Genomic DNA, 57671 nt, shown 5'->3' with positions numbered 1-57671 from the left:
CCAGTGACCGTTCCTACGAAGCGGAAATTGTAAAGGGAATGCTGATAGACAATGGCTTGAACCCTGTTTTGGTGAACAAACAATCCTCACCATGGGCGCAGGCATTGCCTGGCCAGGCAGAAATATATGTGCATCCGTCCGAGGAAACAATGGCTGTTACCCTGGTAAAGGATCATAACAATTTACCTACCGGAGACCCCAACGAAACAGGGAACGCATAACAGGTACATTTGCTCCTACGGGTAATTTTACACACTTTTGCGTTTGGCAAACCTAACTATAAACTGATCTGCTAAGCATAATGAAGACTTTTTTTACCCGCACCGCCTCGGCACTGGTTTTTGTAGCTATCATGCTGGGCGGTATCCTATGGAGTCCTTTTACCTTCTTTCTATTGTTTTTCCTGGTCAGCTTCTTTGCCCTCCAGGAGTTTTTTAAACTCATGCGCCTGATTGATCCTGATTATGCCGGTATTACTTCCTGGCATAAGTATGGTATCCTGATAGGCAGCTGTGCCTTGTTCATGGCTTTTACCGGCCAGCATTTTGCTTTCGGTGGGTTTTCCCTGGGCTATCTGGGCTGGTGTATTGCAGTCATCTTCATGCTGGTGCTGCCTATAGGTGAAATACTGCTCAGTCCCGGGTTTTCCCTTAAAAACATAGGTTATTCTGCCCTGGGCCTGGTATACGTTACGCTGCCATTGGCCCTGCTGGTGCATATCCGCCTCAATGATGCTGCCATCCATTTTACAGCAATTAATATCGGCACCGGACCTGGATGGCTGATCCCTTTATTACTCATTGCCTTTATCTGGATCAATGATACCATGGCCTACATTGTAGGTTCGCTGATAGGCCGTACCCCCTTTTTTCCGGCTATTTCTCCTAAAAAGACTACAGAAGGCTCTGTTGGCGGCATGATCCTCGCTATTGCTGCTGCTGGTGTATATGGCCATTACTGGGGGCAACACCTCCTGGCCCTCCAGCATTGGCTGGCATTGGCCGGTATTGCTGCCTTCTTTGGTACCGCCGGCGATCTCCTGGAATCCAAGCTTAAACGCATGGCAGGGGTTAAGGATTCCGGACGCATCATGCCAGGGCATGGTGGCTTTCTGGACCGTTTCGACTCCCTGCTGCTGGCTGCGCCTTTTGCCTGGATCTATGTACAGTTTTTTATGCTTTAAGAGGGTACCGGACAGCAGTACACCGGCCTCCTTACCACCTTTCCAAGGCTGTAAATCCGCCATGGGCAAATGATAAATGTCCTATAGCTTAAAAACGTAATTTCTTACTAACTTGCATTCGCTAACAAACTAAATCAATAAACAACACAACATGAAAATCCATCGCGAAGGATTTGCTACAATAGCACTGGTTTTTATCGTACTGGCTTTAATTAATGGGGCAATCAGCTTCCTGGTGGGTTATATTCCGGTAGTTACCCCCGCGCTTCAGCTCATTTCCCTGGCTTTCTTCCTGTTCATCGTATCCTTTTTCCGTGTTCCTGCACGTAACATGAAATATGATGAATCACTGGTAATATCGCCCTGCGATGGTAAAGTTGTGGTAATCGAAGAAACTTTTGAACCGGAATATTTCAAGGATAAACGTTTACAGGTATCTATTTTTATGAGCCCGGCCAATGTGCATGTAAACCGTAATCCGATCAGCGGGGAAGTAAAGGTATCCCAATATCACGCAGGCAAATACCTGGTAGCCTGGCACCCCAAGTCTTCTACAGAAAATGAGCGCTATACCGTAGTAATAGGCAACGGCAAAACAGATATCCTGGTACGGCAGATCGCTGGTGCACTGGCACGCAGAATTGTGAACTATCTGAAGCCAGGCATGCAGGTAAAACAAAATGAGGAAATGGGCTTTATCAAATTCGGCTCCCGGGTAGACTTATACCTCCCGATCGGTACGCCTGTATCTGTGCAACTTAATGAAGTAGTGAAAGGCGGTATGAGTGTGATTGCAAAAATATAACCGCGCGTCAGGTACAATTTATTAACTTTAGCTGTACGGATATTTTATACTTAATAAAACCATTACTGATGATGAAAGGACTAACAACAGCAGCCGTTTTGCTCCTGATCGCAGGAACCACCTTTGCGCAGGAACCTAAAAAGAAAGACACTAAATCTGCTAAAGCACCTGTCAACTGTGTAAAAGGAGATACCCCTAAAGGAAAATCCTGTTGCCAGCAACCTAGTAAAACGGCGGCATTAAGAATGGCTGCTGCCAAACCAGCAGTTAAAAAAGAGCCGGCTAAACCAGCTACCAGATAATCAAACATATTTCCATAAAAAAAGGCGCCTCTCCGAAAGCGCCTTTTTTTATGGAAATATCAGCCGGGCAGCAGGTTGCTGCTACCGCTGTCAGTTACAAGATTGTTTTCAATTCACTTAAACACTTGATGGTATAGGTAGGTGTAATGTCCAATGCGGGTACCTGTGGATTAAAATACACCTGGTCCATCCCTACGGTCTGTGCACCTACAATATCCAGCTCCAGTGCATCACCGATCATTACACTTTCCTGGGCATTGGTACCGGCTTTTACCATCGCATAATCAAAAATCTCCCGGTATGGTTTCAGGCTGCCTGCCGTTTCAGAAGTAATCACATGGGTAAAGTAATGTCCTATCCCCGCATGTTTCATTTTCAGTAGTTGGGTAGCCTCAAATCCATTGGTAATCAGGTGCATAGGATATCCTTTGCCAGACAGGTAATCCAACACCTCAACGGTATACGGGAATAAGGCTGTTTTGGTAGGCAGTAACTCCAGGAATTGTTCACTGAACGCTTTGCTCAGCTTTTCATCTGCCAGCTTAAAGTCCAGGAAAGTAAGCGAAAAACGCTTGTACCGCAGGTCATTACGATTAATAAACCCCTTACGGTAGCGATCCCACAAACGTTCATTATGCACTTCATAAGATTTCAGAAAAGCTTCATATGAAGGAATACCTCTGCTCTCTAAAGCATGACTGTCGTATAGTTCCCGGATGGTATGTTGTGAATTTGTTTCAAAATCCCAAAGTGTGTGGTCCAGGTCAAAGAAAATATGTTTGTATTTCATGACGATGCAAAGGTACAAAAATGTTCCCGGACGTATTGCCAGCATACTGTCAGTAATGGGAGGGCTCCCGGACAACGTAAACATACATCCCGTAGCAACGCGCCAGCTGTTATACTGGATCTTAAACAGTTGCCAGCCGGGAAGTACTGTTATCAAACCAGCAGGAGGTCGTCAACTGTGGAGTATTTTCCCTATTTTACCGCCTCTTTAACAATTGAATGAATGATGAATGCAGTTGTAACAGGCGCCAGTAAAGGCATAGGCAAGGCTATTGCAGAAAAACTGGCCAGAGAGGGATGGAACGTGGCTATTTGTGCCAGAAATGCGGCGGCCCTGGAAACTGCCAGGATAGCTATCCAACAGCAAAATCCTGCTGTAACGGTACTGGCTATACAGGCAGATATGGGGGTAAAGGAACAGGTATTGTCTTTTGCGTCCCAGGTTAAAACCGCTTTCCCCACGATAGAGATGCTCGTTAATAATGCAGGCATTTTCGTTCCCGGCGCTCTGCACCAGGAGGAGGACGGACTGCTGGAAAGTATGATGGCTGTAAATGTGTATAGCGCCTATCACCTTACCCGCCAGTTATTGCCAATGATGATGCAGCAAAAACAAGGTCATATTTTCAATATGTGTTCTACTGCCAGCCATAAGGCCTATCCCAACGGAGGGGCTTACAGCATCACCAAATATGCGCTGTTGGGCTTTTCCAAGAACCTGCGGGAAGAACTGAAACCACACAACATTAAAGTGACAGCCGTGAGTCCCGGACCTACACTCACCGCTTCATGGGAAGGCTTTGAAGCACCTCCCAACAGAATGATGCCTCCAGAAGATGTGGCGAACGTAGTTTGGGCTGCCTATACGCTGGCTTCACAAACCGTTGTGGAAGAAATCCTGTTAAGGCCCATGCTTGGGGATATGGAATAAAGCAAATCCTTTACCAGTAAATGATTCCCTATTCATATCTGATAATTTTTTTAACTAACTTTTAACGGCATATTCAGCTGCTTCGGGACAGCCTTTGGTAAATTTGTGCAGCATTATGATGGTCAGACTAATAAGTATAAGGAAGTGGTTTTTTTCCCTGTGTTTTTGTTTGGGCATAGTGGCTTGCGCTACTGCGCAGGAGTTTCGCTTCTCTACCAACGTCAACAGTACAACTGTTGCCCTGGATGAGCCCTTCCAGATTCAGTTTATGCTGGAAAATGCGCCCAACGTTTCCAGCTTTCAACCTCCTAGTTTTAAAGATTTCGAGGTATTACAGGGTCCTTCGCAAATGCAGGGACAATCCATTTTTAACGGACGCCGTTCAGAATACATTGCCCTGATCTATGTGTTGCAGCCCAAACATGTGGGTAATTTTACCATTGCAGGTGCTTCTGCAAGGGTAAATGGCAATATTGTGCGCTCCAATCCTGTAACCATGGAGGTAACCAAGGGGGCTACTGCCAATCAACCCCAAACGGCACAGCCATCTGCTCCTCCGCAAAGATCACAGCCCGGTGGGGCAGGGGATGACCTGCCGGAAGGTGTACTCAGAAATGGCGAAAACGTAAACGAAAAACTCCGCAAAAACATATTCCTGAAAGTAGAGGTAGATAAAACCAATGTGTATGAAGGGGAACAGATTACGGCTACGTACAAACTGTATACCCGCCTGCCTACTAACTCCAGCGTGACCAAAGTACCTGCTTTCAAAGGCTTTTCTGCTAAAGATATAGAACTGCCCAACCCTCCGCAGGCTACCGAGGAAAGAATCAATGGTGCACTGTTTAAAGTGTTTACCATCCGCAAAACATTACTTTTCCCCCTCCAGTCCGGCACGTTGGAACTGGATCCCGTAGAGGTAGACAACCAGGTGCGCCTGGTAAAAGTGCTCGGTGATGGTAAACGTAAACGCGCCAACGATCCGTTCCAGGACTTCTTTAACGACCCTGGTTTCCGGGATCCTTTCTTTGACGACTTCTTTAACCGGCCCGAAGTATCTTATGAAGATGTGCCTTATAAAATACAGAGTGCTCCTGTTAAAGTAACGGTGAAACCATTGCCGGTAGACACCCGCCCGGCCAGCTTTACCGGGGCGGTGGGTAAGTTTAGCATGACGGCTACGATAGACAAAACCAAACTTACTACGGATGATGCACTGACCCTGAAAGTAACTATCAGCGGACAAGGAAATGTAAACCTCCTGAACGCGCCAAAAATAGAAGTACCCCCTGTTTTTGAAAAATATGATCCTAAAGTATCAGACAATATTGAAAAAAACAGTAACCCCCTTTCCGGCAGCCGACAGTATGAGTTCGTGCTTATGCCACTGGAAGCGGGCGAACAAACAATTCCGGCGGTAGAATTCTCTTACTTCGATCCTGTGGCCAACAGCTATAAAACCCTGCGGTCCGAAGCCTTCCATATCAATGTGACACAGGGCAAACTGCGCAAAAAAGATAAGGAAGATTTCAGCGCCGGCAGAAATGAGCTGGTACCCATTGACAGAAGCGTACTGAACTGGACAAAAGAACATGCCTATTTCCTGGTAAGTCCGCTGTTCCTGGCATTATTACTGCTGCCATTACTGGTATTGCTGGGCGTATTGCTCTATAACCGCAGAAAGAATTATAAAAACAATAATGCGGCATTACTCAAACACCGTTATGCAAACAAGGTGGCATTGAAACGGCTGGAACTGGCTGCCCGGTACCTGAAAGAAGGAAAAGACAAAGCCTTCTATGAAGAAACTTCCAGGGCGGTATGGGGATACCTGAGCCATAAGTTCAAAATCCCTTTTGCAGACCTGAGCAAACAACTGATACAGGAAAAGCTGACGGCAAAACAAGTGCCCGAAGCAGCATCCACCCAGCTGTTTGAATTGATTGATAATTGTGAAATGGCACTGTATGCGCCTGCTCATAACAATAATAAAATGCAGGGTACCTACCAGCAGGCGGTAAATATTATTACCGGGCTGGAAGATGCACTTAAAAAATAGATGAAGATATATGCGGTTATTAAGGTCATTTACGGGCATACTGCTTATTTTCCTGGCTATCCATACAGGCCTGCAGGCACAACAGCCAGGGCCGCAGCAACAATTTGAGCAAGCCAATAACCTCTACGCACAAAATAAATTCAGCGATGCGGCGGCGGCGTACCAACGCCTGATTGATGCAGGATATAAACAGCCCTCTCTCTATTTTAATGCGGGCAATGCCTATTACAAAACCAACCGTACAGGCATGGCCGTATTCAGCTATGAAAAGGCCTTGCAATTTGCCCCCGGCAACGCTTCTATTGAACACAACCTGGCTTTGGCCAATCAAAAAGTAGTAGGATACCTGCAGGAACTTCCTATGGTGTTTTTCCAACGGTGGTGGATACAACTGGAACATTTCCATTCTACCAACGGATGGGCCATTGGTACTATCGTGTTCTTCTGGCTACTGATGGCAGGCATTATTGCATTCCGGGTATGGCCCCAGGGTAAAAACAAATGGTTTCGCTGGGCCACAACTGCTGCCGGAGTATTTTTTGCATTTTATCTCACCATGGCCATCAGCACCTACATTATCGATAATAATCACCACACCGGTATTATTATGAACAGTGGCATTAAAGCCAAGGCTGCGCCGGACGATAACAGTAAAGATGCTTTTGAAGTGCAGGAAGGTATGAAAGTGCAGATAGCCAATACCACCAAAGAATATTGTAAGATCCAGCTGGCAGATGGTAAAACCGGATGGGTACCGTGTAATAATATTAAAGCACTTTAAAAGAGCTGTTAGCTGTTAGCTATTAGCCTTTAGCTCTAATCTCTACATCCTCTCTATCCTCATCAAAAAGTCCTGCTTACGTTGGCGCGATACCGGTACGCTGTGTCCGTCGCTCATAATGATTTCACCCCCATCTCCTTTGATGTATTTATCCATGTAAAACAGGTTTACTAGGTAGCTGTTATGCACCCGGAAAAAACCTTTGTCGCTCAACATTTCCTCCACCTCTTTCATAGAACGGTATATCTGTATGGGCTTTTCTTCCCCCTGTAGGTAAAAACGGGTATAAGCGGCTTCTGATTCACAGTACAGGATATCCTTGATAGGCATCATACGTAATCCGTCGGTGGTAGGCATGGCCAGGCGCTCGCCTTGCTGCAGGTGGGTATGCAGGAAGGCTAAAAGGGTATCTATTTTCTCCTGGGAATGACCATTGATCTGCGATGCCGCCTTTTTTACGGCAGCGATCAGTTCCTGCACATCAATTGGCTTCAGCAGATAGTCTAAAGCACTGTGGCGGATGGCAGGGATGGCATATTGATTATAGGCGGTGGTAAAAATAACTTCAAAAGCGGGTTTAACGCAGGCTTCCAGCATTTGGAACCCGTCCATACCGGGCATTTCCACATCCAGGAATAAAAGCTGCGGCTGGTGCTTTTCAATAGCTTCCAGGGCAGCCTCCCCATTGCTGCATACGGCCAGCAAGGTTACTTCCGGACAGTGTTTTTCCAGTAATAGCTGCAATAGATCGCGGCAATGCTTTTCATCATCCACTATAATGGCCTGCATAATTGTGTGATCAGTTTTTCCAATAAAGGCAAATGCTTTTTAAGATAGTACGTGCTAACAAGTATTGGCCTATAAATTACGCAATTATCCGTTAAATACCTAGACTGCCAGGGATTGCCGGGTGGCAAAGTGCTGCATGCTGATGGTGATCCTGTTACCGCAGCATTGCTGTTGGTCATCAAATACCTGCTGGGTATCAATCGAAGCTTCCATATGGTACTTTTCACTCATCATATACAGCCTTTCTGCAGCAATATCTACACCGGCGGTCTGGGATTGCTCCCCGCTTTCTGCCGCTTCCACAGCATCCACGCCATTGTCTTCCACCTGTATGTACAACCGGTCCTCCTGCTTGCCTATGATGATATAAAGACGGCCCCCGTTTTTTTGAGGCCGCTGTAAAATACGGTGCCAGATGGCATATTGTACAAAGGGCTGGATAATCAGGGGTGGTACCAGCGTAAATTGATGCATGATCTCCGGCATCAGCCTTACATGATAAGCAAATTGCTGGTCAAAACGCAGCTGCTCCAGCTGGATATACAACTCCAATGCTTCCAGGTCGTCCTGCAGATTCACCCACTCCTTGTTGAAATTACCAATCATTAATCGCATCAGCTTTGAAAACCTTGTGAGGTACAAAGAAGCCATATCAGTGCTGGTAGTAAGGATGTAATGGTGAATGGCGTTCAGGCTATTGAAAATAAAATGAGGGTCCATCTGCGCCTGGAAAGCATGTAGCTCCAGGTTTACCAACGTGTGGTGCATGGTCATTTCTTTCGCCGTTGCTGCCTTGATCTTCCGTTCCCGCATAACAAACAGGATACAAATAATAAGAATGCTTAACAAAAAAAACAGCCAATATGGCCAATGCGTTGCTGAAAGGGTATTGTTATATAGTTGTAACACTGATAAGGTTTGCAAATAGGAACGTCTCCGTTGTTTGTTAGACACCCTTATAAATATCGGTCAAAGGAACATTAAAAGAAAGTACCAATTATTACAAGGTAGTATTTGATGAGCAATCGGATTGAAATGGGGGGTAATCGGTAGTTCATCCGCAAAAGTGGTAACAAAGACACGTCATATCTGCTCCGCTACACCGTAAAACGGAAAGCCCGGTATAGCCTGTACAAAAGCAGCAGGGCTGACCAAAGTAATGGTCAGCCCTGCTGTATATTTTGCGCTATTGCTATACTTCTGTAAACTTATAGCCTACCCCTCTTACAGAGTGAAAATAACGGGAGTTGCGGCTGTCTTCCTCAAAGTACTTACGGAAGTTGAGTATGAAATTATCAATAGTACGGGTAGTAGGGTACACATTATACCCCCATACTACCTGCAGGATCTTTTCACGGGTTACCACCTCTCCCTTGTTTTCTATCAGCAGCTTAAGCAGCATGGCTTCTTTCTTGCTCAGCTCATAATGTTTCCCGTCTTTACCCACACATTCCTGCGCGGCAAAATCAATCATATTTTCGCCAAAGCGGTACACATTAGGTACGCTGTCTTTATCCTGGATCTTCTTATTCTTTACGATCAGCTTTTCCACCCGGAGTAACAGTTCTTCCAGGTTAAACGGTTTGGTCATATAATCATCACCCCCCTTTTTAAGCCCCAGTACCCGGTCGGCACTGCTATTCTTGGCACTTAAAAACAGGATAGGCACCTCGTTATTCTGGATCCGGATGTTTTCGCACACGGCGATACCATCCATTTCGGGCAACATAATATCGAGTATGATAAGATCAAAATATTCATTTTTCACCGCTTTTAAAGCAGCGGTGCCATTGTCTACTGCGGTTACCTCATAGCCTTCCAGCTCCAGGTTCAGCTTCAGCGCCTCCTGAAGGTTCTCCTCATCCTCCGCCAGCAATATTGATGCCTTGGTCGCTTCCTTCATGTTATGTTATTTGCTAGTGATGCTTACTTTACACCCATTCCCGGACTATCGGTCTATCGTCCGCGGAATGAAGAATTGTAAGCTAATTTACGCAGTTTGTATTGAATATTCAGGCCAGGTTATTTCAAAGCAGGCACCTGCGGGTATATTTTCCTTAACAACAATCGCGCCGCCGTGCTGCTCTACAATCTTTTGCGTCAGAAACAGGCCTAATCCTGATCCTTTGGCTTTCCGGGTGTTTTCATTGCCGATACGGTAAAACTTCAGGAATATCTTGGCCCGCTCTTCCTGTGGTACCCCCGGGCCTTCATCTGCTACCTGTAATTTCAACTGATGGTCTTTCTCATACAGTTTTACTGTAATAACGGTTTCCTTGGGTGCATATTTAACCGCATTCTCTACCAGATTACTCAGCACCATTTGCAGCATGAACTTATCACAGGTAAACCATACATGGGGCAGGATAATCGCTTTCACCGTATGAGTGGTGATACGGTCCTGCAATTCCTTTACCCATACTTCCAGTAAGGCCGACAAATCCACCTGTTCTTTAAACAAGCGGTAACGGTGTGTTTCCAGTTGCGCTGCCAGTAGGATGTTATTACACATCTGGTCCAGCCGGTTGGTTTCACGAATGGTATTGTCAATGAGCCGCAATTGTTTGGTTTCATCCAGCCGGTGCTTGCGGATGGTTTCCAGGTTCAGCTTTGCCGCTGCAATCGGCGATTTCAGCTCATGCGTTACGGCCATCATAAAGTTCTGCTGCTGCCGGGTCAACTTCATATGCTTCCATACTGCACGGTACACAAACAGGGCCCCCAGCAAAATAACCAGCAGAAATATACTCCCTTCTCCAAAATACATAAAAGAGCGGAACTGCGCTTCTTTTTCAATACGTTGCATTTCCAGTTGATGCTCAATAGGTTGTGCCAGGCTGTCTACCCGGAGGGAAAGGTTCTGCTTTTCAAAGTTGGCAATATGCTCACTTTGCCGGAACAACAAAATACCCCACCATACCAATGCCAGAATAGTATAAGCTAATACTAAAAAGTAAATGAAAGAAACGCTCTTCCCTTCCTGCATCTTATGAAATAGCTTTCTCATTATGGCCGCTGTCCGGCTTTCTCAATCCGCAAACCAACATTCAATACATCAGGAAGTGGATTTTGCCGCATGTTTTGTTGAAAAGAAAACCGGTAGGTACCGGCTTTGTTTAAAATAGCTTTTTGCTGTATCGGTATCCGGTGCTCATAAATATCGTCTATGCCGCTACCCAGCCATTTGCCGGATACATCTGCCAAAGGCAGCTCTACCCGCTGTTGTATGGCGCTGTCACCCGGAAACTGTGTACTTACCAATACCCATATATTGCTGAAAGCATAGGCGTCGGTATGCCTTACGTTTACATATATGTTGTAGAGATAAGCGGTATCTTCCGGTTTCAGGGTTACTTCAAAAGAGGGGGTATGACTGTATGCCCATTCATGCCCCGGTATCTCCAGGTTCTTCTCGTAGGCATCCATTTTAGGGGGCTGGCATGCCATAGCAGCTATCACAAAAAGTGCTGCTATGGTCAGGTATATTTTGTTCATGCGGTAATATCCTTGCTATAAAACGTTTAAAACTTGTTCCTTGGCTTTCTCCAGTTCATCTTTCATCAGTACTACCCATTGCTGGATACCCGCATCATTGGCTTTGGAGCCGGTAGTATTTATTTCTCTGCCTATTTCCTGCAATACAAATCCCAGTTTCTTGCCTTTGGCGGTATCTGCTTCTTTCAGGATCTCTTTAAAATAACGGCAGTGGTTTTCCAAACGGATCAGTTCTTCAGAGATATCCAGTTTCTCCAGATAAAATATCAATTCCTGCTCCAGACGGTTCTCATCTACGTTTTCTTTACCAATATGCTCTGCCAGCAATGCTTCCAGACGCTGACGGATCCTGTCCTTACGCAGAGGGTCCAGTTCACGCACCTTTACACAATAAGACTCGATATTGTCTATGCGCAGCAGTAAATCAGCTTCCAATACACGGCCCTCATCCTGGCGATGAGCATCCAGCGCCATTACGGCAGACTTAATCACCTTTTCCACTTCCTGCCATTCCTCTGCCGACATCTGCTCCGTCGCAGGGGTTACTACCTCAGGCAATTTCATCAGCACATTCAGCATATCTTCCTGTGGTAACCCCAACTCGGTTGCCAGCTGGGTGATGGACTGATGATAATATTTAGCCAGCTCCGTATTGATCACCACCGGACGGGTAGCCCCATTCTGGCGGATATTCACGGTTGCATCCAATGTACCCCGCTGCAATACCTGTTGCAACAAACTCCGGATCTCAAACTCGTAAGGTTTCAGCAGTGGAGAAAACTTAAGGTTCACTTCAAACTGCTTACCATTCAGCGATTTTACCTCCGCCACTATACTTGTTTCCCCTCTTGTGCTTTCAGCCCTTCCGAAGCCGGTCATTGATTTCAGCATAAATGAATTTTGTTAGCAACAAACCTACCTAAATTAGCGCAAAGCACAAAGAAGAAAGCTATTAGCAGTTAGCCATTAGCTGTTAGCTATTAAAAAAGCCGTGAGCTAACGGGCAAACGCTACGAACAGTGAGCTGCAATACTATTTACCACGCAAAGCCTTAAGCGCTTTAAACATGTATACTTATTACTCACTGCTCTTCTCCGCTGCATTTCAGCTAAAAGCTAATAGCCAACAGCTAAAAGCTCCTCATTCAAACACCTTCCCATATATCTCCGCCTGTGTCATCTCTCTCATATCGCCGGGTTGAAGGCCATCTATCGTGATTTTGCCGATGCGGTAGCGTACCAGTCTTAATGTAGGAAATCCAACTGCAGCGGTCATTTTCCGCACCTGACGGTTTTTGCCTTCCCGGAGTATCAGCCGTATCCACGGGGCAGGAATACTTTTTCTGAACCGGATAGGAGGGGTACGTGGTGGCAAAAGGGGGTCTTCGGGGAAGATTGCTGCCACACAGCGCCGGGTTTTGTGCTTTTTACCATCTACGGTTATTTCCACACCTTGCTGCAGCTGCTGGATGGCCTGATCGGTTACCGCGCCATCTACCTGTACCCAATATTCCCTTTCATGCGCAAATTGCGGGGATAACAGACGGTGATTAAAGGATTTGTCATTTGTCAGGATCAACAGCCCTTCACTGTCATAGTCCAGCCGGCCTACAGGATAAACATCTGGTGGCACCTTAAAATAGTCGGCCAGCACCGCTTTATCCCCTTCACGGCTAAACCTTGTCAGTACTTCATATGGTTTATAAATTACATAATATTTTAATGCCACCGCCCCTTTTACTTTGGTTTAAGGCGGTTAAATTAGTACTTTTGCATCATTATCATGAGTACACCACTTCATAACATCGGATGCCAGCAATGTAAAGACAGGTTTTCCTCCATCTTCTGCAAAGCTGAGAACGACAATCTGGAACAGATTGACGCGGCCAAAGTATGCTCTGTTTATAAAAAAGGACAGGTCATCTTCCATGAAGGGGCACATCCTTTTGGGGTGTACTGTATTAATTCAGGTAAAATAAAGCTCTCCCACAGCGGGGATGATGGCCGTGAACAAATCGTTCGCCTGGTAAAAGCCGGTGATATCATGGGGTATAAAGCCCTGCTGAGCGCCGAAAGGTACACCGCCACAGCGGTGGCACTGGAAGATTCTTCTATCTGCTTCATTCCGAAAGACTTGTTTATGAGCATCTTACAAAAAGATGCCGGCCTGTCTTTTGAAATGATGCGTATCCTTTCCAGTGAATTACGTAAAGCCGAACTCAAAATTACCCACCTGGCCCAAAAACCGGTCCGGGAACGCCTGGCAGAAACACTGCTTTTCATTAAAGAAACCTATGGCCTCGAAGCTGATGGCTCTACACTCAACGTACGCCTCTCCCGCGAAGAAATCGCCAACCTGGTAGGGACTGCCACTGAATCCGCTATCCGCCTGCTATCCGAATTTAAAAAGGATAACATGATCGAACTGGATGGCAAGAAAATCCGCCTCCTCGACCTCCCCGAAATCATTAAAACCGCTAATCTGCAAGACTGAAGAAATAGCTGTTAGCTTTTAGCTATTAGCAGTTAGCTGAATGCAGCGGATAACGCTGTTAGTCTAAAGTCATTTTAGTATCTAAAAATTAGCATGTAAAGTTTTTTCAGGAGCAAACAGAAGGAGTCAAAGCGAGGTCAAGCCTACCTTGAAGTATAGTTGAAGCATAGTTGAAGCATGGTTAAAGCATAGATAGAGCATGAAGAGAGTATAAAAGGCTATAAAACAGGGTATGGTAAAAACCGGACTGTGATACTATATTAACCCATATTGCATGATCATTTAGAGCTCTTCCTATCAAATCATCCGCTGCATTCAGCTAACTGCTAAAAGCTAATGGCTAACGGCTCTTTTCATCCGCTGCATTAGCTCGTAGCTCACAGCTCGTGGCTCGAAGCTCTTCTCCCCCCATTTAGCTCGCAACTAGTTATGATAAAAATCATGTTCCTGCGTGATACATATCATTCTCCCCCCTCATACTCCTGGGTATTTTTGTAACCGTGAATACTGCTTGTTCAAAAAAGGTGGTGCAATACATTTTTCCTCATGAAATCCAAAGCGGCATGTATACTTATTCTACGATAAATTTTTATGAACTAACACCCGCACAGCTATGTGATGTCATCTCACAAAAGTTTCATGTCCCGATGGAAATGGCTGCCAGCCAGATCATGAGCTATTTTGAGCTGGAAAGACAGGATGATCCCACCGCGCCGGCTGCGGCGGATCTTCAGCAACTGCTTTTTCATAAAATGCAAGGGGAGCTGCTCCAGGTAATCCGCAAGGAAGCTACCATCCTCTTTCCCATGATCAGAAACACCCAGCCTCATAACGATGGAGGTGGATATATCCAGCAAAGTGCTTTTGACAACATGCAACAATCATTTCAGAAAATATCCCTGCTATTGCAGAAAATAAGACAAGTGGCCAATAACTTTTTACTGCGGGGCCACTGGAGCAACTACTATAAAATTTGTGTGAATGATATGTGTATGATGGAACAACTTATTCAGCAATACATCTACGTGGAACAAAATATACTCTACCCCGCTGTACTAAAATCCGGAAACACCTGTGTTTTACAACCGGGCAACAAGGAAAATATCGATCATAACGCAAGTATTGACTAATGGACATACAAGAAACCACCAGGACAAATACCACCTGCTATCATTGCGGGGAAGATTGCGACAGCCAGGACATCGCCATACAGGATAAAATATTCTGCTGCGAAGGCTGCAAAGTAGTATTTGAGATCTTAAATCAGTACGACCTTTGCGAATACTACCAGCTGAATGATAAACCCGGTATTAACCAGCGTATCAAAGTACGCCAGGATAAATTTGCTTTCCTGGATGATGAAAAAATAACACAACAACTCATCCAGTTCAGAGATGAAGCACATACCCATGTTACCTTCTACCTGCCACATATCCATTGCAGCTCCTGCCTCTGGCTGCTGGAAAATCTCCATCGCCTGGATCCGGGCGTACAACGGGTAAGCGTAAACTTTGCCCGCAAAGAGGCCCGTATTATTTTCCTGCAAAATAAAACGTCCCTCCGCAAAGTGGTGGAAGTGCTTACCGCCATCGGCTACGAACCTTATATTAGCCTGCAGGACCTGCAACATAAAAAACCACCGGTAAAACGTAAACTCATCTACCAGCTTGGGGTAGCAGGATTCTGTTTCGGTAACATTATGTTGCTCAGCTTCCCGGAATATTTCTCCGGCAAAGGACATATTGATGAAACCATGAGCCGCATGTTCCGGTATATGAACCTGGTACTGTCACTGCCGGTATTTTTCTTTAGTGCACAGGTGTTTTTTAAATCAGCCTGGAGCGGGCTTAAACATAAATTCCTCAATATCGACGTGCCTATTGTACTGGCCATTGTAGTCACCTTTGTACGCAGTGTAAGTGATGTGCTGATGGGTACCGGTGCCGGATATTTCGACTCAATGACGGGTATCGTATTCTTTATGCTGATAGGACGCATATTGCAGGACAAAACTTATCAGGGACTGTCGTTCGACCGGGATTATACGTCCTATTTCCCTATAGCTATCAGCGTGATCAGCGAAGGTAAAGAAGTGCCTACCGCACTTCCCGACATCAAAACAAATGATACCTTACTGATCCATAATAGTGAACTGATCCCGGCGGACGGCATCCTTATAAAAGGAAAGGCCCTGATAGACTATAGCTTCGTAACCGGTGAATCCCTCCCCGTCACCAAAGAAATCGGGGAGATCATTTATGCCGGTGGCCGCCAGCTGGAAGGAAATATAGAAATCCTCACCATCAAGGAAGTGGCCCAGAGTTATCTGACCAGCTTATGGAACAGGGATGAGCTGAAACAGGAAGGCGAAAAACATGTATCCTTTGTTCATTTGCTGGGACGCAATTTTACCTGGCTGGTATTGACAATTGCAGCTATTACGGCCACCTGGTGGTACTTCCATGATCCTGCTAAGATATGGCCATCCGTTACGGCTATATTAATCATTGCCTGCCCCTGCGCACTACTGCTGGCAGCGTCCTTTACCAATGGTCATATCCTGCGCATCCTCAGCCGTCACCACCTGTACCTGCGTAATGCACAGGCTATCGAAAATCTTGCCGCGGTGGATCACATTGTATTCGATAAAACCGGTACCCTCACCAGCAAAACCGGATCGGAAGTTACTTACTACGGACTGCCCCTCACACCTTACCTGGAAACACTGGTTTCCAGCCTGGCTACCCATTCTTCCCACCCGCTGAGCAAAGCAGTACAGCAATATTGCGGAAAACCCACACCACATACAGTAGGGGATTTTAAAGAGTTCCCCGGAAAAGGTATCTGCGGATGGGTAGATGGGAAGTTCCTCCGTTTAGGCAGTGCCGTATTTACCGGTGCCGGGGATAACCTCGTCGCAAATGGGAGCAAAGTATTCCTGACCATTGATGAAGAACTGGCCGGACACTTTGCTATCCGCAGTGGTTACCGTACCGGTATCCGCCAGTTATTACACCAGTTGAAAGATCAGTACACCCTGACGGTACTTTCCGGGGATAACGCCAATGAAGCCACCAGCCTGCGTAAAATAATGGGTACCAATGCTGTCCTGCGCTTTGAACAGCAGCCACAGGATAAACTGGAATACATCCTCTCCCTGCAAACTAACGGGGCTAAAGTGCTCATGATAGGAGATGGGCTTAATGATGCGGGTGCCCTCAAACAAAGCGATATCGGGATCTCCCTCACGGAAGACAGCAACAACTTTACACCGGCCAGTGACGGCATTCTGGAAGCAAGGCAGCTGCCACTGCTGCAACATTATATCTCCTTATGCCAGGCTAATAAACGGATCATACTGATCAGCTTTGTGATGTCTTTGCTGTATAATATCACCGGATTGTTCTTTGCCGTACAGGGATTATTATCCCCGCTGCTGGCAGCTATTCTAATGCCTGCAAGCTCTATCAGTATTGTACTGATTACTTATTTGCTCAGTGAAGGAGCGGGTAAAAAACTCTATAGTAAATCCCGCCAGTTATTACCTGATAAAAATCATGTTCCGGGTTGAGCAATGTCATAGTGCCCCCTTACACTTACCGGTACCTTTGTATAGAGATACGAAATAAGCCGCCATCCGGGCATAAGACCAGTGAGCCGGATGGCAATAAAAAAAGCAGCCAATTTTAAGACGCCCGGATTAAAAGTGCATGAACAAATGGCCACAAAAAAGCCATTTGTTCATAACGGGCAAACTATTACCTGTCAATAAAAACAAAATAATAACAGCCTGATTAAAAAAAGGAATCATGAAAGCCTTGAATGTATTACTTACCAATAATGAAGAAAAAATAAAACACTGGCCACTCCAGAAAACACCGGGATTTGAGGCTAGCCTCATTGTAATGCAGCAAGGCCACCAGATCCCTCCGCATACCTCGAAAACAGATGCGATGATACTGGTACTGGACGGTAAGATCGCTTTTATGCTCAATGAAGAAATCACCATCCTCGAAAAAGGAGATGTATTCAATTTCAAAGCGCTGGAAGTCCATGCTTTACAAGCACTCGAAACAGCCCGTTTTGTATTAATCAAATAATCAATTACCCATTATGAACGTCATCATCATTTTACTCGGAGCCAGTCTTGCCGTAGCGCTCTTTTTCCTGCTGGCATTTATGTGGTCTGTAAAGAACGGGCAGTTTGAAGATGATTTTTCTCCCGCCCATCGTATCCTCTTTGAAGATAAAAAGGAACGTAGCAATGAAACCGCTGAAACATCCAACTATTTAACGAAACAATAAACAGCACTATGTCACTTGAGAAATTTTCGTACGACAACCAGCCTGTAAAATGGTTTGCTTATGCTACCATGTTCTGGGGAATGGTAGGCATGCTCGCGGGCCTCTGGGCAGCGCTGGTACTGGTCATACCTGAACTCAACCTCGGCTATGCCGCTACTACCTTTGGCAGGATAAGACCTGTTCATACCAATGCCGTCATCTTCGCCTTCGTAGGTAACGGTATTTTCATGGGGGTGTACTACTCCCTCCAACGGCTCTGTAAAGCCCGCATGTTCAGCGATCTGCTGAGCAAAATACACTTCTGGGGATGGCAGGCCATTATTGCCGGTGGTGCTATTACTTTATTACTGGGGTACACTACCGGTAAAGAATATGCGGAGCTGGAATGGCCTTTTGACATAGCTATTACCTTAATCTGGCTGGTATTTGGTGCCAACATGCTCGGTACTATCTTGCGCCGCCGGGAAGCCCACCTCTATGTAGCCATCTGGTTCTATATCGGTACCTGGGTGGCTATCGCCATGCTGCACATCATCAACTCTTTTGAAATGCCTTTATCGCTCTTCAAAAGCTACTCCTGGTATGCAGGGGTACAGGATGCGCTGGTACAATGGTGGTATGGACATAATGCGGTGGCATTCTTCCTTACTACGCCTTACCTGGGGCTGATGTATTACTTTGTTCCCAAAGCGGCCAACCGCCCGGTATATTCCTACCGCTGGTCTATCATCCACTTCTGGGCACTGATCTTCATTTATATCTGGGCTGGTCCTCACCACTTATTATATACTGCCTTACCGGAGTGGGCACAATCTTTAGGTACAGTATTCTCCATTATGCTGATTGCGCCTTCCTGGGGTGGTATGCTCAATGGGTTACTGACCCTGCGTGGTGCCTGGGATAGAGTGCGGGAGGATGCTATCCTGAAATTCTTTGTGGTAGCGCTTACCTGCTATGGTATGTCTACGTTTGAAGGACCTATGCTCTCATTGAAGAATGTAAATGCAATCAGTCACTATACCGACTGGACCATCGCACACGTACACGTGGGGGCGCTGGGATGGAACGGATTCCTCACTTTCGGTATCCTCTACTGGCTGATCCCACGCTTGTTCAATACACAACTGTATTCCCGCAAATGGGCTAATAACCACTTCTGGATAGGTACCCTGGGTATCATATTTTATGTGATTCCACTGTATTGGGCGGCCTTTACCCAAAGTATGATGTGGAAACAATTTACAGAAGAAGGTACCTTAAAATTCCAGTTCCTGGAAACAGTGACCACCATTGTACCGATGTATGCATTGCGCGCACTGGGTGGATTACTGTACCTCTCCGGTACTATCCTGATGGTGGTAAACATTGTTAAAACCATCAAACGGGGAGCATTTGTTGCCAATGAAGCCGCTGAAGCAGCACCGCTGCCAAAAGAAATTGTTACACATGGTAAAACACACTGGCACAACTGGATCGAACGCCGTCCTATCCAACTGCTGGTATTCAGCTTGATCGCAGTAGGTATTGGTGGCTTGCTGGAAATGGTGCCCACCTTCTTAATACGCAGTAACATCCCAACCATCAGCAGTGTAAAACCATACACTCCATTAGAACTGCATGGCCGTGATATCTATGTAAGAGAAGGTTGTTACACCTGTCACTCTCAGATGATCCGTCCTTTCCGTGATGAGGTGGCCCGTTATGGCGAATACTCCAAAGCTGGTGAATTTGTATACGATCATCCGTTCCAGTGGGGGTCTAAACGTACCGGTCCGGACCTGGCCCGCGTAGGTGGTAAATACCCTGACTCCTGGCACTATAACCACATGCTGGATCCTACTTCTATGTCGCCCGGCTCTATCATGCCCGCTTATCCCTGGCTGATGGACGACCGTATAGACAAAGGAAAAACCCCAGCTATGATCAACGTGATGCGTAAACTGGGTGTGCCTTATGCTAAAGGATATGAAAAAGAAGCCATCGCAGACATGAACAAACAGGCAAAAGAAATCGCAGAGAACCTGAAAAAAGATAAGATAGAAGTGCTGCCCGACCGCGAAATCGTTGCCCTGATTGCTTACCTGCAAAGAATGGGGAAAGATATTAAAGCCGCTCCGAAAGGGGAGGTGGTAAGATAAGCTACGAGCTGTGAGCTACGAGCCCCGAGCAATCGAAGCGTAAAATAGCTACGAGCAATCAAAGCGAATAAATAAAATAATTGCTTTCATAACAAAACACAATAGCTCGAAGCTAGCAGCTCATAGCTCACAGCTCTAAACAACAAAACATCGATCATGAAATTCATCAACTATCTCAAATCCATCAACGACGTTAGCATATATCCGCTGGCATCCTTGCTGATCTTCACCATCTTTTTTGCGGCGGCAGCCTTCTGGGCATTCCGGTCAGACAAAGCCATGGTAGACCACATTAGCCGGATACCATTAGATAATGATGAACCAAAAAGCCTATAAACGAATCTTTATATGAACAGGAAGCTTTTTAATAAATGGTATGTAGCGGCAGGGGCCGTACTGGTAAGCCTGCTGAGCTATGCGCCGGTATTAGCCCAGGGCGGACCTAAGCCCCCATCTGAAGCAAGTAATCCTTTAGCCATTACGCTACTGGTAGTGATAGGAGGATTACTCATTGCCATTGCTTTGTTAGGAAATGCAGTAGTAGGGGCGATGGATATTTTCAGGGAAAGAATGAAAAAAGAAGCTGATAAAACCTTGCTCACCGTGGGTATTATCGTGCTGGGAATGCTGATGAGCTCTTCCGTGATGGCACAGGAAGCAGCAGAACAGGCCGCGCCTGCGGTAAGCACTACCATCGATGGGTTATCCCAGACTTCTTTTTACCTGCTGATATCTGTCATCGCACTGGAATTGGTGGTGATCATTTCCCTGCTGTTCCTGCTGCGTTACCTGGTAGGCATCAAGCGTAAGGTAAAAACCAAACGTGCTGCTGCCGGTGCTGCCGCTGCTGTACCCGGAAAACCGCGTATCAACTGGTGGGAAAAACTCAACCAAACCAGAACTGTGGATGCTGCTTCTGAGGCAGAAGAGGATATGGGCCATGATTATGATGGTATCCGGGAACTAAACAATCCTACCCCGCCATGGTGGAGATGGGCGTTTTATTTCAGTATTGCCTTTGGCGTGGTATATATCTGGCGGCATCACGTATCCCATACCGCCCCCATGCAGCTGGAAGAGCTGGCCATCGCAGAAGCACAGGCTGCGGAAGCGAAGGAAGCCTACCTGAAAACAGCTGCCGACAACATCAATGAAAATACCGTAAAAATGCTGGGAGAAGCCAATGACCTCGCTGCAGGTAAGAAATTGTTTGCTACCAACTGTGCTGCCTGCCATGGTGCAGAAGGACAGGGTACCGTAGGACCTAACCTCACTGACGACTACTGGCTGCACGGCGGAAAGATCAACGATGTGTTCAAAACCATTAAATATGGGGTGCCGGAGAAAGGCATGAAATCATGGCAGGATGATTTCTCTCCCAAACAGATCGCACAACTGGCCAGCTTTATAAAATCTATACACGGGTCTAACCCACCTAATCCAAAAGAAAAGCAAGGCGAAGAATATAAAGAAGCGCAATAATAATGGCAACAAAGCAGTAACAGCAAGGAAGTAAAAAAAGCGTGGAAATGTGAAAACGCAACAATGAAAGTGTGAGATAGAAAAGGTGCAGCGGAAAGGTACAACAGTATGGAAGATGTGACAATGGAAAGTGAAAGCGGAGGATGCAACAGTTTGCAAAAAGCGGGCAGGACGTGGCCTGCCCGCCGCTTGTAAAACATCCGCTACAAAGCACTATCATAAAGGAAAGACGCGAAAGGAAATGTGAAGACAGAACGATCAACTACCTGAGAAGGCAATCACCATGGACAACGATCCATGGATCATGGATAAAAAAATGGAACAGGAAACTTTCAGAGACAGTTTGGCTACCGTTGATAAGCAAGGGAAACGTAACTGGATCTATGCATTAAAGCCCAAGGGCAAATTATTTACGGCCAGGAGCATACTTAGCTACCTGTACTTCATCGTGTTTTTCTCCCTGCCGTTTATTCAGATAAACGGACGTCCATTGTTTATGTTAAATGTAGTGGAAGGAAAGTTTATCCTGTTTGGCGCCATCTTCTGGCCCCAGGATTTCTTCATCTTCGGACTGGCCATGATGGCATTCATCCTTTTTATAGTGGTATTCACCATGGCCTTTGGCCGCCTCTTTTGCGGATGGATGTGCCCACAGACCATTTTTATGGAAATGCTCTTCCGCCGCATCGAATACTGGATTGAAGGGGATGCTCCAGCGCAAAAGCTGCTGAATAAAGCACCCTGGAATACCGAAAAGATCATCAAAAAAACAGGAAAACATATCCTCTTCTTCGCCCTCTCCTTTTTGATCGCGAATGTATTTCTCGCCTATATCATCGGGGCTAAGGAGCTGGAAAAAATTATAACGGAACCATTGGCCATGCATAAGGGTGGCTTCACTGCCATCCTTATTTTCTCCGGTGTGTTCTATGGGGTATTTGCCTTTATGAGAGAACAGGTATGCACCACAGTTTGCCCTTATGGCCGGCTGCAAGGAGTATTACTGGATAAAGATTCCGTACTGGTGGCCTATGACTACGTAAGGGGTGAACCCAGGGGCAAATTTAAAAAGAACGAAACCCGTGAAATAGGGGATTGTATCGATTGTATGCAATGTGTGAAAGTATGCCCTACCGGGATAGACATCCGTAACGGTACCCAGCTGGAATGCGTAAACTGTACAGCCTGTATAGATGCCTGCAACTTTATGATGGATAAAGTAGGCCTGCAGCAGGGACTGATCCGCTACGCTTCCGAAAATGGTATTGCTAACAAACAACCGCTTCGGTTTACAACCCGTTTAAAGGTATACAGCACCGTACTGGTAGCCATCCTGGGAATTATCAGCTACCTCATGATGAGCCGTGAACCGGTAAGTGGTACTATCATCCGTACAGCAGGCATGTTATACCAGGAAAGGGGTGTAGATAGTATCACCAATCTCTACCGGATCATCCTGGTAAATAAAACCACACAGGAAGTACCGCTCACCCTTCGCCTCGAAGATGCCAAAGGGCAGATAGAGATCATTGGGAGGCCTGAGATTCACGTAAAAGCAGAAGACCAGGGGCAAGGTACCTTTTTCGTTGTATTGCCCAGGAAAGCCATTACAAACCGTAAATCACGCTTGCAAATTGGCTTGTACGACGGTACCAAAAAAGTAGGATCACTGAAAACTACCTTCCTCGGACCCGTAAGTGCTGCGGAAGGCGAAGAATAACTTTTAAAACTACAGACTATGCATTGGGGACATAAAATTATCATCGTATTTGTACTGTTTGCTGCGGGTATGCTTACCCTGGTTACCAAAAGCATCCGTACCAAAATAGACATGGTAACGCCTGACTATTATGCAGAAGAGCTTAAATATCAACAGGTAATTGACGGGCAGGACAATGTAGTACAACTTTCCGCTCCGGTAAAGGTGGCACAATCCAACCAAGACCTGGAAATCACCTTCCCGGAAGAACTACATGGCCGTGCACTCACCGGACAGGTATTATTTTACCGCCCTTCCGATTCCGGTAAAGACTTTGTACTGCCGCTGCAACTGAATGAACACGGACAACTACTGGTAAGCAGAGAACGTTTTATAAAAGGAGGCTACCGGGTAAAAATGCGTTGGGAGATGAGCGGCAAACCTTATTTCCAGGAAGAATACATAAATATCCAATAATATGCTGGCCATCATTCTTCCCGCTTTATCACTGGGCTTCCTTGGCAGCTTTCATTGCATAGGGATGTGCGGGCCTATTGCGCTTACGCTGCCGGTACAACATCTTACCGGTCCTAAAAAACTGCTGGGTATCCTGCTGTACAACGGTGGGCGCGTCACCGCCTATGCCATCCTGGGAATGATCTTTGGCTGGCTGGGCAGACAGTTTTACCTGGGTGGACTCCAGCAATGGCTCTCTATTACTTTGGGTTGCCTGCTCCTCGGTATGGTGCTGCTAAACTATGTAGCCGGTAAACGTATCCAGGGTACCCGCCTCTTAAACGGATTTACCTCCGGCATCAAAAAAATACTGGGAGGGTTATTACAACAGCAACGCTTCCGCACCTTATATGCAATCGGCTTTTTTAATGGGTTATTACCATGTGGGTTGGTGTACCTGGGAATAGCCGGCTCCGTGGCTACGGGTAATGTAGAGAATGGGATACTGTTTATGTGCGCATTCGGAGCCGGCACACTCCCCGCTATGATGGCTATTACCTATTTCGGTAACCTTATCAGCATGAGCGTTCGTAATAAAATGCGCCGTATGATTCCCTATGTAATCGGTATCATGGGTGCACTGCTCATCATGCGTGGGCTGAACCTGGGGATCCCATACATTAGCCCGGCAATGTCTTCCCACAGCGAAAAAGTAGTGGAACATTGTTGTCACCCTTAAACTTTAACAACATGAACCTGATTCAGAAATATAATGTCGCTGCGCCCCGGTATACCAGTTACCCTACCGTTCCTTACTGGGATGAAAACAACTTTAACCTGGACAGCTGGAAATCATTGCTGAAAACTTCATTTCAGGAATCTAATGATCAGGATGGTATCAGTATTTATATCCACCTGCCCTTTTGTGAAAAACTCTGCACTTACTGTGGCTGCAATAAATACATTACCATCAATCATAGTGTGGAAGAACCCTACATTCAGGCAGTATTAAATGAATGGCGGTTATACCTGCAAGTGTTTGAGCAAAAACCCCGTATCCGGGAAATACACCTGGGTGGTGGTACCCCTACCTTCTTCAGTGCAACCAACCTGCAAGCATTGTTAAATGGCCTGTGCAAGGATGCCATATTGCTGCCGGATGCTTCCCTCAGTTTTGAAGGGCATCCCAACAATACCACCGAAGCGCAGATGCAAACACTGTACAACCTGGGATTCCGGCGCATGAGCCTGGGCATCCAGGATTTTGATCCCAAAGTACAGGATATCATTAACCGGATACAGCCCTTTGAAACAGTAGCAAGGGTCGTAAATCAGGCGCGTGCTATTGGCTACACTTCTATCAACTTTGATCTTATATACGGCTTACCACTGCAAACGGATGCCAGCGTAAAAACAACCATTGATCAGGTAATGCTTCTCCGCCCCGACAGGATCTCTTTTTACAGCTACGCACATGTGCCCTGGGTAAAAGGAGTGGGGCAACGCCGGTATTCAGAAGCTGACCTGCCCAAAGATGAAGAGAAACGCGCTTTATACGAACTGGGCAAAACACTGTTTGCCAGTCATGGGTACACCGAAATAGGGATGGACCATTTTGCCCTGCCCGGCGATGAATTAATGACGGCTTATGAAGCAGGAAAACTCCACCGCAACTTTATGGGTTACACCGTTACCCATACTTCCCTGCTGGTAGGGTTAGGTGCTTCTGCTATCGGCGACAACTGGTATGCGTATGCGCAGAATGAAAAGAACATTACCGCTTACCAACGCCTGGTAAACAGCGGAACGTTTCCCATAGTACGCGGTCATCTCCTTAGCCGGGAAGACCTGCTGATCCGTAAACACATCCATGCGCTCATGTGTAAGTTTGAAACCTCCTGGAACAGGGAAGATACCCAATGTGATGCCATCATGGAAGGATTGGAACGGCTGCAGGAACTGGAAAAAGACGGACTGGTAAATGTATTGCCGAAGAAGATAACTGTTACGCCACAGGGGAAGCCTTTTATCCGCAATATATGTATGGCTTTTGATGCCCGCTTGTGGAAACAACTCCCTCAGACACAAATATTCAGCAAGGCGATATAACTTCCCGGCTGTAAGGTTACTACTACTTGGAAAGGGCTGTTCCGGAACATCGGAATAGCCTTTTTTTATTGCTATTGTGTTTAATGACAACACTTTATTAAAAGAACAGCCTGTCTGTATCTTTCAAACGGAAACAATAGACAAACGATCACTGTAATCCTGTACAACCTTTTATTCATCAACCTTTCAGCTACTGTATCATAAAGGATAATGCACCGGAATAAACATCGTTAAGCTGGCACATGAACCACCCTTTGCGTACTTATTGGCCTCTTTTTATCCCTTTAGGATCATCAAACAGGTTTTAAGTGAAAAAACAGGAAACTTTTTTTTATAAAAGGGGGGATAAAAAGGCCTGAAATGAAAAAAATGAACAGAAACGCCCTTTTTCAAAAACCGTAAAAAGCAGTACTTCTCTCAGTAACTGTAAGCAATCGTTTTTGTAATTGAAAACAAGGCGTCGGCTGTAACATGCGTGGATAAAGGGTTGTAGCGGACATAAAAAAAGTCTGACCGTTGGAACAATCAGACTTTCTTGTTATGTGAATGGGTTAGTAAGTACAGGGAAATAATATTCCCTACACAATATTAAAAAGAATTTTATGACAAAAGAAAAATTTTACAAAAAAATTTATTCACACAAGTAAAATAATTGTGGATAACAACAGTTAAACAAATCAACCTTTTATTGTCCGAAACTAAAAAAACAAGGTTAAAAGAAACGGTCTGCAGTTAAACGGTGCTTTTTTACACGCTGATAAAATTATAGAAAGCATGAGCGGCATACCTAAATCTCTCCTAACTTTGTCGCACTTAAACATCACCTCATAATACGGATTATATGAAGTTGGACGCACCAATTGCGGTAACGGAAATAGCAGCATTCATCGGTGCTGAACTGGTAGGCAATAAAGAATTGCAGGCTACCGGTATCAATGAAATACATAAGGTGCAGGAGGGGGATATCTCCTTCGTGGACTTTGAAAAATACTATAATGCCTGTCTTACCTCAGCGGCTACTATCATTATTATTAACAAAGAAGTACCCTGCCCGGAAGGTAAGGCGCTGCTGGTCATTAATGACCCTTTCAGTGCTTATGTAAAACTGGTAAAACGCTTCCGCCCGTTTGAACCTGCTACTAAAGCAATCAGTGATAGTGCAGTAATAGGGGAAGGGACGATTATACAACCTAACGTATTCATTGGTAATCATGTGCGTATCGGAAACAACTGCCTGATCCATCCTAATGTAACTATTTACGACCATTGCATTATCGGAGATAATGTGATCATTCATGCAGGTACGGTCATCGGTGCGGATGCTTTTTATTTTAAGAAAAGGGCAGAGCGCGAAGCCATTTATGATAAGCTGGAAAGCTGTGGCCGGGTAGTCATTGAAGATGATGTGGAAATTGGTGCCGGCTGTACCATCGACAAAGGGGTGAGTGGAGATACTATTATAGGCAGAGGCACCAAGTTTGACAACATGATTCATATTGGTCATGGTACCATTATCGGTAACAACTGTTTATTTGCCGCCCAGGTAGGGGTGGCTGGTAAAGCCCGCATAGAAGATAAAGTAATCCTGTGGGGACAGGTAGGTGTGTCCAAAGACCTGGTGATCGGTAAAAATGCAGTGGTCCTGGCACAAAGTGGTGTACCTGCATCCCTGGAAGGAGGTAAGGTGTACTTTGGCACCCCGGCAGAGAATGCAATGGCCAAGAAAAAAGAACTGGCCTGGGTAAAGCGCATTCCTGAAATGTGGAACAAACTGAAAGATCTGTAAAGACATACCGCAGCAGCGGTTACAGCTGTTTACTGTTGACCCGTTCATCCACATCATACACCTGTAACCGCTGCTGCTTCATTCATCCGGCTACTCATCATTTACCTTTGTGTTGATATTATGATACGTACATTGACTGTTCTTTCCTGCCTGCTGATCATCGCCTGCAATACCGGCAAGCGCATCACTTCTGCTGATGAACTGTATACCGCTCCCCAGGAATGGCCCGTAAAAATCAATGATGGCTGGTTCTCTGCCAAAACATTTGCCTACGGTCCTTATACCACCTCTTCCCGCAAGAATGGGATAGCAGATGCCATGGCGGTCAACTTTATCAAAGCTCCCCAACAACCTTATAATTTTACCGTAAGCGGGAAAGAAGAAAACCTGCTGGTACAAATCCTGAATACCCAGCGTGCTGCTTTTACCAACCGGCCATTACCATCTTATTTAGCCGGCGAAGCCAACAGTGCTCCTTTGTTTTATGCCCTGATCAATGGCACCAAAAACAATCCTTTACAACGCTGGGAACTTATTCTGAAAAACTCCACTTATCTGGACCTGAACAATAATAAAACTGCCGGCATCCTCCGTTCTCCGGACATTGATATCCGTATTACGGCACATAACCGGTTTGGGAAAACCAATTCTTATGAGAAGATCTGTTATGAATTTCAGTACCGCGGACAACCGGTAGCTGCTGTGATTCCAGGCAGCAAACCACAGCTGTGGGTGAGTAAACATATAGATGCGGAAATAGAAAAGATCCTGGCGGCTGCAATCGGAGCGTTATTGTTCAGATGATTTTGCCTCCAGGAAAACTTTGCAGATATGATCAATCGTTTGTTCCAGGGGACGGAAACGGAAATGAGGTAGTGTTTCCAGTATACGCTGATTGTTATAATATACTTTCAGCTGTGCTGTACGGGCTGTTTCTTTTGTTACCAATGGATGTTTTCCTGTAAAGAACCCTTTGAGCTTTTCCAGCCGCCATACAATGGCTGCCATCCAGGGCTTCACTGCGATATGAGGTGGTTTTTTGCCCAGACCTTTGGCCATAGCAGTAAACAGTTGGCGGTAACTCCAGTTATCTGCAGAGAGAATAAACCGCTGCTCTGTAACAGGGCTGTCCATCAATGCGATCATCGCTGCAACAACGTCTGCTACATCTACATACCCGTTGATGCCTTCTGTATAATAGGGAAATTCTTTCCAGGCATTCTTGAGCAGCATACCCGAACCATCTTCCCAGAAACCAGTACCCAGGATAATAGACGGGTTTACAATCACAGCATCTAATCCTTCTGCTATACCCCGCCATACTTCCATCTCGCCCAGGTATTTACTGATCGCATATCTGGAATTATTCGGGCTGTCCTGCCATTCTCCGAACTCATCAATCGCACGCCCATCTTTTGCCCGGCCAAGGGCTGCAACAGAACTTACATGTACCAGCTTCTTTACCCCCGCTTCCAACGACATATTCACCACATTGGCCGTACCTTCCGAATTGATCTTCATCATACGTTCATGACTGCCTGGCTCAAAAGCCACCACCGCTGCACAATGATATACATGTGTTACATCTTCCAATGCATCTGCCAGGCTGTATACATCCAGAATATCCCCCTGTACCCAGGTAATTTTATCCTGGATATCCTGTAACTGTACCGGAATGTTTTTACGGAATAATGCACGCACCGGCTTGCCACTACTCACTAATGCACGTAATAAATGACTACCTAAAAAGCCCGTTCCGCCGGTTACTAAAATCATGAAAAAAATGTTCGTTTATTGAAGAAGGCCAAAAATAGGCAAATCCGGCACTATTTACGAATTATCCATTACGAATTACCCCTATACCCGGACTGTAGGAATATGGGATAGCAGCACTCCCCAACAGCAGGATATTTATTGGTAATCATAAAACCCTTTGCCAGTTTTCCGGCCCAGCTGTCCTGCCGCTACTCTTTGCTCCTGCAGTACGTGAGGTTTAAACCGGGGGGCTGCTGCAAAAGCGGTATATAAGGATTGCGTTACGGCAAGATTAATATCGTTTCCTATCAGATCCATTAATTCAAAAGGCCCCATGCGGAAACCTGCGTTTTCCATCAACCGGTCGATTGTCCGGAAGCTGGCCAGCTCTTCAGCAGCAATATGCATTGCTTCCAGGTAATAATGGCGTGCTACCCTGTTTACAATAAACCCAGGGGCATCTTTTACACGCACCGGTGTTTTACCCATTTTAACAGCCAGATCATACACCAGGTTGGTTACTGCAGCGGATGTCTGTACACCACTTACCACCTCTACCAGCTTCATCAGCCAGGCAGGATTAAAGAAGTGCATTCCCACAATGCGGGCAGGATTTACAACCACCCCGGCAGCAATGGCCGAAATGGATAAAGAAGACGTATTAGAGGCAAAAACAGTGTCGCTGTGGTTTATCTCGGACAACTGGTTAAAGAGGGCTATTTTGGCCTCCGTTTTCTCTACAATGGCCTCTATGATCACTTCTGCGATGCAATCATAAGGGTCTTGTGTAAAACGGATCCTTTTCAGGGCACTTTCCCGCTCCGCGGCGGTGATTTTCCCTCTGTCCACTCCACCATCCAGACTCCTGATGATCTGCTCCCTGGCCTTTTCAAGTACCGGCAGCTGAATATCAAACAATATGGTATAATAACCACTTATGGCAGCTACCTGCGCAATGCCGGCACCCATAGTGCCAGCCCCGCATACCGCAATGGTTTGGATCTGTTCTGGTGTAAGCATGTTTTTCTAGCTTTTAGCTATTAGCCTTTAGCTGTTAGCTTTAAATAGTAGTTCGTAAAAATAGTAGTCCGTAGTTTTTTTGCTTTTAATCCTGCAGTACTTTCCCTTTACCATTAACCAGCTTACATGTTTCACTCGCGGCATTAAGCCAACAGCTAATAGCTGTGCTGTTACTTCCACCCACTGCATTAAGCTAATTGCTAACAGCTCCTTTAATCCGCTGCATTAAGCTAAAAGCTAACTGCTAATAGCTAATAGCTGTTAGCTAATAGCTCTCTTGAAACTGCTCCAGGAATCTTGTATCATTTTCAGAAAACAGGCGGAGGTCCTTGATCTGGTATTTAAGCATGGTAATACGTTCAATGCCCATACCAAATGCAAATCCGGTATATTTCTCAGGATCAATGCCACAGTTGGCCAGTACTTTGGGATGTACCATACCACAACCTAATATTTCTACCCAGCCGGTATGCTTACACACTGCACAGCCTTTACCGCCACAGATAAAGCAGGAAATATCCATTTCCGCACTGGGCTCTGTAAAAGGAAAGTAGGAGGGACGGAAACGTACACCCACATTTTCGCCAAACATTTCTTTTACAAAATGGTAAAGCGTTTGTTTGAGGTCGGCGAAAGAAACATTTTCGTCAATGTATAACCCTTCCACCTGGTGGAAGAAACAATGCGCACGCGCAGAGATAGTTTCATTACGGTATACCCTTCCCGGGCTGATCACACGGATGGGCAGCTTACCTTCCTCCATCACCCTTACCTGGGCAGAAGAGGTTTGTGTACGCAACAGCCAGTCAGGGTTTTTGCTGATAAAAAAGGTGTCCTGCATATCACGTGCAGGGTGGTTTTCCGGCAAATTCAGTGCAGTAAAGTTATGCCAGTCGTCTTCTATTTCCGGACCTTCTGCAATCGTAAAGCCCAGGCGCTCAAAGATGCCTATGATCTTATTACGTACAATACTGATAGGATGACGGGTACCTAACCGGTGAGGGGCCGCCGGCAAAGTGAAGTCAGTATCTCCCGCAGCTGCATGCTCTCCATCTTTCAATGCCTCAAACTGCGTGTATTTTTCTTCTGCCAATACCTTAAAGGCATTTAATAACTGCCCAAACTCCTTCTTACGGTCGTTAGGCACCTGCTTCATTTCACTCAATAACGCCTTAACAATCCCCTTGGTGCCCAGGAATTTAATCCTGTATTGCTCAAGATCTGCGGCGGTGGCTGGTGCAAAGGCTGCTATTTCCTGTTTATAAGCCTCTATTTGCTGTACAATCTGTTCCATACACAACAAAGATAATGTAAAGTGTAAATATTTGTGTTCCGCCCCAGGTACCCCTCCTGGTACAGGTGGTACTTCCGGAGAAAGAAGTGATACCCCTGGTGTTAATATCCTGGGCACCCTCCCAGTACAAGTGGTACCCCCGATTTCGTGTTGTAATGAAAATGTACTATATTTTCACTACTGAAGAAGCACTATGAGCATCCCCCTATGCATTGGAGTAATCGTTTTCCTGATGGCAGTGACAATGATCCTGTACCGGCGCTTTACCCAGTATAGGCAAAAGTATCTGTCCGAAGCTACCATTACCTACTTTGCGACCTCATTGTTCGGGAAAAATACAGTGGACGACATCCTCTGGGATGTGGCAAAGAACTGCATTTCCCGTCTGCACTTTGAAGACTGTGTGATTTACCTCCTGGATGAAAAAAGACAGGTACTCATGCAAAAAGCTGCCTATGGCCCTAAAAATCCGGTGCGCTTTGAAATACAACATCCCATTGAAATACCGGTAGGACAAGGTATCACCGGTACCGTAGCGCTTACCGGACAACCCGAAATTATCGCCGACACCAGTAGTGATGATCGTTATATCCTTGACGATGAACGCCGCTATTCTGAAATCACAGTCCCTATTTTCTGTAATGGGAAAGTAGTAGGTATTATAGATTCAGAACACCACCATAAAAACTTTTACAACAACGGCCATCTCCAGATCCTGGAGAAGATTGCAGGTATCTGTGCTGCTAAAATTGCCCAAACACAGGCAGAAGAAAGGTCCAGGCAAAAAACAGAAGAGGTAAGACTCCTCCAGCAACAACTGGCAGAATTCCGGCTGGTAACGCTTAAATCACAGATGAACCCGCACTTCCTGTTTAACTGCCTCAACGGGATCTATAACTCTATCACCACCGGTGAAACACAAAAGGCACAAGACTATGTAATACATTTTGCACGGCTCCTGCGAATGGTATTGGTACATGCCGAAAAAAACTTTATCTCCCTGCAAGAAGAAATAGATCTGCTCCAATACTACCTGAAAATAGAATCCCTCCGTACCGATCATGCTTTTGAATATACTTTTGAAGTAGACCCACAGATCAATCCGGCTAATTGTTTTGTTCCGGGCATGCTCATACAACCCTTCCTGGAAAATGCTATCTGGCACGGATTAATGAACAAAACACACGACCGCCACCTGCGCATCTGCTGGCAACAGGTAAGCCCCAATATCCTGCTATGCGAGATCACAGACAACGGGGTAGGCCGCCTCCAGGCTTCCCGCATCAGCAGCAGGGGACTTAAATCAAGTGAACATCAATCGAAGGGAATGGCGCTTTGCCAGGAAAGAATAGAGCTGTATAAATCACTCTTTAATACACAGTTCCAGATACAGGTGTCAGATATCGCGAATGAAATCAACGAACCTATGGGCACCAAAGTGAGCATTACTTTTGAAACAGATAATAACCTGGAACATTAACCGCTGTCAGAAGATCAGTTTATACCCTACTCCCCGGATATTTACAATCTGTACACGGGAATCATCTTTCAGATAACGGCGCAATTTGGTAATAAACACATCCATACTACGGGCATTAAAAAAATTATCATCTCCCCAAAGGTCCAGCAATACTTTTTTACGCTCCATCACCTCATTCTTATGCTCATATAAACGTCTTAATATCTCAGCCTCCCTGTGCGACATGAACTCCGTATTATGGTTCCTGGTAAGGGTTTGCTTAGCATAGTTAAAGGCATATTGCCCTATAATAACACTGCCTTCATCTGCTTCCTGTGGAACAGGCTGCTCATCAAACCGCTTCAGCAACGCCTTGATACGGACAATCAGCTCATCCATACTAAAGGGCTTCTTCAGATAATCATTGCCTCCCAGCTCAAAACCTTTTACCACATCCACTGTCTGCGATTTGGCTGTCAGGAAAATGATAGGCGTATATTTGTCCGTCTTGCGTATCTCAGCCGTCACCATAAAGCCATCCATATTAGGCATCATAATGTCCAGGACCACCACATCAGGCTTATGTTGCTGGAACATCTGCAAACCTTCCCGTCCATCTGCTGCATATAACATATCAAACCCCCTCATCTCCAGGCTGTCCTTAACAATCTGCCCGAGTTGCCATTCATCTTCTATCAACAGTACTTTTGCCATAGTGCTTATTTCAAATTACCCCTAAACAGGTATACGTATAATAAATTCAGTGCCTTTATCCGGTTCACTGACCACCTTCACCGTTCCGCCATGCATATCTACGATCTTTTTCACATAACTCAAGCCTAAACCAAAACCTTTTACATTATGCAGGTTGCCGGTAGGAACCCGGAAAAATTTATCAAAGATATTTTCCTGATATAGCCGCGGAATCCCTATCCCATTATCCTTTACCCTGATCACCAGCTCATTCTTTTCCTTCATACACTGAATATGCACCTGCGCGTCATTGCCCGAATATTTGATCGCATTATCAATCAGGTTATTGATCGCATTGGCAATATGTGTTTTGTCTACCAGCACGGTGGTATCCCCCAGTAGGTTGTCATACCGCAACTGTATAGGCTTACCGGCCTTCAGCTGATGATTAGACAGGATATTATCAATCACCTCATGCAGATCCGTATCTTCTTTAAACAGCTCTATGTCTTCTTTTTCTTCCGCAGCAATATGTAATACCTTTTCTACCAGGTCGGACAGGCGTTGTAACTCCTGCTTGGAGATATCCAGATAGTTCTGGGTTTTGCGGTGATCATTCAGGGCATTAAAGTTCTGCATAGCTTCTACTGCTGCATATACAGTAGCAATAGGTGTTTTCAGCTCATGCGTCATGTTATTGATAAAATCATTCTTTACCTCCGACAGCTTTTTCTGTTTCAGAATTGTACGCAGCATATACACAAAACAAAGCGTGGTAAGCACCAGCAAAGCCAGTGAGCTCAGCAGTGTCCCGATCATTTTTTGCAGAATGTATTGCAATGGGGATTCAAAAGATGCCTGCACAAACAGATTATTCACCGGATTAAACGGGATCTTAGCAGTTTGCAGCGGCCCTCTTCTGCGAAGACTATCGCGAAATCCATCCCTGGAAAACCCGGTAAAGCTGATATGAAAAGTATCCAGTTCAAATGGGGTAATGATCTGGCGGTTATGCAGCTCCGTCACAAATACAGAGTCCAGTTTCTTGAGGTTTACACTATCATTGGCCAGATTATTCAGAATAAGCAATTCTGAAATCTGCCGGGCTAATGTATCTGCGTAAATACGGGAAGAGGAATCACCATTATAGGATGCAGGGGGAGCAGGAGGCCATCCGTTCTTGCCAGTATCACCAGGCCCTCTGAAACGCGTTTCCGCCCGCTTGCTACGGGGTACCCCTATTTCTTCCAGCTGTATCGCCAATCCCTTCATGGGTACATTCAGCGAATCCTTATCCTTTCCATAATAACGGATATAGCGGCGCACATCAGAAAACTGTTTGTTGAATACCGCTGTCCGCAAAGCATCATTGATCTCTTTATTAAACTGGTCCAGACGGATACGATAGGAATTATATAACCAGTATCCCTGGAAAAGAAATATTCCCAGGATACAAATACACATCAAGATAAGAATGTTCCTAATACGCTGCCGCATGCAAAATATAGATGATCCTTACAAAACTATTGGTTTCCGCTATTGGCACCCCAACTTCTTAACAGTAATTAACAGTAAATAAGAAACCTTAACGGTTTACCGGGAAACAGCCACCTCCTTGATAGGCATTAACAGTAATTAACAATAAATAAAGTTAATTAACCTATTGATAGCAGGCGAATGGAGACTTTTGTTCTATAAATCAACTGTTATGGAACGCTTTTTCAAGATAGTACTTTCTACATTACTGATAACCCCGCTTTCACAAACTACCTGGGCACAAGCCAATACTACGGGTATCATCGAATATGAAGTAACCGCCAGAGTAGATGCAGCGCGTATGCGTGCCTTCTCCGGGGGCAATACTGGTGGTGATGGCGGCGAAATGCCGGATGTGATCACCTTCAACCAGACATTCACATTTAACAACACAATGGGAAAACTGGAAACTACCCGTCCTGGCGGCCGTATGCGCGGAAATAACAATAGTGGGGGCAATAATGAGGCAACACCCCGCCGCCGTATGGGCAACAATGCTACCTACATTGACCTGGCCCACAAGCAATACCTGCATGTGATGGGTTCGCCGGAAGATGAACAGAAAGCATGGTACACAGAAGAAGCTTATATCATCCCAACAGATGCCACACTATCAGATAAAACAAAAAAGATAGCCGGTTATACCTGTAAGAAAGCTACCGTAAAGCTCAAGGATGAAACTTACACCGTATGGTATACCACCGGAATGCCTTTTTCCTTTTCGCCGCTGAACGGACTGCTGCCAGATAGCACTGGTGTAGTATTGGCAGCGGAAAGCAGTAAACGTGCCTTTAATGCCAAATCTGTCAGCCTGAAACCGGTGGCCGATAGCATAACTGCATTACCTTCGCAGGCAATTAAAGTAAGTCAGGATGAAATGCGTGAAATACGCCGCCAAAACATGGATAAATTACGTAAACGGCAAGACCAATTGCAATAACCTTCTTAACTTACAGCACCGGTATAATCCCTCTAGATGAAGAAATGGACAATTCTCCTGTTTTGTGCCATGATCATAGGCATGTCAACTGCCTGGTCGCAAGCCAAACAATCAGGAACGATAAAAGGTATTCTCACAGACAAAACTTCACAGGAAGCACTTCCTGCGGCCACTATCGCTTTGCTACACGCTAAAGACTCTTCTGTTGCAGCTACCGCACTCACCAGTACGAAAGGCGTGTTTGAAATATCCGGTATACAGGATGGCAACTACCGGCTGTTCATCTCCTTTATGGGGTTTGAACCATACACTAAATCTATCTCCATAACCCCCACCAGCAAACAGGTAAATCTGGATACACTGGCCCTCCCCAGAAAAGGGGTAGACCTGAATGTGGTGGAAATTATCCGGGAAGTACCTCCAATCGTAGTAAAAAAAGATACCCTGGAATTTAATGCCGGCTCCTTTAAAACCCGGGAAAATGCAGTAGTGGAAGACCTTCTCAAAAAGTTACCGGGTGTACAGGTAGATAAAGATGGTAAAATCACCGCTCAGGGGGAAACCGTAAAAAGAGTACTGGTAGATGGGAAACCCTTCTTCGGTGATGACCCCAAACTGGCTACCAAAAACTTACCGGCAGATATTATCGATAAGATTCAACTCATTGATAAAAAAACCGATCAGGCAGAATTTACCCGCATTGATGATGGTCAGACAGAAAAAACAATCAATATCACCATCAAAAAGGATAAGAAGAAAGGCTACTTCGGACGTGCTACAGCAGGCTATGGCAGTGACGACCGCTTTGGTGTAAGTGCCAGTCTGAACCGTTTCCGCGACAACCAGCAGATCGCCATTCTAGGGGGAGGTAATAACGTGAACAATATGGGCTTCACCTTCCAGGATGCTTTTAACTTTGGCAGCGGTGGTGGCCGTGGTGGTGGCGGAGGACGCGGCGGCAGAGGAGGAGGTGGCGGCGGTGGCGGCATGGCTGGTGGCGGAGGAAGTGGTATCACCCGCAACTGGAACACCGGCCTTAACTTCAGCCAGGACTTTAACAGTAAACTGAAAGTAAATGGCAGCTACTTCTACAATAACACACAAACGGAATCAGAAAGGATCAGTGCCAAACAGTACCTGCTGCCCGATACAACGTATTATTACAACGAAAACTCCAGCTCTCTTACCAACAATATTAATCACCGCGCCAATGTACGGGTAGAGTATACCATTGACTCTATGAACTCAGTGATCATCACTCCTAACTTTGGCTATTCTAAAGGGCAAAACTTTCAATCCAACGAGTACACATCGCTGAATACCAAACAGGAGATGATCAACAGTGGTAATACAGTTAACAGCAGCAATGCTACTAACCCTAACTTCTCTACCAATGCCTTGTACAGAAAACGGTTCAATAAAAAAGGGCGTACACTAAGCACGAATATTAACTTTGGCTTTAACAACAGTGACCGGGAAAACTTTAATAAGTCACGTAATGAGTTTGTTAATCCGGATGGTACCCATTATATCGATAGCCTGGACCAACGCAGTGATGTTAACAGCATAAGCCGTAACCTGGGCGTCAGGGTTACTTATACGGAACCTATCTTTACCGACCGGTACCTGGAATTAACCTACGGATATAACCGCAACTTTAATTCCTCTGAAAAGCTGACGTATGATTATAACAACGCAAAAAATGAATACGACAAACTGAATGACAGCCTCAGTAATGCTTTTGAAAATACATTTCAATCACAACAGGCCGGGGTTAGTATCCGCACACAGAAATTAAAGTATGATTATGCAGTAGGATTAAATATACAGTTCAGCCACCTGGAAAATTTAAACATCACTAAAGACAGCCTGCTTACACAGCGTACAATGAACTTCTTCCCGTCGGCTCATTTCAACTACACGTTTGCAAAAAACAAACGCCTGCGCATGTATTACAACGGTAGCACACAACAACCTACTGTACAGCAATTACAACCGGTACCAGACAACAGTAATCCGCTGTATATCCAGCTGGGTAACCCCAATCTGAAACCGCAGTTCAACAACAACTTCAACATTAGCTACAATGTATTTAATGTAGAAACCATGCGCGGCTTCTTCTCCTCTTTCAATGGAGGTTTTACGGCAAATAAAATTGTGAACGAAACCACTTTCGACACCAAAGGAAAACAAACCAGCCGCCCGGTAAATATAAATGGGTCGTATAACCTGAACACTTTTGTGGTAAACAGTTTTCCTTTAAAGAAGCAAAATACGTCTATCAACACTAACACCTCATTTAGTTTTAACCGCGACCTCAGCATTACCAATAGCGTGCAAAACATTATTAAAAACTTTACCCTCACACAGGGTGTAGGCTTTAACTATATGCACAAGGAACTGTTTGACATTGCTACCAATGCCAGTGCCAACTACAACGGCGCACGCTACTCCGTACAAAAGAATAATAATACTAACTACTTTGATTATACGTTTGCGTTCGACTTCAATCTCAATCTACCATTGGGATTCATTATCGGAAGTGACATCAACTACACACTCAATACCGGACGCACAGACGGATTTAACCAGAATGTTACCATGCTGAATGCATTTGTATCTAAAACTGTCTTTAAGCAAAAACAAGGACTGGTAAAAATACAGGCGTTTGACCTCTTGAACCAGAATGTAAGTATCAGCCGCAATGTAGCAGAAAACTATATTGAAGACGTGCAGAACAAAGTATTATCACGCTACTTTATGGTGAGCTTCACTTACTTCCTCAACAAGTTTGGCGGAAATACAAAAGGAGAAAACAAAGGACAAAGAATGCGTATTCCGGGTGGGGGTCCAGGCGGGAACATACGTATGAACCGGATGGGTAGATTTTAACAGCTCCGGCACATCTTTTTTACTGATATAAGAGAATAGTTTTAAACTGTTCTCTTTTTTTTGCCGGTCAGATGGATCGGCTCCGGCTCATTATTTAAATGACATTTGGCTTCTTCCAAACCAAACCTTTTTTAATACCCATGCAATGGTAAACGTGGGTATAATATCCGTACCGGGAAACAACTCTTCCATAAAATTAAAAATCCCCCCAAAGGTACCAAGTGTACCACCAAACATCCGGTAAAAGATAAAAGCAGAAATGGGCGCCCAAAGCACATCAGTCACTTCACCCATCATCGGCAAAGCGTAGCTGGCACAACCTATCAGGTCCAACAAAATACAGATCCATAAACTGGGAGTAAATGATTTTTCCATATTAACCCTGTTTTACTATATATACTCAAATAGCTTACCAAAAGTTTTTACCCCTTGCAAAACCTGGTTATTTCGATTAAATTCAGCCAATCTAAACATTCCACGCAAAATGCCAGACAAAAATTCACGCCGCGACATGATAAAAAAAGTAGCCTCTGTGGCCCTTGCTTCCACCGCCTTATCCGGTCTTTCCAGCAGGGTAGCTGCCCATGAAAACAGTGTAGACGATCAGCTGAAAGGGAAAATCAACCACTCCGTTTGTGCCTGGTGCTACGGCGGAATTTCGCTGGCTGATTTGTGCAAAGCCTCCAAACAGATTGGTATTCAATCTATTGACCTTATTGCGCCGGATGGATTTGCCACTTTAAAGAAATATGGCCTTACCTGTGCCATGGTAGCCAGCAATGGCCCTGAGTGGGGTATCTCCAAGGGATTTAACCGGGTAGAACACCACGATAAGCTGGAAGAGTATTTTAAATACTATATCGACGAAACCGCTAAAGCAGGCTTTACTAACCTCATCTGCTTTTCAGGCAACCGGAATGGACTTTCCGACCAGGAAGGGCTGGAAAACTGTGCAAAAGGGCTCAAAAGGCTGATGCCTTATGCAGAGAAAAAGAAGGTAACCCTGGTGATGGAACTTCTTAACAGTAAAGTAGACCACCATGATTATCAATGCGATCATACTGCCTGGGGGGTAGATCTCTGTAAAGCGGTAGGTTCCGAAAACTTTAAGCTGCTGTATGATATTTACCATATGCAGATCATGGATGGAGATGTCATCCATACCATCCGCGATTATCACCAATACTTTGCACACTACCACACCGGTGGGGTACCAGGACGAAATGAAATAGATGAATCGCAGGAGCTATACTATCCAGCCATTATGAAAGCTATTTACGAAACGGGATTTAAAGGCTTTGTAGCCCAGGAGTTTATTCCAAAACATGCCGACAAACTGGCATCTCTGAAACAATGCGTTCAGATCTGTGATGTATAAATAGATAAAGCTTATATCCGGAACTATTTCCAAACAAAAAGTGTACTTAAACGTGCACTTTTTTGTTTTACAGGCTGCCTCCCAGACCTTTTACTACAGGTACGCGGCTTCGCCCGTTTAATATTTCCAGTCCTCCCGTAACACCCCCATGATCACCATATCTACAAACTGCCCGTGTAGCTTCGCATTGTGACGCAAAATACCCTCTTTTGCAAAGCCGAGCTTAATAGGGATCTGTGCACTGCGCTCATTTTGCAATACAAAGCGGATCTCTATTTTATTCAACCGCAGCTTCTTGAAAGCAAAAGATACCAGGGCTTTACAACAGGCGGTAACAATGCCTTTGCGCTGAAATGATTCGCCCACCCAATAACCGATTTCTGCCTTCTGTAGTATATGATCCCATGCATGGAGGTCTATTACACCGCAAAACTGTTGCTCATACCACATACCCAGCGCAATGGCCTCTTGCTCATCGGCTTTACGTACCATCAGCTGTATGAAACGCATGGAATGCTCCTCCGTAGTATTATAATCCACCCAGGGTAAATACTTGCGGAGGCTTTTGCGGGAAGCCTCAATCTGTTTAAATACAAATGCTGCATCCTGTGGTTGCAACTGCCTTAATTGTATAGCATCATTTACAGGTATTTCCAGCATAAGCAATAAATGGCGGTGTTCTTAATATTAAAGAGAAATAAACATACTGTGTTTTCAGGGAAAAACAAAAGGGCGTTATTATTCATTTTCGTTCAGCTATCCGGAGAGTGAAACACTGCTGCCCAAACAAAAACGGGCAGGCCTTTCGCCTGCCCGCCGGTATTTATGCTTATACACAACCTAAATGCTTGCGATTACTTCTTTGATAACAACTGTTGTTTATTCATATCCTTTACAATCTGCTGTGCGAATAATACTGCCATTCTTTCTGTAGTGGGGGGATCAAAAGATTCCGTTTGTACAGAGTATAATAATTGTTCTCCTTTCAGATCATACAAATTACTTTCCCAGGAATAACGGGTATTGATAGTATAGTATCCGGGAGAATACATCCTTGCATTCCACATGGAATAATAAGGGCTGAAGCGATAGTAACCAAATGGGGGATAATAGCCCATGTTGCCGGGTACATAACTTTTTTCCTTTCCTTTATCCGTTAATGTAATCGTCATTACCTGATTGGCATCACTCTCACGCAGCTTGTCCAGCACCTGCTTTTCCTTCATTTTCTCAAATGCCTGAGGGCCATATTCTTTCAATGATGATACTGCATTATATCCTTTCTTTTGCAATTCCTCTACAGTATACCCTTCCATCTGGGCCCGGAGGGTACGTTCCTTTTCTGGTACCAATGCCATTACTATAATTTTCTGATCACGCTGTATCTGTGTATTGCCAGCCTTCCAGGATGAGGTGACTTTTGTGCTGGTGCAGGCGCCCAATGCCAGCACCATAAGTCCTGCAATAAATAAACCCAACTTTTTCATATCAATTCCTCCTTTAATTATTTGGTTTGTTCCTGTTAGACGTGTAAAGAGGTCTATAGTAACAGGGTAAGCCAGGAATTAACATTTATTTGTGGGAGGTGTTAAGGAAGTGTGAAAGAAGCTGTTAGCTGTTAGCTGTTAGCTGTTAGCTGTTAGCTGTTAGCTGTTAGCTGTTAGCTGTTAGCATAAAAAAACCACAAGCACAGTATTTGTTCTGTACTTGTGGTAAAATATTTGTCAATAATTACAATAATTTCCGCTTTTAACACCCGCTTCTAGCAAATAATGCTGGCAGCTAAAAGCTAATTGCCAATAGCTAATAGCTTAATAATTTATCACCTGCTCCTGGATCTGTGCCGGGATATCGCGGAACTGGTACAGTTGTGTACGCAATTGCGGTTCAAAACCAGCTTCTTTAATCGCTTCCTGGATAGAGCGGTAGGTAAAGCGGTGAGGAGCACCCGCTGCACTTACTACATTTTCTTCGATCATAATAGAACCAAAGTCATTTGCACCGGCATGTAAACAGATTTGTGCTACCTGTTTCCCTACTGTGAGCCAGGATGCCTGGATATTTTTAATATTAGGCAACATAATACGGCTCATGGCTATCATACGGATATACTCTTCTGCGGTAGTCAGGTTGTGTATACCCCGGATACGGGCCAATAAGGTATCTGAATCCTGGAAAGTCCAGGGAATAAAAGCGGTAAATCCATAATGCCCTTCCGGTTTTTCGCTTTGTACCTGCCGTATATCCACCAGGTGTTCAAAGCGTTCCTGCACCGTTTCCACATGACCAAACATCATAGTCCCGGAAGTGGCTATATTCAGTTTATGTGCAGCACGCATCACATCGAGCCATTCCTGTGCCCCGCATTTACCTTTAGATATCAGGCGGCGAACACGGTCATTCAGAATCTCTGCTCCGGCGCCAGGCAAACTATCCATCCCTGCTTCCTTCAGGGCACGCAGTACTTCTATATGGGTGCTTTTCTCCAGCTTGGTAATATGTGCTACCTCCGGGGGGCCCAGGGTATGCAGTTTAACATCCGGATATAATTGCTTCAGTTCTTTAAACAGGTTAACATAAAAGGAGAGGCCCAGTTCCGGATGGTGTCCGCCTTGCAGCAGCAATTGGTCTCCACCATATTTTACAGTTTCTTCAATCTTACGTTTGTATTCTTCTATACCGGTAATGTAAGCATCCTTATGTCCGGGGATACGGTAAAAGTTACAGAACTTACAGTTGGCCGTACATACGTTGGTAGTATTCACATTCCGGTCTATCTGCCAGGTAACTTTACCATGCGGCACCTGCTTTTTCCGGAGTTCATTGCCGATATAGGTTAATTCTGCCAAAGGGGCATTTTCAAATACATATACACCTTCTGCTGCTGTCAGGAACTCAAAATTCAGCGCCTTTTGATATAAGTCTTGTAGTTGCATGTGCTATTCATTTTCCAGGCGATCCATCGCTTTTGAAGGTATTTTCTTCCTTAAAAAACCATCACCATAAAGCCAAACAAAGGTAGTGCAATTTACACGGATAATCCGCACACTTCCCGTTGAGCCCCTGTAAACCGTTATACATAGCCAGGAAACCGCTGGTAACATTTTAATTTTATACAAAAGGATTTAAATGTTAAATTTATATAAATATGATGTCCTGCCGACCTTATGCTTAAAATATATCTGTTACACACCCTGCTGATACTATTAGCTACCGCTGGCATTTGTAATAATGCACATGCCGGCAGGCTGGCTATTGAACCGGAACCAGATACCACTAAAGAATCCGTACTGATCACCCGTTTTCACTTCAAACAGTTTTATGGCGGCGTTGTGGTTATCCAGGCACAACTGAATGATATTCCGGATACGCTTCAGTTTATCCTTGATACGGGTAGTGCAGGCATTTCATTGGATACAGCTACCTGTGTCCGCCTCGGCATCCCACTCACCCCGTCAGACCGTATCGTTCGTGGACTGGGAGGGGCTAAACAGGTATCTTTTGCCATGCACCGCTCACTACGGCTTCCCGGATTGGTGGTAGACAGCCTCGACTTTCACGTAAATGACTATGAACTGATCAGTCAGGTATATGGCTTGCAGGTGGACGGTATCATTGGATACAGTCTTATCAGCAGGTACATTGTAAATGTGAATTATGACACGGAAGATATCAGCATTTACACCAAAGGTAATCATACCTACCCTAAAGGTGGACTACTGATGAAACCCTCCCTTACACTTATCCCACTGATTAATGCGCCGGTAAAAAATGGTAAAAGGCAGGTAAATACCCGCTATTATTTTGATACCGGGGCGGGTATGTGTCTGCTGCTCTCCAATCAGTTTGTTAAAGACAGCGGCCTCCTGGCCCGCAAACGTACCAAGATCATTGAAACCGAAGCACAGGGGTTGGGGGGTAAAATGTCCATGCAACTCACCACTATGCAGGAGGTACGTATCGGCAACTACAGCTTCCGGAATGTTCCTACCTACATGTTTGATGACGTAAGTAATATCACCGCCTACCCTTTTTTGGGAGGTATGATCGGTAATGATCTGTTGCGCCGCTTTAATATCACGCTCAACTATGCCAAGAAAGAAATCTATCTCCTTCCCAATACCCACTTCCGGGATATGTTTGATTATTCCTATACCGGCCTCATCATCTATCTGATCAATGGCAAGGTAGAAATAACAGATATTATCAAGGGCTCTCCGGCTGAAAAGGCAGGCTTTAAAAAGGGCGATATTGTCATTGCCATCAATAACTATGTAGGCAGTAATTTACAACTCTACCGGGAACTCCTTAAGAACGTAGGTACCCGGGTAAACCTGCTGATCATGCGTAATAACGAGTTGATTCTGAAAAAGCTACCAATAAAAAGTATTCTTTAGCGTTATTTGTAAAATGTGGCGCTACTGTTGCTTTTTTCTGATCATCATATGCTGTCCCGTGCTGGTTACTGCACAGGGAAAAAATACTGTTGCACCTGGGCCAACAGGGAGCCTTCAGCCCGTGGCCATACTTCCCTTCCAGCTCATCAACGACAACCTGGTGATCTCCGGTATTTACTCAGGCAGCACCGATACCTTACACTTTATCTTTGATACAGGAGCAGAGGTTACTACCCTCCACAGCGATCTGGCCAACAAACTGCAGTTGCGCGGCAATAAGATCATGGGGGTAAGTGGGACTACCAATGGTATGCTGATGGTACAAACCACAACTCTCAATGCATTGTACTTCAAACAGCTGCGCCTACCCTTTGTGAAGGTATATCTGGAAGACCTGACCCAGTTTAATACAGGTGGCTACAAAATTGATGGTATCATTGGAGTAGACCTGCTAAAAAGGTATATCGTTAAAATTGACCACGGTCAACATCAGCTGGTCTTTTACCGGGCAGGGAAAACTCCTCCCAATACACCCGGCCAGCAGGTGCCATTCCGGCTCAACTTTACCACACCCACTATTGAAGCGGTAATAACCTTGCCGGATGGACAAGCCTTATCCGGGCGCTACCACTTTACCTCCGGAGGCAACTATGGTATCCTTTTTAACTGGCCCTATGTAGATAAACACAAACTGAATGTGCTGCTCCCTACGATTAATACAGACAGAGTACAGGATATGACCAAAACGCTTTACTACATCAATAGCAACATCCCTTCCCTGCAAATCGGCAATACTGTCATCAAACCTACACCGGTAAGTTATTGTAAAGACGTAAATGACAGCGGGGCGCTTTCTGAAATGGCCGGCTCTATTGGCTATGATGTATGGAAACAGTTCAATATCACGGTCAATTATGCGCAGCGGGAGCTTTACCTGGAACAAATCGCTGCACAACGGTAATTTAAGACCACTTTAACATCCTGGCAGCCCTGTAGCCTTCCAGTGGCATGCGCCATAGCGTATTTTAACGTAACTTGCATTTTCCGTTAGGAAGCTTACTTTAACCAATAAACGCATATGATCCATTATAATAAATTTACCCTCTCTAATGGGTTAAGGGTAATCGTGCATGAGGACCACACTACGCCTATGGCGGTTTTAAACGTACTGTACGATGCGGGAGCCCGCGATGAAAACCCCGCACAAACAGGGTTCGCCCATCTGTTTGAACACCTCATGTTCGGGGGATCAATCAATATTCCGGAGTATGACGAACCCCTGCAAATGGCAGGAGGGGAGAACAATGCCTACACCACCAACGATTTCACCAATTATTACATACAATTGCCGGCAGAAAATATCGAAACGGCATTCTGGCTGGAAAGTGACCGCATGCTTTCCCTGGCTTTTACCGATAAAAGCCTGGAAGTACAGCGTAAAGTAGTATGTGAAGAATTTAAAGAACATTATATCAACAAACCTTATGGTGATGTATGGCATAAAATGCGGGAACTGGCCTATACTACTCACCCGTACCGCTGGATGACCATAGGAAAGGAATTATCTCATATTGAAAATGCTACTCTGGAAAATGTGAAAGCATTTTTCTTTAAACACTACCGCCCGGTAAATGCCATCCTGGTAGTAGGTGGTAATGTAACAACAGCACAGGTAAAAACCCTGGCAGAAAAATGGTTCGGTGATATTCCTTCCGGTGAAAAATATGTACGTAACCTTCCCCAGGAGCCACCACAGCAGGAGGCACACAAACTGGAAATAAAGGCCAATGTACCACTCGATGCGCTGTATAAATGCTACCACATGCGCGGCCGTTCAGACAAACGCTATTATGCTGCAGATCTCATCTCCGACATCCTCAGCGGGGGAGGATCTTCCCGTCTGCACCAGGTACTGGTAAAAGAGAAAAAACTATTCAGTAATATTGATTGTTATCATTTTGGTAGCCTGGAAGCCGGCCTGCTTACAATCGAAGGCAAGCTGGTAAAAGGCGTAAAAATGAAGGATGCAGAAAAGGCCATACAACTGGAACTGGAAAAACTGCAACAGGAAATTATCCCGGAAAGAGAATTGCAAAAAGTAAAGAACAGGGTAGAAAGTATGCTGGCTTTTGAAGATATGAGTTTATTAAGCCGTGCCAACAATCTCGCTTTTTATGAACTGCTGGGAGATGCAGCACTGATGAACAAAGAGTTCGAAAACTATGAGGTGATCACCGCCGAAGGTATACACCAGGAAGCACAACTGCTTTTTAATGAAAAGAACTCGAATACCATTTACTATTACGCAGAAAACTAAAGGAATTGCACAGCGCGCTGGTACTGATGACCACCTCACTTGCCATTACTACAGGTTTAAATAAATAACCATGAACAGAACAATAGCTCCGATCATAAAAGATGCCGTAGAGTTTGATATAAAGCTGAAGCCATACGAAAAATTCACACTGGATAACGGCATCCCGGTATATGCGGTAAAGTCCGAAGAGCAGGAAACCCTGCAACTGGAACTGGTTTTTCCGGCCGGCAGCTGGTATGAAAGCGAAAGCCTGGAGGCCACCGCTACCAACTATCTGATAAAGAACGGTACCAGCAAACATACCGCACTGGAAATAAATGAAAGCATTGAATATTATGGCGCTTATCTGAACCGTAACAGCTATCACGAACATGCTACCTTTACCCTGCACTGCCTCACCAAACATACGGCAATGCTGTTGCCCGTTTTACAGGAAGTAATACTGGACCCGGCTTTCAGTGAAGACGAACTGGCTACCTACAAACAGATCATGAAACAAAAACTGGCCGTAAACCTGCAGAAATGCGATTTTGTGGCTAACCGTTTCATAGATAAATACCTGTTTGGAGATTTCCATCCCTATGGCCGCGTAAGTAGCATGATGGCTTATGATGCTTTACAAACAGAAGCACTACGTGCCTTCTATAAAAAACACTATACCTTCAACAATTGCCGCATTTTTGTAGCGGGTAATATGCCGGACAATATCGTGGAATTGTTAAACCAATACTTTGGCAGTTCTTCCTGGAATGGCGTAAGTGAAATCTCCCGACTGGACCTGCCTATCCAACCGGCAGAAGAAAAGAAATACCGTATCTTCAATGATGAGAACGGGGTACAGGGTGCTGTAAGACTGGCCAGGCATTTCCCCAACCGCTATCATCCCGACTTCTCTAAGATGCTGGTGTTGAATACCATCTTTGGCGGATACTTTGGCTCCAGACTGATGAGCAATATCCGGGAAGATAAAGGCTATACTTACGGTATCTCCTCCCAGATATATAATTTCAGACAAACGAGCGCCATCAATATCCACACCGAAGCCGGACGTGATGTGTGCGAAGCAGCTATTGAAGAAATCTATAAAGAGTTACGCCTGCTGCAAACAACGCCAGTACCTGCGGAAGAGCTAAACCTCGTGCGTAATTATATGATAGGCTCCATTCTGGGCGACCTGGACGGCGCTTTCCAGATCATACAACGCTGGAAAAACCTGATCCTGAACGATCTGGATGAAAATTACTTCTATAACAACATCCGTACTATCAAAACCATTACTACTGAAGAACTGCAGCTGCTGGCCAAACAGTACTTTTCACCGGAAGATTTTTATGAACTGGTAGTGATATAATGCATTCGTGTAAAGGATAAAACGTGTTCGTGTAAAGCATGCTGAAAAGTTTCCCTCCCCGGGAAACTTTTTTTACTTTTAATAATGTCTACTACACCTGATTACTTTGATGCGAACCAAAAAAGCTGGAACAAGGCTACGGCCTATCACGTGGCATCTGATTTCTATGATGTACCAGCATTCCTCAACGGCAAAAACAGCCTGAATAGCATTGAGCTCAACCTGCTGGGGGATATCACCGGACAATCACTCCTCCACCTGCAATGCCATTTCGGACAGGATACCCTCTCGCTTGCCCGTATGGGCGCCAATACCACCGGTATTGATCTTTCTGATGCAGCTATTCAGCAGGCACAGGCATTGGCGGCACAACTGGCACTGGATAAGAAAGCCGCTTTTATGTGCAGTAATGTGTACAACCTGAAAGAAAACCTGCAGGGACAGTTCGACATCGTATTCTCCAGCTATGGTGTAATAGGCTGGCTCCCTGATATGAACAAATGGGCACAGATAGTAAGCCATTTCCTGAAGCCCGGCGGTCAATTTATTTTCGTAGAATTCCACCCGGCAGTATGGATGTTTGACAACGACTTTACCAACCTGCAGTATTCTTACTTCAACGTAGAGGTGATCAAAGAAGAATCCTCCGGAAGCTATGCTGATAAAAACGCTGATTTTAAACAACTCACCTATAACTGGAATCACTCATTGGCAGACGTGATTACAGCACTATTGCAGGCAGGGCTAAAACTGGAACAGTTTCAGGAATTCGATTATTCTCCCTACAACTGCTTCCGCAATACTATACAGGAAGGCAATCGCTATTACATTAAAGGCATGGAACACAAACTGCCTATGGTATATGCCCTAAAGATGTCAAAACCAATATAATAAATCCTCAAGGCTGTCGTTTACATTAAAGCTGCAAGATCATCCATATCTTGTATTAAATTTATTATATATATTTGCAGCTTATACATAGCCTATGCGTTTCATGCGAACATTGATCCTTGTCACACTACCATTATTATGCCTGTCGATATACTCCCGGGCACAAAACAAAGTCCTCGACTCACTGGAAAAAAGCTACCAGCTATGCCTGGATAAGGGTGAACACAAGTATCAATGTGCATTGCAATACTATACCCAGCTAAACCTGCTGCTGGATAGTACCTACCGGCAGATATGCAATAGTATGGACAGTAGTGGTGTACGCCATTTAAGGATGGACCAGGAAGCATGGCTGGAAAAAAAGGACGTCTTCTTTAAAAAGATGGATGAAAGGGTAGAAAAACTGAGTAAGAAAACCATGGATGGTCTTGATGATGAAATGATCTCTACAGATAATAAAGCGGCCTACATAAAAGAAAGATTACTGGAATTATTGAGCAGCAAAGCTTTTGCTAATATTAAAACCGAAGAACAGGAGCAATAACTGTTGCTTTTACAATTTATAAACGCCCCACCTGGAGTAAACAATACTGTATTAACCGTGAGTAGCCCTTCGTTTAATCATACCTCCTTTGGTATCATTAATGTTATGCTGCACAATGAAGGCCTTCTCGTCTATTTTCTCTATTTCATCGATAATCCGGTGCACTTCCAACCGGGTTACTACCGTGTATACAATATCAATTTCATTATCCGTTGCGCCACGTTTACCATAACCGCTCTTCCCTTTAAATACGGTTACACCTTTCTTTAATTTTAAGGTAAGCGTTTTGCGGATCAGCTCACTTTCCGGGGATATCACAGTGAGTGCAATGTACTCTTCAAAACCCTGGATAATAAAATCTACTGTTTTTGAGGCAGAAAGATAGGTGAGCATAGCATACAGGGCAGTTTCAATATTGATGAGAATGGCGGCCACACTAAAGATCACGACATTAAAATACATGATCACTTCTCCTACTGTCAACACCGTTTTGCGGTTGATATACAATGCCAAAACTTCTGTACCATCCAGCACAGCGCCTCCACGTATAGACAACCCTATTCCTGCACCCAGAAAAAACCCGCCAAAAATGGCAATCAGCAGCTTATCACTGGTAATGATGGGTACTTCTATCAAAAACAAACAGGCAGACAATCCCACAATCGCTGCCATGGCTTTAATAGTAAAAGTGGTAGATAACTGCCGGTAAGCCAGCAGAATAAAAGGCATGTTGATCACAATCAGCAGTACGGAAATAGACCAGCCGGTAAGCCGGCTTATCAGCAGGGATATACCTGTTACGCCTCCATCCAGAAAACCATTAGGTAATAGAAACCCTTTCAGCCCAAGGGCGGCTAATAACACTCCAATACCGATCAGTATCATGTCCTGTAGATTCTGAATAAGACTGATACGGGCAATTCGCGTTTTGCGGAGTTTGTTCATGCATGTAGTAATTACGAATTACGGTGGCTCCTTTACGTTAAACAATAGCTATTGTTTAACGCAGCTGCTTCATAACCTTTCCTGGTGCCGCAACCATCTTTCTGGTATTTCATTGTTGCTGGCCAGCAGGTAATCTGCATAGGAGCAAGGCAAAAATTCCTTATCAGGTGTTTGCATCCACCAGCGGGATGTTTTTTTACTCTTTAAGAATACAGTATCAATATCTGAAAAGGCAATATGAAATTCCCAGAAAGCATCCCGGTTCTCCAGTGGTGATTCTTTTTGTTTAACTGCCTGTCCGTCCATGAAATACCACAGCATTTGTGATATCTGACGGGCAGTCAGGTTTTCTTTATCTTTTTCCGGGCGGTAACCATAGATGCCAAACGTACTGAGCTTATGACTCATACCGGCAAAACGGGCTAATGAACAGGCTTCTTCACCGGTAAATCCATTTGGGGAGAGGTGATTGGCCGGTGCATCCATATGCCGGATAATGTTGATGTCGAGGCTGAAAAGATCTGTATTCCGCAATACCGGTTCCGCTTCCTCTATGTTTTCCCGTACCTTACCCAACCGGTAACAATCAAACCGCAGCTTATCCAGTGTTTCCAACATCCGTGGATGTACGAAATAACTCTGGAAACCCAGGTGATTATAGTGGCGGATATAATTGGGCTGCTCTGTCAGCATATCCATCAGAAAACTGTCTGAACGTGCGGGAGATTCTTCCTGTAAATCAATCAGTGCATCGGCTACCGTGGCTTCTATTACCCATTGCTGGGAAGCATAGGCTTTATATTGTGCATAGGTAAGGTCATGCGATCCTCCCAGGATAATCACTGTTTTCTTTGCATGAAGCAAGGCGGCAAGTACTGCATTTAAGGCAGCATAGGCATCTGCAAGGGTGGCGCCGGAAAGCAGATTGCCTATATCAGCTACTTTTACTTCCCTGTGCCAGTTATACAAACTGTAAAACTCACGACGGATGGCATCCGGACCAGAAGTTCCTGTCCTGCCCGACTGGCTGCCCCGCTCTTCTCCCACACCCAAGATAATAACCTGGGCTGCTTCCAGATCAGGATGATGATCCGGCTCATAAATGTCAATAACACCACCAATCTGGTAGGCATCATATTCCTGATCATTATTGAGATATACACGGGAAACAGGCTGAAGGAAATCCTGCAGGTGCGAAAAATCTGCCATCACAATATTGGTTTTTTATTTGATGGCAAACCTACAACAAGAATTTTATAATTGAAGCACGACCATGAATCAAGTAGTATGAAAAACACTACTTTAGGAGAAAGGTATAAGCGCACTAGTTTTTATGGATAATAAACTCGAATGGCTTTTGCGTTTTCCTGGAAAGTACCTTCTGAAGTACCGTACGCTTGTTGGTTATTCTGCTTTTGTTACAATCTACTACTTCCATAACGGCAGATAAATAATCCATCGTTTCAATAAGCGAAAGCATTTCGCTGATCTGCTTTACCGCGTGTTGAATCTGCTGCTCATTGTATCTATCTTCATGTAGCAGGATTAGTAAATCTCTATCTACAGCTTTCATGTAAAAAAATTTGACTGTTCCCCGAAAATGTATGTATGGCCAGGTGTATTCTGAATAGGCATTATACCACTATCAATATAAGGTATTTTTTTCTAACAAACTAGTATTTTCAAAATTATACCCTATCTCCCTGTATAACATACTGCTAATGCATCCTTTTTTTGTTCATGGTTGGGCAACCACAGTCGTTTTTCTTAAATACGCTGCATCCCTGCAGCACCAAACTTCCGCAAAGAAAAAATACGATTACCCATTTTATATTTTTCATACTGATGATTAAGATCCCATTTAAAATTTACAGCCGGGTGGTAAAGTGTTTACCTTTTCTTAACAATGCTCCTTCCTAATTTAGCCTAAATTCGCAAACAAAATTAAATTATTTGTCCACAACCATCAAGCCAAAAAAAATCCTCGTTGCTCCGCTGGACTGGGGCCTTGGGCACGCCACCCGCGATATTCCGCTGATTCACGAACTCTTAAACGCCGGGTGTGAAGTAGTTATTGCAGCTGAAGGAAAACATGCCGCATTATTACAACAGGAATTTCCCCAGTTAACACTCTTGCATCTACCTGGTTATCAGATACAATACGCACAAAAAGGACGGTTTTTTGGATGGAAAATCATGCAGCAGATCCCCAAAATAATCCGGGCTGTAAAATATGAGCAAAAATGGCTGCAAAAGGTGGTGGAAGAACATCAGATCAGCGGCATCATCTCCGACAACCGGTTTGGACTGTACCATGCACATGTCCCTACAGTGTTCATTACACATCAGCTCCTGATCAAAACCCCTTTTGGCGGGATCGTGGAAACACTCCTGCAAAAGATCAACTACCGGTTTATCCGGAAATATAATGCCTGCTGGATACCGGATTTTGCTGGCAATAACAACTTATCCGGCGAACTGGCGCATCCCCATACGCTGCCGCCGCATACTACCTACCTGGGATGCCTGAGCCGCTTTAAACCCAAAGTTGGGGTAACAAAAAAATACGATCTCCTTGTACTTATTTCCGGACCGGAACCACAACGCTCCAACCTGGAAAAACTGGTACTGCAACAGATAAAAACATTGCCGGTAAGTGCATTGATCGTAAGTGGCAAACCCGGTTCTCCTGCCAGAGAACAATTAACGCCCCAGGTATTGCAGGTAAATCACCTCAGTGCGGCAGAACTGAATGAAGCCATGCTGGCGGCAGATATGGTGCTCAGCCGCTCCGGCTATACCACCCTCATGGACCTGGCCAAACTGAATAAAAAAGCCATCCTGATTCCTACCCCAGGACAGTCCGAACAGGAATACCTGGGCGAATACCTCATGGAAAAAGGATACTTCTATTCATTGCCGCAGGAAAAGTTTCAGCTAAAAACAGCATTGGATGCTGCTGCCAGATTCGGGTTCCGCTCTTTTCAACATGACCAGGATATGGAATTATACAAGCAGGTGGTTCAGCAATTTGTAGCTGCTTTAAAGTAAGTCCTTATTTTTTTGCGGCAACAGTCAGCGCTGCTACCGTTTTCTTATCATTTCCTATAAAGATCTGCTTACCAATGATGGCTACCGGCCGTTTTAAAAATGTGTACTCTTCCAGTATCAGATCATGGTAATCCTTTTCCGTAAGCGCTTTTTCATGCAATCCCATTGGCCGGTATTTTTGAGAACGGCGGCTAAACAAAGCTTCGTAACTGCCCGCCAGCGCATGCATCTCCTTCAGCTGGGCAGGAGTAATCTTTTCTGTTTTAATATCCTGCAACACAAATCCATGCTCCGTGGCGGCAATGGTGTCCAGAATCTTTTTGCAGGTGCTACAGGTAGAAAGATGATATATTTTTTTCATGTCAGTGCATTAATAATTTTCAACCGGCAATTTACAATTTGCTGCGTATAGTTGGCAGCCGGTAATAAAAGATGCCGGTCCCGTTTTCTAGGAAGGTTTGTTTTGAACTGTAAACGGTAATTTGCAAACTATCTACTATTTTTGGCGCATGCAAAAGAAATTGTTCTTACTGGATGCAATGGCGCTTATTTACCGCGCTTATTATGCATTAATCAGAAATCCCCGGGTAACAAGCACCGGGCGCAATACCAATGCGCAATTTGGGTTTACCACTACTTTACTGGATCTCATCAATAAAGAAAAGCCTACGCATATGGCCGTGGCTTTTGATACGCATGCGCCTACAGAACGTCATACCACCTTTACAGACTATAAAGCTAACCGGGAGGATGCTCCGGAGGATATTCTGGATGCCATCCCTGACATCAAGCGCATCATTGAAGGCTTTAATATTCCGGTGGTGGAACTGGATGGATACGAGGCGGATGATGTGATAGGTACCCTCGCCTGGCAGGCATCCGATGCGGGATATAGCGTATACATGGTTACGCCCGATAAGGATTACGGCCAGCTGGTCAGGGAAAATGTATATATCTATAAGCCCCCCTACATGGGCAGCAAGGAAGAGATCATGGGGCCCAAAGAAATCTGTGAAAAATGGCAGATCAAAGACGTACATCAGGTAATAGACATTCTTGGCCTGATGGGCGATGCCGTGGATAACATCCCTGGTATTGCCGGCGTAGGAGAAAAAACGGCCATGAAATTACTGGCGCAATACGGCTCCCTGGAAAATGTACTGGATAATGCGGCTACCATTGGTGGCAAAATGGGTGAAAAAATCCAGGCGGGCAGAGAAAATGCCATCCTGTCTAAAGAACTGGCCACCATCATTACAAATGTGCCGGTAGCTTTTCATGAAGAAAACTTCTGCATCCGTGAAACTAATAAAGAAAAGCTAACAGAAATATTTACAGAGCTGGAGTTTAAAACCCTGGGAAGAAGAGTATTAGGGGATACTTTTGCCGGCAACACTACAGAAGCGCCTGCCAAACCCAAAGTAACACAAACAGACCTGTTTGGCGATGCCGTGGCTACCGAAGCACCACTGCCGGTAGAAACAGGTGATCCCATCGCACAAATCCTCACGCCAGACAAAAACATTCATAATACTCCACATCAATACTTCCTCGTGGATACTCCCGAAAGCAGGGCAGCATTAATCACCCAACTACTGACACAAAAGGAGATCTCCTTTGATACCGAAACCACCGGTACGGATGCTAATGATGCAGAGATTGTGGGCATGAGCTTCGCCATCGTAAAAGGGGAGGGGTATTATATCCCCATGCCTGCCAGCCAGGAGGCAGCACGGGCTATACTGGACGAATTCAGACCTGTTTTTGAAAATGAAAACATCACTTTCATTGGGCAAAATATCAAGTATGATATGATCGTATTGAAATGGTATGGTATCAATATCAACAGTCCGCTGTTCGATACCATGCTGGCCCACTACCTGATAGAGCCGGAAGGCCGCCGGGGGATGGATGTGCTGAGCGCTCAATACTTACAATATGAACCCGTGCATATTGAAGCTCTTATTGGTAAAAAAGGAAAAGGCCAGGGCAATATGCGGGATGTGGAAATAGAAAAGATCAAGGACTATGCTGCGGAGGATGCGGACATTACCCTGCAACTGAAAGAAACTTTCGCACCATTCCTCCCGGAAAAGAAAGTGGACAAGGTATTTTACGAAATAGAAACTCCCCTGGTAAAAGTACTGGCAGATATGGAATACGAGGGCATTGCCATTGATACAAAGGCATTGTCCGACTACTCCAATGAACTGCAAACAGAAATAAAAAGGGCGGAGGAAAGTGTGTATGAACAGGCAGGGGTAAGGTTTAATCTGGCGTCCCCCAAACAATTGGGAGAGGTACTGTTTGAAAAACTTCAACTGGACCCTAAAGCTAAAAAAACACGTACGGGGCAATATGCTACCGGGGAAGATGTATTGCAGAAACTGTCCTATAAGCACAAGATCGTGGAAGATATCCTGGTGTTCCGGGAGCTGAGCAAATTAAAATCTACGTATGTGGATGCGTTACCGCTCATGCTGAACAAACGGACCAACCGCGTACATACTTCTTACAACCAGGCGGTAGCGGTTACCGGCCGCCTTAGTTCCAACAACCCCAATCTGCAAAATATTCCCATCCGTACAGAAAGAGGACGGGAAGTTAGAAAGGCGTTTGTACCACGAAATGAGGAATATGTGCTACTGTCTGCCGACTACTCCCAGATCGAGTTACGTATCATCGCTGCTATTAGTGGTGATGTGCATATGATTGAAGCCTTCCAGCAACAGCTGGATATTCACGCAGCTACTGCCTCAAAAGTATATGGGGTACCACTGGAAGAGGTAACGGCTGAAATGCGCCGTAATGCCAAGAGCGTAAACTTTGGTATCATTTATGGCGTAAGTGCGTTCGGGTTGTCAGAAAACCTGGGCATCGCACGTAGTGAGGCCAAAACATTGATCGACAATTACTTTACCCAGTATCCGTCTATTAAAAAATATATGGAAGACCAGGTAAAGTCAGCACAGAAAAAAGGATACGTCGAAACATTGCTGGGCAGAAAACGCTGGTTAAAGGATATTAACTCTTCCAACGCAGTAGTGCGGGGTTATGCAGAACGTAACGCCATCAACATGCCCATCCAGGGTACTGCCGCGGATATGATAAAACTGGCCATGATAGCCGTACATAAAGCTTTTAAACAACATAACTTCCGCTCCCGCATGATCCTGCAGGTGCATGATGAGTTGGTGTTTGATGCCCATCTCTCCGAAGTGGAGCAGATTAAACCGATCATTACAGATTGTATGCGCAATGCAATGCCACTGGTAGTGCCTGTGGAGGCAGAAATTGGTTCCGGCAGAAACTGGCTGGAAGCGCATTAAAAAGCAATGCCACTGGCACTGCGGACCAGCTGTGAAAAAACACTGCCGGGCCCTCAGCGTCAGTGGCAAAAAAACAACTATAATTTGTCAGATTTAGTTTGTATTTTATCTCATTAAAAATGTGCATTGCTGGCCCCTATCTTCTAATAATTAATCATTTACATCACTTGTATTTCACAAATCCATTTACTAGTTTTCGCGCATGATCCAAACACCACGCCTACAACTATTGTCTTGCTCACTTCAGCATTTTGAATGGCTGTTACAGGGTAATGAT

Annotated in this window: 56 protein-coding genes (2 of these 56 only partly in view); 35 read left to right on the top strand and 21 right to left on the bottom strand. The window is 45.0% G+C overall.

Going from position 1 to position 57671, the window contains the following annotated elements:
* From ABR189_RS18075 to ABR189_RS18060, 4 genes are all read left to right on the top strand, one after another.
* Nucleotides 1-221, top strand: the 3' portion of a protein-coding gene (locus ABR189_RS18075; protein ID WP_354661871.1) for a putative signal transducing protein. 28 nt of this gene lie to the left of the window's left edge; the window shows 221 of its 249 coding nt (coding positions 29-249); its start codon lies off the left edge, out of view; its stop codon occupies nucleotides 219-221.
* A gap of 80 nt (nucleotides 222-301) precedes the next feature.
* Nucleotides 302-1183 carry a phosphatidate cytidylyltransferase gene (locus ABR189_RS18070; RefSeq protein WP_354661870.1) on the top strand — a complete coding sequence of 294 codons (882 nt, stop codon included), beginning with the start codon at nucleotides 302-304 and terminating at the stop codon, nucleotides 1181-1183.
* A 151-nt stretch (nucleotides 1184-1334) separates the two neighbouring features.
* Nucleotides 1335-1988 carry a phosphatidylserine decarboxylase family protein gene (locus tag ABR189_RS18065; protein ID WP_354661868.1) on the top strand — a complete coding sequence of 218 codons (654 nt, stop codon included), beginning with the start codon at nucleotides 1335-1337 and terminating at the stop codon, nucleotides 1986-1988.
* A 68-nt stretch (nucleotides 1989-2056) separates the two neighbouring features.
* Nucleotides 2057-2290, top strand: a complete 234-nt coding sequence (locus tag ABR189_RS18060; RefSeq protein WP_354661866.1) for a hypothetical protein — start codon at nucleotides 2057-2059, stop codon at nucleotides 2288-2290.
* 94 nt (nucleotides 2291-2384) lie between these two features.
* Here ABR189_RS18060 and ABR189_RS18055 read toward each other — a convergent pair whose 3' ends face one another.
* Nucleotides 2385-3080 (bottom strand): YjjG family noncanonical pyrimidine nucleotidase, encoded by a 696-nt coding sequence (locus ABR189_RS18055; protein WP_354661865.1) that lies wholly within the window; start codon nucleotides 3078-3080, stop codon nucleotides 2385-2387.
* Between ABR189_RS18055 and ABR189_RS18050 the strand changes: the two genes are divergently transcribed.
* The 4 genes from ABR189_RS18050 (at nucleotide 3079) to ABR189_RS18035 (ending at nucleotide 6850) form a co-directional block, all read left to right on the top strand.
* A complete protein-coding gene (locus ABR189_RS18050; RefSeq protein WP_354661863.1) occupies nucleotides 3079-3291 on the top strand; it encodes a hypothetical protein in 213 nt (70 codons plus the stop codon). The genes ABR189_RS18055 and ABR189_RS18050 overlap by 2 nt on opposite strands.
* An 11-nt stretch (nucleotides 3292-3302) precedes the next feature.
* A complete protein-coding gene (locus tag ABR189_RS18045; protein ID WP_354661862.1) occupies nucleotides 3303-4010 on the top strand; it encodes an SDR family oxidoreductase in 708 nt (235 codons plus the stop codon).
* Nucleotides 4011-4125: 115 nt separating this feature from the next.
* A complete protein-coding gene (locus tag ABR189_RS18040; RefSeq protein WP_354661861.1) occupies nucleotides 4126-6069 on the top strand; it encodes a BatD family protein in 1944 nt (647 codons plus the stop codon).
* 10 nt (nucleotides 6070-6079) lie between these two features.
* Nucleotides 6080-6850, top strand: coding sequence for a tetratricopeptide repeat protein (locus tag ABR189_RS18035; RefSeq protein ID WP_354661860.1), 771 nt, complete (start codon nucleotides 6080-6082; stop codon nucleotides 6848-6850).
* A 42-nt stretch (nucleotides 6851-6892) separates the two neighbouring features.
* Here ABR189_RS18035 and ABR189_RS18030 read toward each other — a convergent pair whose 3' ends face one another.
* The 7 genes from ABR189_RS18030 to ABR189_RS18000 all read right to left on the bottom strand — a co-directional run bounded on the left by ABR189_RS18030 (nucleotide 6893) and on the right by ABR189_RS18000 (nucleotide 12862).
* On the bottom strand, nucleotides 6893-7639 hold the full coding sequence (locus tag ABR189_RS18030; RefSeq protein WP_354661859.1) for a LytR/AlgR family response regulator transcription factor: 747 nt from the start codon (nucleotides 7637-7639) through the stop codon (nucleotides 6893-6895).
* Between the two features lie 99 nt (nucleotides 7640-7738).
* Nucleotides 7739-8452: a sensor histidine kinase gene (locus tag ABR189_RS18025; RefSeq protein WP_354661858.1), complete on the bottom strand. Its 714-nt coding sequence runs from the start codon at nucleotides 8450-8452 to the stop codon at nucleotides 7739-7741.
* A 379-nt stretch (nucleotides 8453-8831) separates the two neighbouring features.
* The gene (locus ABR189_RS18020) at nucleotides 8832-9542 is read right to left on the bottom strand and encodes a response regulator transcription factor (RefSeq protein WP_354661857.1); all 711 of its coding nucleotides are present in this window, start codon (nucleotides 9540-9542) and stop codon (nucleotides 8832-8834) included.
* Between the two features lie 87 nt (nucleotides 9543-9629).
* Nucleotides 9630-10646, bottom strand: a complete 1017-nt coding sequence (locus ABR189_RS18015) for a sensor histidine kinase (RefSeq protein ID WP_354661856.1) — start codon at nucleotides 10644-10646, stop codon at nucleotides 9630-9632.
* Nucleotides 10646-11134 carry a gliding motility lipoprotein GldH gene (locus ABR189_RS18010; RefSeq protein ID WP_354661855.1) on the bottom strand — a complete coding sequence of 163 codons (489 nt, stop codon included), beginning with the start codon at nucleotides 11132-11134 and terminating at the stop codon, nucleotides 10646-10648. Before ABR189_RS18010 ends, ABR189_RS18015 begins: the two co-directional genes overlap by 1 nt.
* A 15-nt stretch (nucleotides 11135-11149) precedes the next feature.
* A complete protein-coding gene (locus tag ABR189_RS18005) occupies nucleotides 11150-12025 on the bottom strand; it encodes a YicC/YloC family endoribonuclease (RefSeq protein ID WP_354661854.1) in 876 nt (291 codons plus the stop codon).
* Nucleotides 12026-12274: 249 nt separating this feature from the next.
* Nucleotides 12275-12862 carry a pseudouridine synthase gene (locus ABR189_RS18000; protein WP_354661853.1) on the bottom strand — a complete coding sequence of 196 codons (588 nt, stop codon included), beginning with the start codon at nucleotides 12860-12862 and terminating at the stop codon, nucleotides 12275-12277.
* A gap of 54 nt (nucleotides 12863-12916) precedes the next feature.
* On the opposite strand from ABR189_RS18000, the gene ABR189_RS17995 reads away from it, so the two are divergent.
* The 14 genes from ABR189_RS17995 (at nucleotide 12917) to ABR189_RS17930 (ending at nucleotide 28406) form a co-directional block, all read left to right on the top strand.
* On the top strand, nucleotides 12917-13627 hold the full coding sequence (locus ABR189_RS17995) for a Crp/Fnr family transcriptional regulator (protein WP_354661852.1): 711 nt from the start codon (nucleotides 12917-12919) through the stop codon (nucleotides 13625-13627).
* Between the two features lie 563 nt (nucleotides 13628-14190).
* Nucleotides 14191-14757 (top strand): hypothetical protein, encoded by a 567-nt coding sequence (locus ABR189_RS17990; protein WP_354661851.1) that lies wholly within the window; start codon nucleotides 14191-14193, stop codon nucleotides 14755-14757.
* Nucleotides 14757-17198, top strand: coding sequence for a heavy metal translocating P-type ATPase (locus tag ABR189_RS17985; protein ID WP_354661850.1), 2442 nt, complete (start codon nucleotides 14757-14759; stop codon nucleotides 17196-17198). The genes ABR189_RS17990 and ABR189_RS17985 overlap by 1 nt, the downstream gene beginning before the upstream one ends.
* A gap of 238 nt (nucleotides 17199-17436) precedes the next feature.
* Complete coding sequence (locus ABR189_RS17980; protein WP_354661849.1) at nucleotides 17437-17727, top strand: cupin domain-containing protein; 291 nt, start codon at nucleotides 17437-17439, stop codon at nucleotides 17725-17727.
* A 13-nt stretch (nucleotides 17728-17740) separates the two neighbouring features.
* Nucleotides 17741-17932: a cbb3-type cytochrome oxidase assembly protein CcoS gene (gene ccoS, locus ABR189_RS17975; RefSeq protein WP_354661848.1), complete on the top strand. Its 192-nt coding sequence runs from the start codon at nucleotides 17741-17743 to the stop codon at nucleotides 17930-17932.
* 8 nt (nucleotides 17933-17940) lie between these two features.
* On the top strand, nucleotides 17941-20070 hold the full coding sequence (ccoN, locus tag ABR189_RS17970) for a cytochrome-c oxidase, cbb3-type subunit I (RefSeq protein WP_354661847.1): 2130 nt from the start codon (nucleotides 17941-17943) through the stop codon (nucleotides 20068-20070).
* A gap of 156 nt (nucleotides 20071-20226) precedes the next feature.
* On the top strand, nucleotides 20227-20406 hold the full coding sequence (locus ABR189_RS17965) for a CcoQ/FixQ family Cbb3-type cytochrome c oxidase assembly chaperone (protein ID WP_354661846.1): 180 nt from the start codon (nucleotides 20227-20229) through the stop codon (nucleotides 20404-20406).
* A 12-nt stretch (nucleotides 20407-20418) separates the two neighbouring features.
* Nucleotides 20419-21552 (top strand): cbb3-type cytochrome c oxidase N-terminal domain-containing protein, encoded by a 1134-nt coding sequence (locus tag ABR189_RS17960; protein WP_354661845.1) that lies wholly within the window; start codon nucleotides 20419-20421, stop codon nucleotides 21550-21552.
* A gap of 283 nt (nucleotides 21553-21835) precedes the next feature.
* Nucleotides 21836-23272: a cytochrome c oxidase accessory protein CcoG gene (gene ccoG, locus ABR189_RS17955; RefSeq protein WP_354661844.1), complete on the top strand. Its 1437-nt coding sequence runs from the start codon at nucleotides 21836-21838 to the stop codon at nucleotides 23270-23272.
* A gap of 18 nt (nucleotides 23273-23290) precedes the next feature.
* On the top strand, nucleotides 23291-23728 hold the full coding sequence (locus ABR189_RS17950; protein WP_354661843.1) for a FixH family protein: 438 nt from the start codon (nucleotides 23291-23293) through the stop codon (nucleotides 23726-23728).
* Between the two features lies 1 nt (nucleotide 23729).
* Nucleotides 23730-24446 carry a sulfite exporter TauE/SafE family protein gene (locus ABR189_RS17945; RefSeq protein ID WP_354661842.1) on the top strand — a complete coding sequence of 239 codons (717 nt, stop codon included), beginning with the start codon at nucleotides 23730-23732 and terminating at the stop codon, nucleotides 24444-24446.
* A gap of 11 nt (nucleotides 24447-24457) precedes the next feature.
* Entirely contained in the window at nucleotides 24458-25816 is a 1359-nt protein-coding gene (hemN, locus tag ABR189_RS17940; protein WP_354661841.1) for an oxygen-independent coproporphyrinogen III oxidase, read from the top strand.
* A gap of 841 nt (nucleotides 25817-26657) precedes the next feature.
* Nucleotides 26658-27602: a UDP-3-O-(3-hydroxymyristoyl)glucosamine N-acyltransferase gene (locus ABR189_RS17935; protein WP_354661840.1), complete on the top strand. Its 945-nt coding sequence runs from the start codon at nucleotides 26658-26660 to the stop codon at nucleotides 27600-27602.
* 120 nt (nucleotides 27603-27722) lie between these two features.
* A complete protein-coding gene (locus tag ABR189_RS17930) occupies nucleotides 27723-28406 on the top strand; it encodes a hypothetical protein (RefSeq protein WP_354661839.1) in 684 nt (227 codons plus the stop codon).
* Here the strand turns inward: ABR189_RS17930 and ABR189_RS17925 are convergent.
* The 3 genes from ABR189_RS17925 to pheS all read right to left on the bottom strand — a co-directional run bounded on the left by ABR189_RS17925 (nucleotide 28392) and on the right by pheS (nucleotide 31671).
* Nucleotides 28392-29378, bottom strand: a complete 987-nt coding sequence (locus ABR189_RS17925; protein ID WP_354661838.1) for an NAD-dependent epimerase/dehydratase family protein — start codon at nucleotides 29376-29378, stop codon at nucleotides 28392-28394. The genes ABR189_RS17930 and ABR189_RS17925 overlap by 15 nt on opposite strands.
* Nucleotides 29379-29513: 135 nt before the next feature.
* Nucleotides 29514-30377 carry a 3-hydroxyacyl-CoA dehydrogenase family protein gene (locus tag ABR189_RS17920; RefSeq protein ID WP_354661837.1) on the bottom strand — a complete coding sequence of 288 codons (864 nt, stop codon included), beginning with the start codon at nucleotides 30375-30377 and terminating at the stop codon, nucleotides 29514-29516.
* A 265-nt stretch (nucleotides 30378-30642) separates the two neighbouring features.
* Complete coding sequence (gene pheS, locus ABR189_RS17915) at nucleotides 30643-31671, bottom strand: phenylalanine--tRNA ligase subunit alpha (protein WP_435575329.1); 1029 nt, start codon at nucleotides 31669-31671, stop codon at nucleotides 30643-30645.
* Between the two features lie 232 nt (nucleotides 31672-31903).
* On the opposite strand from pheS, the gene ABR189_RS17910 reads away from it, so the two are divergent.
* Nucleotides 31904-33151: a histidine kinase gene (locus ABR189_RS17910; protein WP_354661836.1), complete on the top strand. Its 1248-nt coding sequence runs from the start codon at nucleotides 31904-31906 to the stop codon at nucleotides 33149-33151.
* Nucleotides 33152-33157: 6 nt separating this feature from the next.
* On the opposite strand, the gene ABR189_RS17905 is transcribed toward ABR189_RS17910, so the two are convergent.
* Entirely contained in the window at nucleotides 33158-33844 is a 687-nt protein-coding gene (locus tag ABR189_RS17905) for a response regulator transcription factor (RefSeq protein WP_354661835.1), read from the bottom strand.
* 21 nt (nucleotides 33845-33865) lie between these two features.
* Nucleotides 33866-35287, bottom strand: a complete 1422-nt coding sequence (locus tag ABR189_RS17900; protein WP_354663597.1) for a sensor histidine kinase — start codon at nucleotides 35285-35287, stop codon at nucleotides 33866-33868.
* A gap of 244 nt (nucleotides 35288-35531) precedes the next feature.
* Here ABR189_RS17900 and ABR189_RS17895 point away from each other — a divergent pair, with 244 nt between their 5' ends.
* Nucleotides 35532-36299, top strand: coding sequence for a GLPGLI family protein (locus ABR189_RS17895; protein ID WP_354661834.1), 768 nt, complete (start codon nucleotides 35532-35534; stop codon nucleotides 36297-36299).
* A 36-nt stretch (nucleotides 36300-36335) separates the two neighbouring features.
* Nucleotides 36336-39191: an outer membrane beta-barrel family protein gene (locus ABR189_RS17890; RefSeq protein WP_354661833.1), complete on the top strand. Its 2856-nt coding sequence runs from the start codon at nucleotides 36336-36338 to the stop codon at nucleotides 39189-39191.
* Between the two features lie 90 nt (nucleotides 39192-39281).
* On the opposite strand, the gene ABR189_RS17885 is transcribed toward ABR189_RS17890, so the two are convergent.
* Entirely contained in the window at nucleotides 39282-39566 is a 285-nt protein-coding gene (locus ABR189_RS17885) for a hypothetical protein (RefSeq protein ID WP_354661832.1), read from the bottom strand.
* A gap of 136 nt (nucleotides 39567-39702) precedes the next feature.
* On the opposite strand from ABR189_RS17885, the gene ABR189_RS17880 reads away from it, so the two are divergent.
* Nucleotides 39703-40569 carry a hydroxypyruvate isomerase family protein gene (locus tag ABR189_RS17880; protein ID WP_354661831.1) on the top strand — a complete coding sequence of 289 codons (867 nt, stop codon included), beginning with the start codon at nucleotides 39703-39705 and terminating at the stop codon, nucleotides 40567-40569.
* 117 nt (nucleotides 40570-40686) lie between these two features.
* Here the strand turns inward: ABR189_RS17880 and ABR189_RS17875 are convergent, their stop codons facing one another.
* From ABR189_RS17875 to mqnC, 3 genes are all read right to left on the bottom strand, one after another.
* Entirely contained in the window at nucleotides 40687-41229 is a 543-nt protein-coding gene (locus tag ABR189_RS17875) for a GNAT family N-acetyltransferase (protein ID WP_354661830.1), read from the bottom strand.
* Between the two features lie 194 nt (nucleotides 41230-41423).
* Nucleotides 41424-42056, bottom strand: a complete 633-nt coding sequence (locus tag ABR189_RS17870) for a hypothetical protein (RefSeq protein ID WP_354661829.1) — start codon at nucleotides 42054-42056, stop codon at nucleotides 41424-41426.
* Nucleotides 42057-42380: 324 nt separating this feature from the next.
* Nucleotides 42381-43505, bottom strand: coding sequence for a cyclic dehypoxanthinyl futalosine synthase (mqnC, locus tag ABR189_RS17865; RefSeq protein WP_354661828.1), 1125 nt, complete (start codon nucleotides 43503-43505; stop codon nucleotides 42381-42383).
* A gap of 231 nt (nucleotides 43506-43736) precedes the next feature.
* Here mqnC and ABR189_RS17860 point away from each other — a divergent pair, with 231 nt between their 5' ends.
* The 6 genes from ABR189_RS17860 (at nucleotide 43737) to ABR189_RS17835 (ending at nucleotide 50069) form a co-directional block, all read left to right on the top strand.
* Nucleotides 43737-44966 (top strand): aspartyl protease family protein, encoded by a 1230-nt coding sequence (locus ABR189_RS17860; RefSeq protein ID WP_354661827.1) that lies wholly within the window; start codon nucleotides 43737-43739, stop codon nucleotides 44964-44966.
* Nucleotides 44967-45087: 121 nt separating this feature from the next.
* Complete coding sequence (locus ABR189_RS17855) at nucleotides 45088-45927, top strand: retropepsin-like aspartic protease (protein ID WP_354661826.1); 840 nt, start codon at nucleotides 45088-45090, stop codon at nucleotides 45925-45927.
* Between the two features lie 117 nt (nucleotides 45928-46044).
* The gene (locus tag ABR189_RS17850) at nucleotides 46045-47283 is read left to right on the top strand and encodes a M16 family metallopeptidase (protein ID WP_354661825.1); all 1239 of its coding nucleotides are present in this window, start codon (nucleotides 46045-46047) and stop codon (nucleotides 47281-47283) included.
* 70 nt (nucleotides 47284-47353) lie between these two features.
* Nucleotides 47354-48634, top strand: coding sequence for a M16 family metallopeptidase (locus ABR189_RS17845; protein ID WP_354661824.1), 1281 nt, complete (start codon nucleotides 47354-47356; stop codon nucleotides 48632-48634).
* 84 nt (nucleotides 48635-48718) lie between these two features.
* Nucleotides 48719-49525 carry a methyltransferase domain-containing protein gene (locus tag ABR189_RS17840; protein ID WP_354661823.1) on the top strand — a complete coding sequence of 269 codons (807 nt, stop codon included), beginning with the start codon at nucleotides 48719-48721 and terminating at the stop codon, nucleotides 49523-49525.
* 94 nt (nucleotides 49526-49619) lie between these two features.
* Nucleotides 49620-50069 (top strand): hypothetical protein, encoded by a 450-nt coding sequence (locus ABR189_RS17835; protein WP_354661822.1) that lies wholly within the window; start codon nucleotides 49620-49622, stop codon nucleotides 50067-50069.
* Nucleotides 50070-50120: 51 nt separating this feature from the next.
* On the opposite strand, the gene ABR189_RS17830 is transcribed toward ABR189_RS17835, so the two are convergent.
* The 3 genes from ABR189_RS17830 to ABR189_RS17820 form a co-directional block, all read right to left on the bottom strand.
* On the bottom strand, nucleotides 50121-51014 hold the full coding sequence (locus ABR189_RS17830) for a YitT family protein (protein WP_354661821.1): 894 nt from the start codon (nucleotides 51012-51014) through the stop codon (nucleotides 50121-50123).
* A 69-nt stretch (nucleotides 51015-51083) separates the two neighbouring features.
* Nucleotides 51084-52223 (bottom strand): formimidoylglutamase, encoded by a 1140-nt coding sequence (locus tag ABR189_RS17825; protein WP_354661820.1) that lies wholly within the window; start codon nucleotides 52221-52223, stop codon nucleotides 51084-51086.
* Nucleotides 52224-52338: 115 nt separating this feature from the next.
* A complete protein-coding gene (locus tag ABR189_RS17820; protein ID WP_354661819.1) occupies nucleotides 52339-52587 on the bottom strand; it encodes a hypothetical protein in 249 nt (82 codons plus the stop codon).
* A gap of 380 nt (nucleotides 52588-52967) precedes the next feature.
* On the opposite strand from ABR189_RS17820, the gene ABR189_RS17815 reads away from it, so the two are divergent.
* Complete coding sequence (locus ABR189_RS17815) at nucleotides 52968-54065, top strand: glycosyltransferase (RefSeq protein WP_354661818.1); 1098 nt, start codon at nucleotides 52968-52970, stop codon at nucleotides 54063-54065.
* A 4-nt stretch (nucleotides 54066-54069) separates the two neighbouring features.
* Here ABR189_RS17815 and ABR189_RS17810 read toward each other — a convergent pair whose 3' ends face one another.
* Complete coding sequence (locus ABR189_RS17810) at nucleotides 54070-54426, bottom strand: arsenate reductase family protein (protein WP_354661817.1); 357 nt, start codon at nucleotides 54424-54426, stop codon at nucleotides 54070-54072.
* 148 nt (nucleotides 54427-54574) lie between these two features.
* On the opposite strand from ABR189_RS17810, the gene polA reads away from it, so the two are divergent.
* Together polA and ABR189_RS17800 are read left to right on the top strand one after the other, a co-directional pair.
* The gene (polA, locus tag ABR189_RS17805) at nucleotides 54575-57394 is read left to right on the top strand and encodes a DNA polymerase I (protein WP_354661816.1); all 2820 of its coding nucleotides are present in this window, start codon (nucleotides 54575-54577) and stop codon (nucleotides 57392-57394) included.
* Nucleotides 57395-57596: 202 nt separating this feature from the next.
* Nucleotides 57597-57671, top strand: the start of a protein-coding gene (locus ABR189_RS17800) for a GNAT family N-acetyltransferase (protein WP_354661815.1). Its footprint extends 462 nt past the window's final position; only the first 75 of its 537 coding nucleotides appear in the window; its start codon is at nucleotides 57597-57599; its stop codon lies off the right edge, out of view.

This window comes from Chitinophaga sp. H8 (genome assembly GCF_040567655.1).
GTDB classification, from domain to species: Bacteria; Bacteroidota; Bacteroidia; order Chitinophagales; family Chitinophagaceae; genus Chitinophaga; species Chitinophaga defluvii.
This window is presented reverse-complemented; position numbering and strand designations above follow the sequence as displayed.

What these genes read in the sequence shown, in the direction of transcription:
- ABR189_RS17965 (WP_354661846.1), top strand. Translation starts at nt 20,227, where the DNA reads ATGAAATTCATCAACTATCTCAAATCCATCAACGACGTTAGCATATAT.
- ABR189_RS17820 (WP_354661819.1), bottom strand. Translation starts at nt 52,587, where the DNA reads ATGAAAGCTGTAGATAGAGATTTACTAATCCTGCTACATGAAGATAGA.
- hemN (WP_354661841.1), top strand. Translation starts at nt 24,458, where the DNA reads ATGAACCTGATTCAGAAATATAATGTCGCTGCGCCCCGGTATACCAGT.
- ABR189_RS18040 (WP_354661861.1), top strand. Translation starts at nt 4,126, where the DNA reads ATGATGGTCAGACTAATAAGTATAAGGAAGTGGTTTTTTTCCCTGTGT.
- ABR189_RS18010 (WP_354661855.1), bottom strand. Translation starts at nt 11,134, where the DNA reads ATGAACAAAATATACCTGACCATAGCAGCACTTTTTGTGATAGCTGCT.
- ABR189_RS17930 (WP_354661839.1), top strand. Translation starts at nt 27,723, where the DNA reads ATGATACGTACATTGACTGTTCTTTCCTGCCTGCTGATCATCGCCTGC.
- ABR189_RS17825 (WP_354661820.1), bottom strand. Translation starts at nt 52,223, where the DNA reads ATGGCAGATTTTTCGCACCTGCAGGATTTCCTTCAGCCTGTTTCCCGT.
- ABR189_RS18045 (WP_354661862.1), top strand. Translation starts at nt 3,303, where the DNA reads ATGATGAATGCAGTTGTAACAGGCGCCAGTAAAGGCATAGGCAAGGCT.
- ccoS (WP_354661848.1), top strand. Translation starts at nt 17,741, where the DNA reads ATGAACGTCATCATCATTTTACTCGGAGCCAGTCTTGCCGTAGCGCTC.
- ABR189_RS17925 (WP_354661838.1), bottom strand. Translation starts at nt 29,378, where the DNA reads ATGATTTTAGTAACCGGCGGAACGGGCTTTTTAGGTAGTCATTTATTA.
- ABR189_RS18060 (WP_354661866.1), top strand. Translation starts at nt 2,057, where the DNA reads ATGATGAAAGGACTAACAACAGCAGCCGTTTTGCTCCTGATCGCAGGA.
- ABR189_RS18070 (WP_354661870.1), top strand. Translation starts at nt 302, where the DNA reads ATGAAGACTTTTTTTACCCGCACCGCCTCGGCACTGGTTTTTGTAGCT.
- ABR189_RS18015 (WP_354661856.1), bottom strand. Translation starts at nt 10,646, where the DNA reads ATGAGAAAGCTATTTCATAAGATGCAGGAAGGGAAGAGCGTTTCTTTC.
- ABR189_RS17920 (WP_354661837.1), bottom strand. Translation starts at nt 30,377, where the DNA reads ATGCTTACACCAGAACAGATCCAAACCATTGCGGTATGCGGGGCTGGC.
- ABR189_RS17935 (WP_354661840.1), top strand. Translation starts at nt 26,658, where the DNA reads ATGAAGTTGGACGCACCAATTGCGGTAACGGAAATAGCAGCATTCATC.
- ABR189_RS18020 (WP_354661857.1), bottom strand. Translation starts at nt 9,542, where the DNA reads ATGAAGGAAGCGACCAAGGCATCAATATTGCTGGCGGAGGATGAGGAG.
- ABR189_RS17905 (WP_354661835.1), bottom strand. Translation starts at nt 33,844, where the DNA reads ATGGCAAAAGTACTGTTGATAGAAGATGAATGGCAACTCGGGCAGATT.
- ABR189_RS17830 (WP_354661821.1), bottom strand. Translation starts at nt 51,014, where the DNA reads ATGAACAAACTCCGCAAAACGCGAATTGCCCGTATCAGTCTTATTCAG.
- ABR189_RS17885 (WP_354661832.1), bottom strand. Translation starts at nt 39,566, where the DNA reads ATGGAAAAATCATTTACTCCCAGTTTATGGATCTGTATTTTGTTGGAC.
- ABR189_RS17890 (WP_354661833.1), top strand. Translation starts at nt 36,336, where the DNA reads ATGAAGAAATGGACAATTCTCCTGTTTTGTGCCATGATCATAGGCATG.
- ABR189_RS18030 (WP_354661859.1), bottom strand. Translation starts at nt 7,639, where the DNA reads ATGCAGGCCATTATAGTGGATGATGAAAAGCATTGCCGCGATCTATTG.
- ABR189_RS17900 (WP_354663597.1), bottom strand. Translation starts at nt 35,287, where the DNA reads ATGTGTATTTGTATCCTGGGAATATTTCTTTTCCAGGGATACTGGTTA.
- ABR189_RS18005 (WP_354661854.1), bottom strand. Translation starts at nt 12,025, where the DNA reads ATGCTGAAATCAATGACCGGCTTCGGAAGGGCTGAAAGCACAAGAGGG.
- mqnC (WP_354661828.1), bottom strand. Translation starts at nt 43,505, where the DNA reads ATGCAACTACAAGACTTATATCAAAAGGCGCTGAATTTTGAGTTCCTG.
- ABR189_RS17875 (WP_354661830.1), bottom strand. Translation starts at nt 41,229, where the DNA reads ATGCTGGAAATACCTGTAAATGATGCTATACAATTAAGGCAGTTGCAA.
- ABR189_RS17860 (WP_354661827.1), top strand. Translation starts at nt 43,737, where the DNA reads ATGCTTAAAATATATCTGTTACACACCCTGCTGATACTATTAGCTACC.
- ABR189_RS17960 (WP_354661845.1), top strand. Translation starts at nt 20,419, where the DNA reads ATGAACAGGAAGCTTTTTAATAAATGGTATGTAGCGGCAGGGGCCGTA.
- ABR189_RS17910 (WP_354661836.1), top strand. Translation starts at nt 31,904, where the DNA reads ATGGCAGTGACAATGATCCTGTACCGGCGCTTTACCCAGTATAGGCAA.
- ABR189_RS17995 (WP_354661852.1), top strand. Translation starts at nt 12,917, where the DNA reads ATGAGTACACCACTTCATAACATCGGATGCCAGCAATGTAAAGACAGG.
- ABR189_RS17835 (WP_354661822.1), top strand. Translation starts at nt 49,620, where the DNA reads ATGCGTTTCATGCGAACATTGATCCTTGTCACACTACCATTATTATGC.
- ABR189_RS18050 (WP_354661863.1), top strand. Translation starts at nt 3,079, where the DNA reads ATGACGATGCAAAGGTACAAAAATGTTCCCGGACGTATTGCCAGCATA.
- ABR189_RS17880 (WP_354661831.1), top strand. Translation starts at nt 39,703, where the DNA reads ATGATAAAAAAAGTAGCCTCTGTGGCCCTTGCTTCCACCGCCTTATCC.
- ABR189_RS18055 (WP_354661865.1), bottom strand. Translation starts at nt 3,080, where the DNA reads ATGAAATACAAACATATTTTCTTTGACCTGGACCACACACTTTGGGAT.
- pheS (WP_435575329.1), bottom strand. Translation starts at nt 31,671, where the DNA reads ATGGAACAGATTGTACAGCAAATAGAGGCTTATAAACAGGAAATAGCA.
- ABR189_RS17850 (WP_354661825.1), top strand. Translation starts at nt 46,045, where the DNA reads ATGATCCATTATAATAAATTTACCCTCTCTAATGGGTTAAGGGTAATC.
- ABR189_RS17980 (WP_354661849.1), top strand. Translation starts at nt 17,437, where the DNA reads ATGAAAGCCTTGAATGTATTACTTACCAATAATGAAGAAAAAATAAAA.
- polA (WP_354661816.1), top strand. Translation starts at nt 54,575, where the DNA reads ATGCAAAAGAAATTGTTCTTACTGGATGCAATGGCGCTTATTTACCGC.
- ABR189_RS17950 (WP_354661843.1), top strand. Translation starts at nt 23,291, where the DNA reads ATGCATTGGGGACATAAAATTATCATCGTATTTGTACTGTTTGCTGCG.
- ABR189_RS18025 (WP_354661858.1), bottom strand. Translation starts at nt 8,452, where the DNA reads ATGCGGGAACGGAAGATCAAGGCAGCAACGGCGAAAGAAATGACCATG.
- ABR189_RS17845 (WP_354661824.1), top strand. Translation starts at nt 47,354, where the DNA reads ATGAACAGAACAATAGCTCCGATCATAAAAGATGCCGTAGAGTTTGAT.
- ccoG (WP_354661844.1), top strand. Translation starts at nt 21,836, where the DNA reads ATGGACAACGATCCATGGATCATGGATAAAAAAATGGAACAGGAAACT.
- ABR189_RS18035 (WP_354661860.1), top strand. Translation starts at nt 6,080, where the DNA reads ATGCGGTTATTAAGGTCATTTACGGGCATACTGCTTATTTTCCTGGCT.
- ABR189_RS17810 (WP_354661817.1), bottom strand. Translation starts at nt 54,426, where the DNA reads ATGAAAAAAATATATCATCTTTCTACCTGTAGCACCTGCAAAAAGATT.
- ABR189_RS17990 (WP_354661851.1), top strand. Translation starts at nt 14,191, where the DNA reads ATGTATACTTATTCTACGATAAATTTTTATGAACTAACACCCGCACAG.
- ccoN (WP_354661847.1), top strand. Translation starts at nt 17,941, where the DNA reads ATGTCACTTGAGAAATTTTCGTACGACAACCAGCCTGTAAAATGGTTT.
- ABR189_RS17945 (WP_354661842.1), top strand. Translation starts at nt 23,730, where the DNA reads ATGCTGGCCATCATTCTTCCCGCTTTATCACTGGGCTTCCTTGGCAGC.
- ABR189_RS18065 (WP_354661868.1), top strand. Translation starts at nt 1,335, where the DNA reads ATGAAAATCCATCGCGAAGGATTTGCTACAATAGCACTGGTTTTTATC.
- ABR189_RS17840 (WP_354661823.1), top strand. Translation starts at nt 48,719, where the DNA reads ATGTCTACTACACCTGATTACTTTGATGCGAACCAAAAAAGCTGGAAC.
- ABR189_RS17870 (WP_354661829.1), bottom strand. Translation starts at nt 42,056, where the DNA reads ATGAAAAAGTTGGGTTTATTTATTGCAGGACTTATGGTGCTGGCATTG.
- ABR189_RS17895 (WP_354661834.1), top strand. Translation starts at nt 35,532, where the DNA reads ATGGAACGCTTTTTCAAGATAGTACTTTCTACATTACTGATAACCCCG.
- ABR189_RS17985 (WP_354661850.1), top strand. Translation starts at nt 14,757, where the DNA reads ATGGACATACAAGAAACCACCAGGACAAATACCACCTGCTATCATTGC.